General features: G+C 70.3%; 47 protein-coding genes (2 of these 47 cut by a window edge). 29 read left to right on the forward strand and 18 right to left on the reverse strand.

Translation table 11 applies throughout. The features are described 5' to 3' along the window. Together ITJ66_RS17715 and ITJ66_RS17720 are read left to right on the forward strand one after the other, a co-directional pair. Window positions 1-171, forward strand: the 3' end of a protein-coding gene (locus tag ITJ66_RS17715; RefSeq protein WP_064294827.1) for a mannose-1-phosphate guanylyltransferase. The gene continues 945 nt to the left of window position 1, outside the view; the window shows 171 of its 1,116 coding nt (coding positions 946-1,116); its start codon lies off the left edge, out of view; it ends in the stop codon at window positions 169-171. A gap of 13 nt (window positions 172-184) precedes the next feature. After that, entirely contained in the window at window positions 185-673 is a 489-nt protein-coding gene (locus tag ITJ66_RS17720) for a hypothetical protein (RefSeq protein WP_194645479.1), read from the forward strand. 70 nt (window positions 674-743) lie between these two features. Here the strand turns inward: ITJ66_RS17720 and ITJ66_RS17725 are convergent, their stop codons facing one another. Then, entirely contained in the window at window positions 744-1,754 is a 1,011-nt protein-coding gene (locus ITJ66_RS17725) for a hypothetical protein (RefSeq protein WP_194645480.1), read from the reverse strand. A 275-nt stretch (window positions 1,755-2,029) separates the two neighbouring features. On the opposite strand from ITJ66_RS17725, the gene ITJ66_RS17730 reads away from it, so the two are divergent. The 11 genes from ITJ66_RS17730 to ITJ66_RS17780 all read left to right on the forward strand — a co-directional run bounded on the left by ITJ66_RS17730 (window position 2,030) and on the right by ITJ66_RS17780 (window position 14,255). Beyond that, window positions 2,030-3,724 (forward strand): ABC-F family ATP-binding cassette domain-containing protein, encoded by a 1,695-nt coding sequence (locus tag ITJ66_RS17730; protein WP_194645481.1) that lies wholly within the window; start codon window positions 2,030-2,032, stop codon window positions 3,722-3,724. A gap of 296 nt (window positions 3,725-4,020) precedes the next feature. After that, window positions 4,021-5,127, forward strand: coding sequence for a BMP family protein (locus ITJ66_RS17735; protein ID WP_138944804.1), 1,107 nt, complete (start codon window positions 4,021-4,023; stop codon window positions 5,125-5,127). Window positions 5,128-5,267: 140 nt separating this feature from the next. Then, a complete protein-coding gene (locus tag ITJ66_RS17740) occupies window positions 5,268-6,782 on the forward strand; it encodes an ABC transporter ATP-binding protein (protein WP_079707332.1) in 1,515 nt (504 codons plus the stop codon). Beyond that, window positions 6,779-8,065, forward strand: a complete 1,287-nt coding sequence (locus ITJ66_RS17745) for an ABC transporter permease (protein ID WP_124769711.1) — start codon at window positions 6,779-6,781, stop codon at window positions 8,063-8,065. The genes ITJ66_RS17740 and ITJ66_RS17745 overlap by 4 nt, the downstream gene beginning before the upstream one ends. Then, entirely contained in the window at window positions 8,062-9,363 is a 1,302-nt protein-coding gene (locus tag ITJ66_RS17750) for an ABC transporter permease (protein ID WP_079707330.1), read from the forward strand. Before ITJ66_RS17745 ends, ITJ66_RS17750 begins: the two co-directional genes overlap by 4 nt. 2 nt (window positions 9,364-9,365) lie before the next feature. Then, on the forward strand, window positions 9,366-9,785 hold the full coding sequence (locus ITJ66_RS17755) for a cytidine deaminase (protein WP_194645482.1): 420 nt from the start codon (window positions 9,366-9,368) through the stop codon (window positions 9,783-9,785). Continuing rightward, window positions 9,782-11,074, forward strand: a complete 1,293-nt coding sequence (locus ITJ66_RS17760; RefSeq protein WP_194645483.1) for a thymidine phosphorylase — start codon at window positions 9,782-9,784, stop codon at window positions 11,072-11,074. The genes ITJ66_RS17755 and ITJ66_RS17760 overlap by 4 nt, the downstream gene beginning before the upstream one ends. A 549-nt stretch (window positions 11,075-11,623) precedes the next feature. After that, window positions 11,624-12,151, forward strand: coding sequence for a hypothetical protein (locus ITJ66_RS17765; RefSeq protein WP_137243425.1), 528 nt, complete (start codon window positions 11,624-11,626; stop codon window positions 12,149-12,151). A gap of 113 nt (window positions 12,152-12,264) precedes the next feature. Next, entirely contained in the window at window positions 12,265-13,398 is a 1,134-nt protein-coding gene (locus tag ITJ66_RS17770) for an adenosine deaminase (RefSeq protein WP_194645484.1), read from the forward strand. A gap of 120 nt (window positions 13,399-13,518) precedes the next feature. Beyond that, window positions 13,519-13,986 (forward strand): PTS sugar transporter subunit IIA, encoded by a 468-nt coding sequence (locus ITJ66_RS17775; protein ID WP_124769707.1) that lies wholly within the window; start codon window positions 13,519-13,521, stop codon window positions 13,984-13,986. Beyond that, window positions 13,983-14,255, forward strand: coding sequence for a PTS sugar transporter subunit IIB (locus ITJ66_RS17780; RefSeq protein WP_064294838.1), 273 nt, complete (start codon window positions 13,983-13,985; stop codon window positions 14,253-14,255). Before ITJ66_RS17775 ends, ITJ66_RS17780 begins: the two co-directional genes overlap by 4 nt. 57 nt (window positions 14,256-14,312) lie before the next feature. Here the strand turns inward: ITJ66_RS17780 and ITJ66_RS17785 are convergent, their stop codons facing one another. Together ITJ66_RS17785 and ITJ66_RS17790 are read right to left on the reverse strand one after the other, a co-directional pair. Continuing rightward, window positions 14,313-16,016 carry a phospho-sugar mutase gene (locus ITJ66_RS17785; RefSeq protein ID WP_137243422.1) on the reverse strand — a complete coding sequence of 568 codons (1,704 nt, stop codon included), beginning with the start codon at window positions 16,014-16,016 and terminating at the stop codon, window positions 14,313-14,315. After that, window positions 16,013-16,846 (reverse strand): purine-nucleoside phosphorylase, encoded by an 834-nt coding sequence (locus tag ITJ66_RS17790; protein ID WP_079707324.1) that lies wholly within the window; start codon window positions 16,844-16,846, stop codon window positions 16,013-16,015. The genes ITJ66_RS17785 and ITJ66_RS17790 overlap by 4 nt, the downstream gene beginning before the upstream one ends. A gap of 128 nt (window positions 16,847-16,974) precedes the next feature. On the opposite strand from ITJ66_RS17790, the gene ITJ66_RS17795 reads away from it, so the two are divergent. After that, window positions 16,975-18,411, forward strand: a complete 1,437-nt coding sequence (locus tag ITJ66_RS17795) for an NAD(P)H-quinone dehydrogenase (RefSeq protein WP_137243421.1) — start codon at window positions 16,975-16,977, stop codon at window positions 18,409-18,411. 38 nt (window positions 18,412-18,449) lie between these two features. Here the strand turns inward: ITJ66_RS17795 and ITJ66_RS20270 are convergent, their stop codons facing one another. The 3 genes from ITJ66_RS20270 to ITJ66_RS17810 form a co-directional block, all read right to left on the reverse strand. Then, a complete protein-coding gene (locus ITJ66_RS20270; protein WP_194645485.1) occupies window positions 18,450-20,087 on the reverse strand; it encodes a LuxR C-terminal-related transcriptional regulator in 1,638 nt (545 codons plus the stop codon). Window positions 20,088-20,141: 54 nt separating this feature from the next. After that, a complete protein-coding gene (locus tag ITJ66_RS17805; RefSeq protein WP_079707321.1) occupies window positions 20,142-21,902 on the reverse strand; it encodes a biotin carboxylase N-terminal domain-containing protein in 1,761 nt (586 codons plus the stop codon). Window positions 21,903-21,998: 96 nt separating this feature from the next. Further along, complete coding sequence (locus tag ITJ66_RS17810; protein WP_137243419.1) at window positions 21,999-22,649, reverse strand: nucleoside triphosphate pyrophosphatase; 651 nt, start codon at window positions 22,647-22,649, stop codon at window positions 21,999-22,001. A 62-nt stretch (window positions 22,650-22,711) separates the two neighbouring features. Between ITJ66_RS17810 and ITJ66_RS17815 the strand changes: the two genes are divergently transcribed. From ITJ66_RS17815 to ITJ66_RS17830, 4 genes are all read left to right on the forward strand, one after another. Further along, window positions 22,712-24,016, forward strand: coding sequence for a class I SAM-dependent RNA methyltransferase (locus ITJ66_RS17815; RefSeq protein WP_194645486.1), 1,305 nt, complete (start codon window positions 22,712-22,714; stop codon window positions 24,014-24,016). A 77-nt stretch (window positions 24,017-24,093) separates the two neighbouring features. Beyond that, window positions 24,094-24,750: a response regulator transcription factor gene (locus ITJ66_RS17820; protein ID WP_064294846.1), complete on the forward strand. Its 657-nt coding sequence runs from the start codon at window positions 24,094-24,096 to the stop codon at window positions 24,748-24,750. A gap of 67 nt (window positions 24,751-24,817) precedes the next feature. Continuing rightward, window positions 24,818-25,990: a sensor histidine kinase gene (locus ITJ66_RS17825; protein WP_194645488.1), complete on the forward strand. Its 1,173-nt coding sequence runs from the start codon at window positions 24,818-24,820 to the stop codon at window positions 25,988-25,990. Beyond that, window positions 25,987-27,048 (forward strand): hypothetical protein, encoded by a 1,062-nt coding sequence (locus ITJ66_RS17830; RefSeq protein WP_194645489.1) that lies wholly within the window; start codon window positions 25,987-25,989, stop codon window positions 27,046-27,048. Before ITJ66_RS17825 ends, ITJ66_RS17830 begins: the two co-directional genes overlap by 4 nt. A 257-nt stretch (window positions 27,049-27,305) precedes the next feature. On the opposite strand, the gene ITJ66_RS17835 is transcribed toward ITJ66_RS17830, so the two are convergent. The 3 genes from ITJ66_RS17835 to ITJ66_RS17845 all read right to left on the reverse strand — a co-directional run bounded on the left by ITJ66_RS17835 (window position 27,306) and on the right by ITJ66_RS17845 (window position 31,147). Beyond that, entirely contained in the window at window positions 27,306-28,577 is a 1,272-nt protein-coding gene (locus tag ITJ66_RS17835) for an HNH endonuclease signature motif containing protein (protein ID WP_194645490.1), read from the reverse strand. 720 nt (window positions 28,578-29,297) lie between these two features. Then, window positions 29,298-29,549 (reverse strand): acyl-CoA carboxylase subunit epsilon, encoded by a 252-nt coding sequence (locus tag ITJ66_RS19935; protein ID WP_124769700.1) that lies wholly within the window; start codon window positions 29,547-29,549, stop codon window positions 29,298-29,300. Further along, a complete protein-coding gene (locus ITJ66_RS17845; protein WP_064295169.1) occupies window positions 29,546-31,147 on the reverse strand; it encodes an acyl-CoA carboxylase subunit beta in 1,602 nt (533 codons plus the stop codon). The genes ITJ66_RS19935 and ITJ66_RS17845 overlap by 4 nt, the downstream gene beginning before the upstream one ends. Window positions 31,148-31,286: 139 nt before the next feature. Here ITJ66_RS17845 and ITJ66_RS17850 point away from each other — a divergent pair, with 139 nt between their 5' ends. Further along, window positions 31,287-32,078 (forward strand): biotin--[acetyl-CoA-carboxylase] ligase, encoded by a 792-nt coding sequence (locus tag ITJ66_RS17850; RefSeq protein WP_192018493.1) that lies wholly within the window; start codon window positions 31,287-31,289, stop codon window positions 32,076-32,078. On the opposite strand, the gene ITJ66_RS17855 is transcribed toward ITJ66_RS17850, so the two are convergent. Next, complete coding sequence (locus ITJ66_RS17855) at window positions 32,062-32,874, reverse strand: EI24 domain-containing protein (protein ID WP_137243412.1); 813 nt, start codon at window positions 32,872-32,874, stop codon at window positions 32,062-32,064. The two genes, ITJ66_RS17850 and ITJ66_RS17855, sit on opposite strands and share 17 nt — an antisense overlap. Before the next feature lie 101 nt (window positions 32,875-32,975). On the opposite strand from ITJ66_RS17855, the gene ITJ66_RS17860 reads away from it, so the two are divergent. Both ITJ66_RS17860 and ITJ66_RS17865 read left to right on the forward strand, forming a co-directional pair. Beyond that, window positions 32,976-33,533 carry a PH domain-containing protein gene (locus tag ITJ66_RS17860; RefSeq protein WP_161578613.1) on the forward strand — a complete coding sequence of 186 codons (558 nt, stop codon included), beginning with the start codon at window positions 32,976-32,978 and terminating at the stop codon, window positions 33,531-33,533. 129 nt (window positions 33,534-33,662) lie between these two features. Beyond that, window positions 33,663-34,808 carry a 5-(carboxyamino)imidazole ribonucleotide synthase gene (locus tag ITJ66_RS17865; RefSeq protein WP_064295173.1) on the forward strand — a complete coding sequence of 382 codons (1,146 nt, stop codon included), beginning with the start codon at window positions 33,663-33,665 and terminating at the stop codon, window positions 34,806-34,808. Window positions 34,809-34,925: 117 nt separating this feature from the next. Here ITJ66_RS17865 and ITJ66_RS17870 read toward each other — a convergent pair whose 3' ends face one another. After that, window positions 34,926-36,761 carry a sulfite reductase subunit alpha gene (locus tag ITJ66_RS17870; protein WP_194645491.1) on the reverse strand — a complete coding sequence of 612 codons (1,836 nt, stop codon included), beginning with the start codon at window positions 36,759-36,761 and terminating at the stop codon, window positions 34,926-34,928. 23 nt (window positions 36,762-36,784) lie between these two features. After that, window positions 36,785-42,367, reverse strand: a complete 5,583-nt coding sequence (locus ITJ66_RS17875; RefSeq protein WP_370582702.1) for a glutamate synthase-related protein — start codon at window positions 42,365-42,367, stop codon at window positions 36,785-36,787. Between the two features lie 389 nt (window positions 42,368-42,756). Here ITJ66_RS17875 and mvk point away from each other — a divergent pair, with 389 nt between their 5' ends. The 5 genes from mvk to ITJ66_RS17900 are packed head-to-tail and all read left to right on the forward strand — an operon-like array spanning window position 42,757 to window position 48,281. Next, window positions 42,757-43,695, forward strand: a complete 939-nt coding sequence (gene mvk, locus ITJ66_RS17880; RefSeq protein WP_194645493.1) for a mevalonate kinase — start codon at window positions 42,757-42,759, stop codon at window positions 43,693-43,695. Next, window positions 43,692-44,750, forward strand: coding sequence for a diphosphomevalonate decarboxylase (mvaD, locus tag ITJ66_RS17885; protein WP_370582703.1), 1,059 nt, complete (start codon window positions 43,692-43,694; stop codon window positions 44,748-44,750). The genes mvk and mvaD overlap by 4 nt, the downstream gene beginning before the upstream one ends. Next, window positions 44,747-45,964 (forward strand): phosphomevalonate kinase, encoded by a 1,218-nt coding sequence (locus ITJ66_RS17890; protein ID WP_194645495.1) that lies wholly within the window; start codon window positions 44,747-44,749, stop codon window positions 45,962-45,964. Before mvaD ends, ITJ66_RS17890 begins: the two co-directional genes overlap by 4 nt. After that, the gene (locus ITJ66_RS17895; protein ID WP_079002857.1) at window positions 45,961-47,028 is read left to right on the forward strand and encodes a hydroxymethylglutaryl-CoA reductase; all 1,068 of its coding nucleotides are present in this window, start codon (window positions 45,961-45,963) and stop codon (window positions 47,026-47,028) included. Before ITJ66_RS17890 ends, ITJ66_RS17895 begins: the two co-directional genes overlap by 4 nt. Before the next feature lie 59 nt (window positions 47,029-47,087). Beyond that, window positions 47,088-48,281 carry a hydroxymethylglutaryl-CoA synthase gene (locus ITJ66_RS17900; protein ID WP_192018498.1) on the forward strand — a complete coding sequence of 398 codons (1,194 nt, stop codon included), beginning with the start codon at window positions 47,088-47,090 and terminating at the stop codon, window positions 48,279-48,281. A gap of 220 nt (window positions 48,282-48,501) precedes the next feature. Here the strand turns inward: ITJ66_RS17900 and ITJ66_RS17905 are convergent, their stop codons facing one another. Both ITJ66_RS17905 and ITJ66_RS17910 read right to left on the reverse strand, forming a co-directional pair. Further along, window positions 48,502-50,595: an acyltransferase family protein gene (locus ITJ66_RS17905; protein ID WP_194645496.1), complete on the reverse strand. Its 2,094-nt coding sequence runs from the start codon at window positions 50,593-50,595 to the stop codon at window positions 48,502-48,504. Between the two features lie 131 nt (window positions 50,596-50,726). After that, window positions 50,727-51,830 carry a VIT1/CCC1 family protein gene (locus tag ITJ66_RS17910; RefSeq protein ID WP_192018500.1) on the reverse strand — a complete coding sequence of 368 codons (1,104 nt, stop codon included), beginning with the start codon at window positions 51,828-51,830 and terminating at the stop codon, window positions 50,727-50,729. A 146-nt stretch (window positions 51,831-51,976) separates the two neighbouring features. Here ITJ66_RS17910 and purE point away from each other — a divergent pair, with 146 nt between their 5' ends. Continuing rightward, on the forward strand, window positions 51,977-52,498 hold the full coding sequence (purE, locus tag ITJ66_RS17915) for a 5-(carboxyamino)imidazole ribonucleotide mutase (protein WP_370582704.1): 522 nt from the start codon (window positions 51,977-51,979) through the stop codon (window positions 52,496-52,498). Beyond that, a complete protein-coding gene (locus tag ITJ66_RS17920; RefSeq protein ID WP_228501981.1) occupies window positions 52,495-53,868 on the forward strand; it encodes an LCP family protein in 1,374 nt (457 codons plus the stop codon). The genes purE and ITJ66_RS17920 overlap by 4 nt, the downstream gene beginning before the upstream one ends. Window positions 53,869-53,896: 28 nt before the next feature. On the opposite strand, the gene ITJ66_RS17925 is transcribed toward ITJ66_RS17920, so the two are convergent. From ITJ66_RS17925 to ITJ66_RS17940, 4 genes are all read right to left on the reverse strand, one after another. Continuing rightward, window positions 53,897-54,715: a class I SAM-dependent methyltransferase gene (locus ITJ66_RS17925; RefSeq protein WP_194645498.1), complete on the reverse strand. Its 819-nt coding sequence runs from the start codon at window positions 54,713-54,715 to the stop codon at window positions 53,897-53,899. Window positions 54,716-54,814: 99 nt separating this feature from the next. Next, window positions 54,815-55,951 (reverse strand): glycosyltransferase family 1 protein, encoded by a 1,137-nt coding sequence (locus tag ITJ66_RS17930; RefSeq protein WP_194645499.1) that lies wholly within the window; start codon window positions 55,949-55,951, stop codon window positions 54,815-54,817. Continuing rightward, complete coding sequence (rfbD, locus tag ITJ66_RS17935) at window positions 55,948-56,799, reverse strand: dTDP-4-dehydrorhamnose reductase (RefSeq protein ID WP_228501982.1); 852 nt, start codon at window positions 56,797-56,799, stop codon at window positions 55,948-55,950. Before rfbD ends, ITJ66_RS17930 begins: the two co-directional genes overlap by 4 nt. Continuing rightward, entirely contained in the window at window positions 56,796-57,389 is a 594-nt protein-coding gene (locus ITJ66_RS17940) for a GtrA family protein (protein WP_137243399.1), read from the reverse strand. Before ITJ66_RS17940 ends, rfbD begins: the two co-directional genes overlap by 4 nt. Before the next feature lie 103 nt (window positions 57,390-57,492). On the opposite strand from ITJ66_RS17940, the gene ITJ66_RS17945 reads away from it, so the two are divergent. Further along, window positions 57,493-57,671: the 5' end (the start) of a dTDP-4-dehydrorhamnose 3,5-epimerase family protein gene (locus ITJ66_RS17945; protein WP_137243398.1), read on the forward strand. Its footprint extends 424 nt past the window's final position; the window shows 179 of its 603 coding nt (coding positions 1-179); the start codon lies at window positions 57,493-57,495; the stop codon falls past the right edge of the window.

The raw sequence follows: 57,671 nt of genomic DNA on the forward strand, positions 1-57,671 counted from the left end.
AGCGGCATCGTCGTCAGCCAGACCGGTCGGGTCATCAGCCTCATCGGCGTGCAGGACATCGTCGTCGTCGACACCCCGGACGCTCTGCTCGTCACCACGAGCGCCAACGCGCAGCGGGTGAAGAGCGTCGTCGACGCCCTCAAGCTGTCCGGTCGCGACGACGTCCTCTGATCGGCAATCGACGGTGACCGCGCTGCGCGAGCTGCTCCTGCAGGCGGGCGCGCGTCTCCAAGCCGCAGGTGTGCGTGACGAGGCCCTGGCAGAGGTGTACACACCCCGCGGGCTCCCGCTCGTGAAGCGGGCACCCGCGCTGCGGCCGATCGGCCGGGCGTGGCGCCTCGGGGTCGTCCTGCTCTCGGCCGACGGTCGCCTCTTCACCGCCGCCGAGTCCACTCGGGCCGTGGAGCCGAAGTGGTTCAACCACCGCTCCTCGGAGGTCGAGCACCGTCGGATCGCCCAGCAGGCGGCCCACCGCGGTCCGTTCGCCGAGGGCGACGTCGTCAATTTCGAGGTCGTCGAGCTCGCGCTGGACGAGCCGTCACTCCGGGAGGGGTCGGGTCCGTTGCGCCTCGTCGATGACACGGTCATGCTCCGCTGGGCCGGGCACGACCTCGGGCTCACCCCGCTCGACGCCTACCTCGACGACCGGGTGTCACTCCTCATCGGCGAGTGACCCGTTCGTTCGCCCATCTTCGGGCGAACGGGCCCTGATTCGCCCAGGAATGGGCGAACGGAACGCGTGATCAGACCGCGGGGCCGAACCACTCCGTGTAGAGCCGCCAGAAGTTGCGGTTGCCGTAGGCGCTGCAGGCGTCGCCAGTGCCCGAGACGTTCGCGAGGGCTGCAGCGTTCGGTTGGTACGGCGTGTAGAGGTAGAGGTTCGCCGTCGCCTGGTTGCGGATGTCGACCTGGGTGCCGCCGCAGGCCGCGTCGGGGCTGTACTGGATGTAGACCGATCCCAGGTGGTACGCCCGCTGGTAGGACTCACCCGGCACGTTGAGCGGGTACAGCGTGTATTGCCGGAACTGCCATGCGGAACGGTAGACCTGGTTCTGGAACCCGAAGTAGTCCGCGTCGCAGCTCGCGCTGAAGTTCGGGCCGGTGTCGGGGCAGCCCCAGCCCATGGCGCGCGCGTAGCCGTACTCGCTCGGCCCGGTGATGAGCGACTGCTCCTTCTGCATGAGGACGAGCAGCACCTTGGGGTTGATCCCGCACGCGTGCGCGACCTTCGCGACGATCCTCGCCGCCGACTCGTTCACGGCGCCGCGGTAGGCCTCGCAGTGTCCGGGCTCGGCCGCCGGGACGGATTCGGTGCTGGCACGGAAGTCCGCCAGGCACGGCACGCCGTCTTTCGGGGTACAGGGCTGGGAGGCGAAGAACGCCTGGACGTCAGCCTCGCTCATGGCGTTCGCGTCGTAGAAGTTCGCGTCGCTGATGATCTCGCCCGGGTCGAAGTCCGTGCCGCGGACCGTGGGCGGCGCCGGCTGGGCAGGCTTGCCGGGAGCCGGCGTCGCAGGCTTCGTCGGCTTCGGGGTCGCCGTTGAGGGCGTGGTCGGCGAGGGACTCGGGGTGGGCGTCGGCGTCGTCTGCGTCCGGCTCAGCTGCGAGCTCGCGGCGGCCGCGGTCGCCGGCGTGGTCGGCAGTGCGCCGAGCGCCACGAGCGCACCGATACCGAGCGCGGCGAGCAGCGAGGCCGCGGTCGATCGATGCGCACGGCGACGCCGCGCGGGCGAGGGGACCGACGGAGCACGCATGACGACCAGCCTAATCGGGACCGGTGACGTGCAGGGCTTGCGGCGGCCGACAACCGACGGATAGCCTGAGTTCACTGTGAAGAACTGAGCGAATCGACGTCCCGTGCCTGCGGCAGACCATCACGAACGTGATGTGCCCGACGGGAATCCATCGAGGTACGCCAGACGCTTCCAGGTCCGCCCAGGAGTTCGAGCCCAGCGCTCGCTCCTGACGTGTCGGACGACGACCGTACGCGGCGTGCCCCATCTCGAAAGGGGCCTCCATGCGAGCACCCATGACCCAAGCAACACCAGTCCACCGTCGCGCCGCTTCGAGGTTCGGGCGATCCATCGACATCCAGCAGCTCCGCGCCGACGGCGTCACCCGCTCCTACGGCGACCGCGTCGTGTTGCGCGACGTCGACCTCGTCGTGTCGGCCGGGGATCGTCTCGGCCTGATCGGTGAGAACGGCGCGGGGAAGTCCACGCTGCTGCGCATCCTCGCGGGGATCGACGAGCCGGACGACGGCGAGGCCGTCCGCCCGGTGCGTACCGGCATCCTCATGCAGGAACTCGAGCTCCCGGAGGACACGACGGTCGGCGAGTTGCTGGAGCAGGCGCTCGGCGAGGTCCGCGCCGTCGAGCAGGAGCTCGAGACGTCGGCGGCGGCACTTGGTGAGACGGGTTCCGCCGGTGACGGTTCCGCCGAGCAGCGGTACGCCGCCGCGCTCGATGCGGCGGAACGCGCCGACGTCTGGACGGCGGACGCCCGGTTGGACGCGGTCGTCGACGGCCTCGGCATCGCCGCGATCGAACGGTCGCGACGACTCGGTGAGGTGAGCGGGGGACAGCGATCCCGCTTCGCCCTCGCCGCGCTCCTCGTCGCGAGACCGACCGCACTGCTGCTCGACGAGCCGACCAACCATCTGGACGACGAGGCGGTCGCGTTCCTCCGCGGCCACCTGTCGGAGTGGCCGGGTCCGGTGCTCTTCGCGAGCCATGACCGCGCCTTCCTCGACGAGGTGGCGACGGGGCTCGTCGACATCGATCCGTCCCGCCCCGTCCCCGTCGGCGAGGCGTCACCCGTCGTCGAGTTCGGCGGGCCGTTCAGCGAGTACCTCGACTGGAAGGCAGCGGAACTCGATCGCTGGTCGGCGCGTTATGAAGAGGAGCAGGCCGAACTGCGCCGCCTCGCATCCGCGGTGCACGACGTCGCCCCGCGGATCAACCACGATCGGGGCATCCGCGACAATAACCGCATGGCCTTCGGCATGCGCGGCGACCGCGTCGAGCAGCAGATCAGTCGGCGGGTGCGGAACGCGCAGCTCCGACTCGAGGTCCTCGAGCGCGAGCAGGTGCGGCGCCCGCCTCGCCAACTCTCGTTCGCCGGGATCCCGAGCGGCTCGACGGTCCTCGACGAGGGGGAGCAGCTGCTCGACCTCGCCGACGCCCGCGTCGATGGCCGGCTGCGCCTCGAACGCCTGCAGCTGGCACCCCGGTCGCGGGTGCTGGTCACCGGTGCGAACGGTTCGGGGAAGTCGACGCTCCTGGCGCTGCTCGCCGGGTCGCTGCGCCTCGATGCGGGGACGCTCCTCCGGCGGAAGGGGCTCCGCGTGGGGCTCCTCGAGCAGGACGTCGCCTTCCCGGATGCGGAGCGATCACCTCGGGAGGTCTACGACCGGGCGCTCGGCGAGGCGCGAGCAGCGCGCACTCCGCTCGCGGGTCTCGGGCTCCTGGCACTTCGCGACCTCGACCGTCCGATCGGCCAGCTCTCCGTCGGGCAGCAACGCCGTCTGGCCCTGGCGCTGATCATCGCCAGGCCGCCCCATCTGTTCCTGTTGGACGAGCCGACGAACCACCTGTCGCTGGCGCTTGCGACGGAGCTCGAGGACGCCCTCGGCGACTACCCGGGTGCGGTCGTCATCGCGAGCCACGACCGATGGCTCCGTCGGCGCTGGACCGGCGACAGCCTGATGCTGGACCGCCGCTGACCGGGATCCCGGTCGGTTCGGCCTGGGCACCGAGCCGCGCTCGGTGCCCAGGTGGGAACCGCAGCTACCCGGCGCGCAAGGCGCCCGTCGGCGGGGTCGCTCCGCGCTCACGTGCGCAGCATCGCGGCTCGGCGATGCGCGTCTGCGCATCCGCGTGTTTCCGGCGCGTGACGCCGGTGCCACCGTTCTGTAACGCTTCGGTCGCGAAGCCGGGATCGTCCGTTCGGCAGTCGTCGTATTGGGTAACGTAACCCCATACGCCCCGTGACCCGCGGGGCTGCATCTTGGAGGCTACCTTGGCAATCTCAACTCGGAAGGCCGCTGCGGGCGCAATCGCCGGCGTCGGTCTCATGGCACTGCTCGCCGGCTGTGCATCGGCTCCCAGCACCGGTGGCGGCGACTCAACCGGTGCCGCATCCGACTTCCTCCCGTGCATGGTCTCCGACGCCGGTGGCTTCACCGACAAGTCGTTCAACCAGCTCGGCTATGAGGGGCTCACCGAGGCGGCGAAGGAGCTCGGCGTCGAGCCCATCACCGTCCAGTCCGACAAGGCCGACGACTACAAGCCGAACCTGCAGAGCCTGGCGGACCAGGGCTGCTCGCTCATCGTCAGCGTCGGCTTCGCCCTCTCCGCCGACACGGTCGACGCAGCACTCGCGAACCCGGACGTCGACTACGCGATCATCGACGACGCGGCCGACAACGACTTCGACGGCAAGGTCGACGCCCCGAACATCAAGCCGATCCTGTTCGACACCGTCCAGGCCGCGTTCCTCGCGGGCTACGCGGCGGCCGACTACTCGAAGACCGGCGTCGTCGGCACCTTCGGTGGCCAGCCCTTCCCGTCCGTCCAGATCTTCATGGACGGCTTCGCCGAGGGCGTCGCGTACTACAACGAGCAGAAGGGCAAGAGTGTCCAGGTCGTCGGTTGGGACGTCGCCGCTCAGACCGGTTCCTTCACCGGTGGCTTCGAGGCGAACGACACCGCCAAGCAGCTCGCCCGCACGCTCATCGACCAGAACGCCGACGTGCTCCTTCCGGTCGGTGGCCCGATCTTCCTGAGCGCGATCGCCGAGATCCAGGAGACCGGTAAGGACATCGCCATGATCGGTGTCGACGCCGACCTGTACGAGACGAACGCCGAGAACAAGGGCCTGTTCCTCACCTCCATCCTCAAGGGCATGAAGGCCGGCGTCGCCGACACCGTGACCGAGGCCGGCGGCGGCAAGTTCGACGCCGCCGCGTACATCGGCACCCTCGAAAACGAGGGCGTCGGCCTCGCGCCGTTCCACGACTTCGAGTCCAAGGTCTCCCCGACCCTGGCCGACGAGCTCGAGACCATCAAGAAGGGCATCATCGACGGTTCCATCAAGGCGACCTCGGTCTCCTCGCCCGTCAAGTAGTCCCTCTTCACCCGGGCCCTCGCCCGGGACTCCGGGGGGAGGCCGCGATCCGCGGCCTCCCCCCGCTTTGTTCGCGGCACGGTCGGACGGCGATCCCGACCGCCTGTGCCGACCTTCGACACGTGACTAGATTGGGACCCATGAAGCTCGAGCTCCGCGGCATCACCAAACGGTTCGGTGCACTCACCGCCAACGACCACATCGACCTCACCGTCGAACCGGGGGAGATCCACTGTCTCCTCGGCGAGAACGGTGCAGGCAAATCCACCCTCATGAACGTCCTGTACGGCCTGTACCAGGCCGACGAGGGCGAGATCCTCCTGGACGACGTCGTCCAACACTTCCAGGGCCCTGGCGACGCCATGGGCGCCGGCATCGGCATGGTGCATCAGCACTTCATGCTCATCCCCGTCTTCACCGTCGCCGAGAACGTCATGCTCGGCCACGAGCAGACCAAGGGCGGTGGCCGCCTCGACGTCGCAGCGGCCCGCAAGCTCGTCATCGACATCTCCGAGCGGTTCGGCTTCAGCCTCGACCCGGACGCCATCGTCGGCGACCTCCCGGTCGGGGTGCAGCAGCGCGTCGAGATCGTCAAGGCGCTCTCCCGCAACGCCAACGTCCTCGTCTTCGACGAGCCCACCGCCGTGCTCACCCCGCAGGAGACGGACGAGCTCATGGCGATCATGAAGCAGTTGAAGGACGAGGGCACGTCCATCGTCTTCATCACCCACAAGCTGCGCGAGGTCCGCGAAGTCGCCGACCGCATCACCGTCATCCGGCTCGGCAAGGTCGTCGGTGAGGCCTCGCCCACCGCGACGAACGCCGAGCTGGCGTCCCTCATGGTCGGGCGTCCCGTCGAACTCACGGTCCACAAGGAGGCGCCGAACCTCGGCGACACCACCTTCACCGTGCAGGACCTGTCCGTCGTCGACCACCTCGGCCAGCTCGTCGTCAACGGCGTCAGCTTCGAGGTCCGCGAGGGCGAGGTGCTCGCCATCGCCGGTGTCCAGGGCAACGGGCAGACCGAGCTCACCGAGGCGATCCTCGGGCTGCAGCCGCACACCAAGGGCAGCATCAAGCTCGACGGCGTCGAACTCGTCGGGTCCACCCCGCGCAAGGTGCTCGACGCCGGCGTCGGGTTCGTGCCGGAGGACCGATCCGAGGACGGGCTCGTCAAACAGTTCACCATCGCCGAGAACCTCATGCTGGACCGATCGACGGGTGCACCCTTCGTGAAGGGCGGCAACGTCCAGCGCGGATTCCGAGACGAGTTCGCGCGCGAGAAGTCGCAGGAGTTCGACGTCCGGTCACAGGGCATCGAATCACCGGCCGGCTCCCTCTCGGGCGGCAACCAGCAGAAGGTCGTCCTCGCCCGTGAGCTCAGCCGCGAGTTGCGGCTGTTCGTCGCCGCACAGCCGACCCGCGGGATCGACGTCGGTTCGATCGAGTTCGTGCACAAGCGCATCGTCGCCACGCGCGACGCCGGCATCCCCGTCATCGTCGTGTCGACCGAGCTCGACGAGGTCGTCGCGCTCGCCGACCGCATCGCCGTCATGTACCGAGGCGGCATCGTCGGGATCGTCCCGGCATCGACCCCCAGAGAGGTCCTCGGCCTCATGATGGCCGGCGAACTCCCGGCAGGAGCAGCAGCATGAGCGAGACGTCCCACACCCCGCCCGGAACGGTCCAGCCGGTGGCACCGGGCGAGGCGAAGCCCGACACGACCCAGCCGCGCTCGAACAAGGTGCTCGCCGAGATCCTCAATTCGAGCATCGTCATCTCGATCCTCGCCGTCGTCCTGGCGATGGTCGTCGGTGCGATCCTCATCGCACTGACCGATCCGAAGGTCCACACCGCCGCCGGGTACTTCTTCGCCCGCCCGGGCGACACCATCGCGGCGGTCTGGCAGTCGGCGACCGGTGCGTACGGCGCGCTCTTCCAGGGGTCGATCTACAACTTCAAGCGCCCCGACTTCCTGAACGGCATCCGCCCGCTGACGGAGACGCTGACCTTCGCGACCCCGCTGATCCTCGCCGGACTCGGTGTCGGCCTGGCGTTCCGGGTCGGCATGTTCAACATCGGTGGGCGCGGTCAGATGCTCATCGCCGCCGCCTGCGCCGGATGGGTCGGCTTCACGCTCGACCTCCCGCCCGTGGTGCACCTGCTCGTCGCGATCGCCGCCGGCATCATCGGTGGCGCGTTCTGGGGCGGCATCGTCGGTGTCCTCAAGGCCCGCACCGGCGCGCACGAGGTGATCATCACGATCATGCTCAACTACGTCGCGTTCTACCTCATCACCTTCATGCTCTCCACGCAGGGGCTGTTGCAGGCTCCCGGGTCGAACGTGCCGAAGAGCGCGGGGATGGCGGAGAACGCCGTCTTGCCCAAGCTCCTCGGTGACCGCTACAACCTGCACGCCGGCTTCCTCATCGCGATCCTCGCGGTCGTGTTCGTGTGGTGGCTGTTCAGTCGGTCCTCGATCGGCTTCCGCTTCCGGGCGGTCGGTGAGAACCCGAACGCCGCTCGCGTCGCGGGTATCGACGTGAAGAACACCTACGTGTACGCCATGCTGCTCTCCGGTGGACTGATCGGTCTCGCCGGCGTCTCGCAGGTGCTCGGTACGGTGACCTCCGGGTTCGACAACGGCATCGACGCCGGCATCGGCTTCGACGCCATCACCGTCGCGCTCCTCGGACGCAGTCGGCCGGGCGGCATCCTCATCGCCGGCATCCTGTTCGGTGCGCTCAAGGCCGGTGGGTACTCCATGCAGGCCACCCAGGGCGTCAACGTGCCGATCGACATCGTGCTCGTCCTCCAGGCACTCATCGTGCTGTTCATCGCGGCTCCGCCGCTCGTGCGGGCGATCTTCTTCCTGCCGAAGCCCGACGGCTCGACGCGCCGAACGCGTCGCTCCGCCAAGAAGGAGGTGTCCGCATGAGTGGATTCACGCTCGACAAGCAGACGCCGCAGCCGGCTCCCGACGCCCCGATCGTCCTCGAGACGGTCGTCGTCCGGAGCTGGAAGGCCCCGATCGCGTTCGGGATCTTCACCGTCATCGCGTTCCTGTTGTTCGTCATCTGGCACCGCGACGGCAACAGCACGTTCCGGCTCTCCAGCGACGGCGACGTCATCCAACTGCCGACGGTCGTGCTCCCGTCCACGGTCACCGGCATCGTCGTCACGATCCTCCTGGCCGCCATCACGGCGCTGAGCGCGTACCTCGTCACGACGGGCAAGAAGGTCCCCCTCTGGCTCATCACCGTGTTCGGTGTGCTGTTCATGGTCGGGTTCCTGTCGTGGGCCGCCGCGGGCAAGGCGATCCCGATCACCGGGCTCCTGCTCGGTACCGTCGCCCTGAGCGTCCCGCTCATCTTCGGTGCGCTCGGCGGCGTCATCTCCGAGCGGGTCGGCGTCGTGAACATCGCGATCGAGGGCCAGCTGCTCGCCGGCGCGTTCTCGTCCGCCTTCGTCGCCTCGGTGACGGGGAACGCCTTCCTCGGGCTCGTTGCGGCGATGATCGCCGGCACACTCGTGAGCTTCCTGCTCGCGGCCTTCTCGATCAAGTACCTCGTCGACCAGGTCATCGTCGGTGTCGTGCTCAACGTCCTCGTCGTCGGACTCACGAGCTTCCTGTACTCGCAGGTGCTCACGAAGAACGAGGCGCTCTTCAACAGCCCGCCGAAGTTCCCCCGGATCAACATCCCGATCCTCAGCGAGATCCCGCTCATCGGACCCGTGCTGTTCCGCCAGACGATCATCATCTACCTGATGTACATCGCCGTGGCCGTGGTGTTCTTCTGCCTGTTCTACACGCGCTGGGGCCTCCGCCTCCGCGCCGTGGGTGAGCACCCGCAGGCGGCTGACACCGTGGGTATCAACGTGAACCGGACTCGTTTCTGGAACGTCGCGCTCGCGGGCGCGATCGTCGGCCTCGGTGGGGCGTACTTCACCCTGGGCTCGGTCGGTGCGTTCAACAAGGAGATGACGGCGGGCGCCGGCTACATCGCGCTCGCGGCGGTCATCTTCGGACGCTGGGACCCCCTCAAGGCGACGCTCGCCGCGCTGCTGTTCGGCTTCACGCAGAACCTGCAGTTCGCGTTGAGTGCCATCGGCTCCCCGGTGCCGAGCGCGTTCATGCTCATGCTGCCGTACGTGGTGACGATCTTCGCGGTCGCCGGACTCGTCGGCATCTCCCGCGGACCGGCAGCCGCCGGCAAGCCCTACGTGAAGGGCTGACCGTGAGCGACACGACGACCGCGCCACCCGTCGACTGGGAGGCGCTGCACACCGCGGCCCGGGAGGCGATGGGTCACGCCTACGTGCCCTACAGCCGGTTCCCGGTCGGCGCGGCTGCTCTCGTCGACGACGGCCGGATCATCTCCGGCTGCAACGTCGAGAACGCCAGCTACGGCCTGACGCTGTGCGCGGAGTGCGCGCTCGTCTCCGCCCTCCACATGTCTGGCGGAGGACGCCTCGTGGCGTTCGCCTGCGTCGACGGCAAGGGCGAACGCCTCATGCCGTGCGGCCGTTGCCGACAGCTGCTGTACGAACACTCGACGGCGGGCATGCTGCTCGACACCGTCTCCGGCATCCGCACCATCGACGAGGTCCTGCCGGACGCCTTCGGACCACGTCAACTCGAGGAGTACCACGCATGAGTTCCGTAGAAGCATTCGACGTCGTCGACCTCATCCGCACGAAGCGCGACCGCGGAGAGCTGTCGACGCCGCAGATCGAGTGGCTGATCGACGCCTTCACCCGTGGCTATGTCGCCGACGAGCAGATGTCGGCGCTGGCGATGGCGATCCTGCTGAACGGCATGGAGCGGCGTGAGATCCGCGACCTCACGATGGCGATGATCGCGAGCGGTGAGCGGATGAGTTTCGCGTCGCTCGACAAGCCGACCTCGGACAAGCACTCGACCGGCGGCGTCGGCGACAAGATCACCCTGCCGCTCGCCCCGCTCGTCGCCGTCTTCGGCGTCGCGGTGCCGCAGCTGTCGGGCCGCGGGCTCGGGCACACGGGTGGGACGCTCGACAAGCTCGAGAGCATCCCCGGCTGGCGTGCGGCGTTGACGAACGACGAGATGATGGCGCAGCTGGCGGACGTCGGCGCGGTCATCTGCGCCGCCGGCTCCGGTCTCGCCCCGGCCGACAAGCGTCTGTATGCCCTGCGCGACACGACGGGCACGGTCGAGGCGATCCCGCTCATCGCGTCGAGCATCATGTCGAAGAAGATCGCCGAAGGCACCGGGGCGCTCGTCCTCGACGTCAAGTTCGGCTCCGGCGCCTTCATGCAGGACTATGAGCGTGCCGAGGAACTGGCGCGCACGATGGTCGCGCTCGGGACGGACGCCGGTGTGGCGACGACCGCGCTGTTGACGGACATGAACGTCCCGCTCGGCCTCGCGATCGGCAACGCGAACGAGGTCCGCGAGTCCGTCGAGGTCCTGGCAGGCGGTGGTCCGGCGGACGTCGTCGAGCTGACCCTCGCCCTCGCGCGGGAGATGCTGACCCTCGCCGGGCGGCCGGACGCGGACGTCGAGGGCGCCCTCGCGGACGGTCGGGCCATGGACGTCTGGAAGCGCATGATCCGCGCGCAGGACGGCGACCCGGACGCACCGCTGCCGGTCGCCAAGGAGACCCACGTCGTCACGGCGTCGCGCGACGGCGTGCTGGCGACGCAGGAGGCACTGCCGTTCGGCATCGCGGCCTGGCGCCTCGGTGCCGGTCGGGCCAGGCAGCAGGACCCGGTCATCCACGCGGCGGGCATCGACCTGCACGCGAAGCCGGGCGACGAGGTCCGGGCCGGACAGCCCCTCTTCACGCTGAGCGCCGACGATGCGGCCCGCTTCCCGCGGGCGCTCGAGGCCCTCGAGGGTGCCTACACGATCGAGGACACGGCTCCGCCGCGCGGCCCCATCGTCCGGGCCCGCATCGAGGCCTGACGGCCGCCCGTTCGCCCCGTGTGGTTGTCCAATTCTGCCTTGGACCGCCACACGGGGCGAATGGACACCCGCTGACCCTGCTCCACAGCGACCCCGCCGGCTGGCGCGTGCCCATCAGCCGGTCGGAGTGAAGCGCGGGGCAGGACCGGCGTCGAAACTCGGGGGATGGGCTTTCGGAAACCGCTCCCGCCTACTGCCGCCGGCGCGCTCTCGACAGCGGCAGCGATGCAGCACGGAGTCACTCGAGCGCAACTCCGCAATCCTGAACTGGCCGCCCCGTTTCGCGGGGTCCGGCTGGCCGCGAGTGGGTTCGATGCAGAGGATCCCGTTCAGCTGGCGCGAGCGTACCTGCCCAAGCTGCCGCTCGGGTCCGTCTTCAGCCATCACACGGCTGCATCGGTCTGGGGGCTACCGTTGCCCGACGGAACACGGCCGCCGTCGCTGCACGTGACGACCCCGCCACCGGGCAGGGCGAGACGTGGGGTAGGAGTCATCGGACACCGGTCGGTGCTGTCCGAGACGGAGATGGCCGTGCGTTTCGGATTGCCGGTGACGACCCCCGCTCGCACCTGGTGCGATCTGGCGAATCTGATCGATGTCCCGGGGCTCGTCGCCGTGGGCGACCGGTTGTTGTGGTTCCAGGACCCGCTGTGCACCAGGCGAGAACTCGAGGATGCCGTCGACGTGACGCGCGCCGGTGTCCGCTCCCTTCGTGCAGCGCTTCCACTGCTGTCGGACCGTTCCCAATCGCACCGCGAGTCCATGCTCAGAGTGCTCATCGTGCTGAGTGAGTACCCGTTCCCGTTTCCGTCGCCGAATCATGAGTTGACGCTCCGGCCCGGCGGACGGCGGGTGCGTCTGGACCTCGCGTTCCCGACCCAGCAGCTCGCTCTCGAATACGAGGGCGACCATCACCGGACGAACCGCACCCAGTGGCGCATCGACATTCGTCGGATCGACGACCTCGAAGCTGCTGGATGGCACATCATGCGTGTCACGGATGACGATTTGCGTGACGGCGCCGACCTGCTGGATCGACTCGCCGTCCGTCTCCGCGGCCGAGGCTGGCGCCCCTAATCGCTACACATTCGCCCCGTGTGGTCATCGCGGCGTGTGCCGGACAGCCACACGGGCGAACCGGCGAGGACAGGCCATGTCGCGCGGTGAGCGTGAGCGGTACAGTGAACCCCGTGACCTCTGCAGACGAATCCCCCCTCTCCGGCGTCGACCTCCGCGCGCTCCCGAAGATCTCGCTCCACGACCACCTCGACGGCGGTGTGCGGCCCGCCACGATCATCGAGCTGGGCGAAGCGAACGGTGTCGACGTCCCCGTGTCGGACCCCGACGGCCTGGCCGACTGGTTCTACACGCAGTGCAACGCCGGCTCGCTCGTCGAGTACCTGAAGACCTTCGACCTCAGCACCGCGGTCATGCAGACCGAGGAGGGGCTCGTCCGCATCGCGCGCGAGTTCGTCCAAGACCTCGCTGCGGACGGCGTCATCTACGGCGAGGTGCGCTGGGCTCCCGAACAGCACCTCACCCGGGGTCTCACCCTCGACGCGGTCGTCGAGGCCGTCCAGGAGGGCATCGAGCTCGGCATCAAGGACGCGGCCCACTCCGGCTCCGACATCCAGATCGGCCAGCTCATCACGGCTATGCGGCACGCCGACCGCGCGCTCGAGATCGCTGAGCTCGCCGTGCGCCATCGCGAGCGCGGCGTGGTCGGGTTCGACATCGCCGGCGCCGAGGCGGGCTTCCCCGCCAGCAAGCACCGACTGGCGTTCGACTACCTCGCGGCCGAGCTGTTCCCGGTGACCGTCCACGCGGGGGAGGCCGACGGCATCGAGTCGATCCGGAGCGCCATGCTCGACGGCCGCGCGTTGCGACTCGGCCACGGTGTCCGCATCGCCGAGGACATCTTCATCGAGCGCGACGACGCCGAGTCCCTCTACGCCACGCTCGGTCCCGTCGCCGAGTGGGTCCGCGACCGCAAGATCCCGTTGGAGCTCAGCCCGCAGTCGAACCTGCAGACCGGCGCCATCGCGGCCTGGGGCGAGGAACTCGAGGACCACCCGTTCGACCTGCTCTACCAGCTCGACTTCGCCGTCACGGTCAACGTCGACAACCGCACCATGAGCGACACGAGCCTGACGAAGGAGCTCGCGCTCCTCTCCGAGGCGTTCGACTACGACCTCACCGACCTGGAGACCTTCCAGCTGAACGCCGCCGCCGCGACGTTCCAGCCGCTGGAGATCCGCGAGGCCCTGGCCGACCGCATCTCGGAGGCGTTCGACGAGTTCCTCGACGACGACGACAAGGACTGACGATGCCGGCAGGTGCTGCTCCGGCGACCGCCTGGGCGGCACCTGCGCGGCAGGCTTCCAGCCTCGGAGCGTTACGATGGTTCCGATCCATTCGGGTCGACCGATCCTCTGATTGAAGCGATGCCACTCCCAGAACTGTCCGAAGCCAGCGTCGCGCTCCACGTCGAAGCCGACGACTGGCGCGAGGCGATCCGCGTAGCCGGAGCGCTGCTGTCCGACACCCACGCGACGGACGCTGCGTACACCCAGCGGATGATCGACGTCGTCGAGGAGTTCGGCGCATACGTCGTGATCGCGCCGGGCCTGGCGCTCGCGCACGCCCGACCGGGTGCCGACGTCCACGACGACGCCCTCGTCGTCGCGACCCTGGCTGCTCCGGTCCGGTTCGGCCACCCCCACAACGACCCCGTCTCGGTGGTCCTCGGCCTCGCCGTCACCACCGCCGAGTCGCACGTGGGCTGGGTGGCGGAGATCGCCAACGTCTTCAACGACGAGACCGCCATCCCGCGGCTCGCAGCCGCCACGACGCTCGACGAGGTGCGGGCCGTGTTCGGTGCGTCCCCCCTGAGCATCGGAGACCAGGCATGAAGATCGTCGCCGTCTGCGGTTCGGGGGTCGGCTCATCCGCGATCCTCAAGCTCAACGCCGAACGCGCGCTCGAACGCCTCGACCTCGAGGCCGACGTCGTCGCCGGTGACATCGAGAGCCTCGGCACGACCGCGGCCGACGCCCAGGTGATCCTGACCTCGCCGGAACTCGTCGAGCGCATCGGCAAGACCTTCGCCGACATCGTCGTCATCGACAACTACTTCGACCTCGCCGAACTCACCGAGAAGCTCGAACGCGCCATCGGCTGACCGGTGCGGCCCGGTCTCCGGGCCGCACACCGCCAGGCCGCTCAGCCCGTCGAGCAGCTACGAGACGAGCGCCGTCAGGTCCGTCCGCAGCGCGGCGAGCCGCGCGGTGACCGTCGCCGCCCGCTCGGCGGCGTCGCCGTCGGCGGACTGGACGTCGACGTACACCTTGAGCTTCGGTTCGGTGCCGCTCGGCCGGATCATGACCCGGGTGCCGTCGTCGAGCCAGACGCGCAGGACGTCACTCGGCGGGAGTGCCTCGAACCCGTCGGCGAGGTCGTCGATCCGGGTCACCCGGGCGCCCGCCAGTTCCGTCGGTGGGAGCGCCCGCAGTCCGGACATGACCTCGCCGATGCGGCTGAGCTCCGCGTAGCGGATGGAGATCTGGTCGCTGCCGAAGGAACCGAAGGTGTCCGCGAACTGGTCGAGGAGCCCCGCGACGCTCTCGCCCGCCTGCGCCGACGCCGTCGCGAGACCGAGGAACGCGACGGCGGCCGAGATACCGTCCTTGTCGCGCACGGTCCCGGGGTTCACGAGGTAGCCGAGGGCCTCCTCGAAGCCGAAGAGCATGCCCGGCGTCCGGGAGATCCACTTGAACCCGGTGAGCGTCTCGCGGAACTCGAGGCCGTGCGCCTCGGCGACGACGCGCAGGGCGGGGGAGGAGACGATCGAGCACGCGAGCGTGCCCTCGGGAGCCGCATCGCCGTCGAGTGCAGCACTGGCGGCCTGGGCTGCCCGCCAGCCGAGGAGGAGACCAACCTCGTTGCCGGTGAGTCGACGGAACCCCGAGGGGGCCGCGTCGTCTGGGATCGCGATCGCCAGGCGGTCGGCATCGGGGTCGTTGGCGATGATGAGGTCGGCGCCGACTGCTCGCGCCGTCGCGAAGGACAGGTCGAGTGCGCCCGGCTCCTCCGGATTCGGGAAGCTGACGGTCCGGAAGGTGGGATCGGGATCGATCTGCTCGGTGACGAGTTCCGGTGCCGGATACCCGGCGGTCTCGAAGACGCGTCGGGTCGTCTCCCAACCCACGCCGTGCATGGCCGTGTAGACGACGCGCAGCTGGCTGCCCGCCGGGGCGGGAGCGACGGCCGCGGTCTCGGCGACATAGGCGTCGACGACGTCCTCGCCCGCGATCTCGAACCCGTCGCTGCGCGGGAGGTCCTGGACGAGCGCCGTCTCGGCGATGCGCCCGATGTGGGCGGCGATGGCCGCATCGGCGGGGGAGACGATCTGGGACCCGTGGTGCTCACCGCCCAGGTACACCTTGTAGCCGTTGTCGGCGGGCGGATTGTGACTCGCGGTCACCATGACTCCGGCCGAGGCGTCGAAGAACCGCACGGCGAACGCGAGGACGGGCGTCGGCAGGAGTCGTGGGAGCAGGATGGCGCGGACACCGGCACCGGCCATCAGCTCGGCGGTGTCGCTGGCGAACACGGCGGAGTTCTTCCGGCCGTCGTAACCGATGACGACGCTCGGCGTCACGCCTTCCGGCGCCTGCTCGAGCAGGTAGGCGGCGAGTCCGGCCGCGGCCTGTGAGACGAGGACCCGGTTCATCCGGTTGGAGCCGGCCTCGATGCGACCACGGAGCCCGGCCGTGCCGAACTGCAGTCGGGTGTCGAAGCGGTCGTGCAGCTCGGCGACGGCCACGTCGTCGGACACCCGGGCGCGTTCGACGAGGCCTGCCAGTTCGGCCCGGGTCTCGTCGTCGGGATCCTGGGCGAGCCAGGCCTCGGCGATCGCGAGCAGGCTCGTCGCCTCGCTCACAGGGCCGCGACGATCTGCGCGAGGAGCTTGCTGATCACCGGCTCGGCCGCCTGGCCGGCCTCGATGACCTCGGCATGGCTGAGCGGCGTCTGCTGGATGCCGGCGGCGAGGTTCGTGATGAGCGACATCCCGAGGACCTCCATGCCGGCCTGGCGTGCGGCGATCGCCTCGAGCGCGGTCGACATGCCGACGATGTGGCCACCGATCGCCTTCGCCATCTGGACCTCGGCCGGGGTCTCGTAGTGCGGTCCGCGGAACTGCGTGTAGACGCCCTCGTCGAGCTCCGGAGCGACGCTGTGCGCGATGTCCCGCAGCCGCTTGGCGTAGAGGTCGGTGAGGTCGATGAAGGTCGCACCTTCGAGCGGCGAGTCGGCAGTGAGGTTGATGTGGTCGCTGATCAGCACGGGCGTGCCTGGCGTCCAGTGGTCCTTGATGCCGCCTGCGCCGTTCGTCAGCACCATGATGCCCGCGCCGGCCGCAGCGGCCGTCCGCACGCTGTGCACGACACGGCGGACACCGTGGTTCTCGTAGTAGTGCGTCCGGGCGCCGATGACGAGCGCACGCTTGCCGCTCGGGAGCAGGACCGAGCGTAGGGTGCCCACGTGGCCCTCGAGCGCCGGCTTCGAGAAGCCGACGATCTCCGAGGCCGGGATCGTCGCCGTCGTCTCGCCGATCAGGTCGGCCGCCTTGCCCCAGCCGCTGCCGAGGGTGAGCGCGATGTCGTGGCGTTCGACGCCGGTCTTCTCGGCGATCTGGCCGGCGGCTTCGCGGGCGATCTCGAAGGGATCGACATCGGACAGATCGAGTGGATTCGCAGAGGTTTCGGACATCCTCTCACTCTAGACAGGGGCGGGGCCGCCGCCCAACCGTGCCGACCCCGCTCATCCGCGCACGATCCCCGCCGCCGCAGGCCCGAACGGGTTTGGTCCCGCCCCTGGTGGCGCGCGAGAATGGAGGCATGGCCTACGAGTTCGAACGCAAGCAGCGAGTGGCGATCATCGGAGGCGGACCCGGCGGGTACGAGGCTGCCCTCGCCGGGGCGCAGCTCGGGGCCGACGTCACGCTCGTGGAGCGTTCGGGCGTCGGCGGAGCGGCGGTCATCACCGACGTCGTCCCGTCCAAGAGCCTCATCGCCACGGCCGACGCGGTCGGGGCCATCGGCGAGGCCGCCGACCTCGGTGTGCAGTTCTTCGTCCGCTCGGAGACCACCGGCAAGCCCAGCCGTCCCGAGGTCGCGGTGAACCTCGCCGCCGTCAACAAGCGACTGCTCGGGCTGGCCCGCCAGCAGTCCGAGGACATGCGTGCGAGTCTCATCCGTGCCGGTGTCCGCATCGTCAACGGTCAGGGGCGGCTCGACGGACCGAACGAGGTCATCGTCTCGACCGACCTGTCCAGCGGCACCGACTTCGACCGCATCGAGGCCGACACCGTCGTCGTCTCCGTCGGGGCCAGCCCGCGCCAGTTGCCCTCCGCGCTGCCGGACGGCGAGCGCATCCTCACCTGGACGCAGCTCTACAACCTCACCTCCGTCCCCGAGCACCTCATCGTCGTCGGCTCGGGCGTCACGGGCGCCGAGTTCGCCTCCGCCTACACGGCGCTCGGCTCCAAGGTCACGCTCATCTCGAGCCGCGACCAGGTGCTGCCCGGTGAGGACGCCGATGCGGCGGCGGTCATCGAGAACGTCTTCAAGCGCAACGGCATGACGGTCCTGTCGAAGTCGCGGGCCGACTCCGTCACCCGGACCGAGCACGGCGTCGTCGCCACGCTCTCCGACGGCCGCACGGTCGAGGGTTCGCACTGCCTCATGGCGGTCGGTTCGGTGCCCAACACCGCCGGGATCGGTCTCGAGGAGGCCGGCGTGCAGCTGACCGATTCCGGGCACATCCGCGTCAACCGGGTGGCGCGCACCAGCGTCCCCAACATCTACGCCGCCGGTGACTGCACGACCTTCCTGCCGCTCGCGTCCGTCGCGTCGATGCAGGGTCGCACCTCGATGCTGCACGCGATGGGCGACGCGGTGAACCCGACCGAGATCCGCAACGTCGCCGCGAACATCTTCACGCAGCCCGAGATCGCGACCGTGGGCTGGACCCAGAAGCAGATCGAGGACGGCATCGCCCAGGGTGAGATCTACAAGCTGCCGCTCGCCCAGAACCCGCGCGCGAAGATGATGGGCATCAAGGACGGCTTCGTCAAGCTGTTCGCGCGGACCGGTAGCGGGACGGTCATCGGCGGCGTCATCGTCGCCCCGAAGGCCAGCGAGCTCATCTTCCCGCTCGCCCTCGCGGTCGAGCAGCGGCTGAACGTCGACCAGGTCGCGCGTGCCTTCACGGTCTACCCGTCACTCACCGGGTCGATCACCGACGCGGCGCGCGCCATGCACATCGTCGAATAGGCGTCGTCCTCGTCGAACCGTCGGCGAGGCGCCGGGGTTCACCGATCGCGGTTCGCGAGCACGATGCGTGCGACGGCGACCCGCGAGCGCACGCCCCAGGCGTGGAAGACGGCGCTCAGGTGCTTCTCCACGGTCTTGCGGGAGATGCCGAGGGCCGTCGCGATCTCGTCGTTCGACAGGCCGTCCGCGACGAGTTCGGTGAGATCCCGCTGCCGGGGCGTCAGCGGCACGGTCGGGACGGGGACGGCGGTCAACGGCAGCGTGGCCGGGAGTCGTGAGGGGAGCTGGCGGCGGGACACGATCCCGAACGCGGCGAGCACCCGGGTGACGTGCGCGTCGACCGTGCGCGAGGAGAGCTGGAGGACGGACGCGATCTCCGCCGTCGAGTTGCCCTCCGCGGAGAGGAGGGCGACCTCGCGTTCGCGCGGCGACAGTCCGTCCCAACCGGATCCCGCGACCGGCGCGAGACGTCGACCGATCGCCTTCAGCTCGCGGGCTGCGGAGCGGGTCGCGGCCGTGTGCCCGCCGCGGACCGCCTGCTCGGCGAGCGCGGCCAACTCACGGACGGCCTGCGTCCGGTCGGACATGGCGATGAGGGCACGCGTCGCGAGGATCTCACCGATCCCGGCTTCCAGCATGCGGCCGTCGACCAACGCGCGGGTGGTCGCCGTGCGCGCGAGCGCCAGCGCCTCGGCGGGTCGCCCACGGAGGAGTTCGAGCTTGCACTGCATCCGGAGGATGGCCGGCCCGGGGACCCTGCGGTCGACGTCGGCGGCGATGAAGCCGATGAGGCGTTCCGATTCGACGATGTCGCGGTCGAGGAAGGCGCTCGAGACGAGCAGCTCGATCGCGAGGGCCCGGTCCTGGACGGACAGGCCGCTGAAGTCGTTCCCCGAGGCGCTCCGCGCGAGGGCTGCGGCTCCGTGGTCGTCCGCGAGGGCGGCGAGACCGTAGCCGACGAGGAGGTAGCACGTCGTCTGGAAGGCGCCCGTGGGTTCGGGGATGGCCTGACGGACGCGGCGTGCGAGCGTCCTGGTCGCCCCCTGCTCGGCACGGTTCCCGGCGACGAGGCACTGCACGGCCTCCGCGTACAGGGCGGTCGGTCCGCTCCCGGCCCGCTCGAACATCGCGAGCGCGGCGGCCTCTGCCTCGGCGACGCGTCCCTCGTTGAGCAGGAGGCGGGCGAGGACCCCGTCGACGAGGGTCCGGTACAAGCGGCCCGGGGTGGCGGCGATGTCGTCGGCGAACGCGTCGGCGAAGCGCCGGGCCGCGTGGATCAGAACGTTGACGACGGCACCCTCGACGAGCAGGTACCCGACGAGCCAGGCCAGGGTCGGTTCGAGGTCGCCGCCGTCGTCGACGAGGGCGTCCGCCTCCGCGAAGCACCCCTCCAGCTCCGAGCCGGACGAGCGGTCCGACCCGAGGGCCAGCCCGGCGGCTCCCAGCACGAGCAGGCGCGTCGTCCGGTCGGAGTGCGTCGAGGCGGCGAGTGCATCCACCGCGTCCCGGCGACAACCGGCGAAGTCGGCGGTGGTGAACCTGGCGTAGGACAGGAGAGCGAGGACGCGGGGATCGGACGCCGCGTGCGGCTCTGCCTCGAGCAGCGCGATCGCACCGGCGGCGTCGAAGTCCGCCACACGATCCAACGCATCTTCGAGGAGGTCGGCTGCTGACACCTGCTCAGCGTATCGTCGCCGGGTCCGATGCGACGCCCGAAGGCGCCGGTCGGGTCAGCTGATGGTGAGGAGCTGGTGACCCGAGGAGACCGTGGCACCGACCGTCGCGTCGATCGCGCCGACCGTGCCGTCCTTGTGCGCCGTGATGGGCTGTTCCATCTTCATCGCTTCGAGGACGACGACGAGGTCGCCCTTCACGACGACATCGCCCTCGGCGACCGCGAGCTTCACGATGGTCGCCTGCATGGGCGCCGAGACCGAATCACCCGTCGCACCAGAGACCACCGCTGCACCACCGCGGCGGTGCGGAGCGGGAGCGGCGACCGGCGCACCGACGTTCAGCCCCAGCTGTCCGCCTGGAAGGCTGACCTCGAGCCGCTTGCCGCCGACCTCGACGACCACCGTCGAGCGGGCAGCGGGTGCCTGCTGTGCATCGATGGATCCGTCCCAGGGCTCGATGTCGTTGACGAACTCCGTCTCGATCCATCGGGTGTAGACACCGAAGGTGCCGTCCTCCGCGGTGAACGCGGGGTCGCGGACGATCTTGCGGTGGAAGGGGATGACGGTGGGGAGGCCGGCGACCTCGAACTCGTCGAGCGCGCGGCGGCTGCGTTCGAGCGCCTCCTCGCGGGTGCGACCAGTGACGATGATCTTGCCGAGGAGCGAGTCGAACGCCCCCGAGATCGTGTCGCCGGCCGTGACGCCGGAGTCGAGCCGGACACCGGGGCCGCCGAAGGTCTTGAAGACGTGGATCGGGCCCGGCTGCGGGAGGAAGCCGCGTCCCGGGTCCTCGCCGTTGATGCGGAACTCGAAGGAGTGGCCGCTCGGCTGCGGGTCGTCGTAGTCGAGGACGCCGCCCTCAGCGAGACGGAACTGCTCGCGGACGAGGTCGATGCCGGTGATCTCCTCGGAGACCGGGTGCTCGACCTGCAGGCGGGTGTTGACCTCGAGGAAGGAGACGGTGCCGTCCTTGCCGATGAGGAACTCGCAGGTGCCGGCACCGAGGTAACCGACCTCCTTGAGGATCGCCTTCGACGCCCGGTAGAGCTCCGTCACCTGGTCGTCGGTGAGGAAGGGTGCCGGTGCCTCTTCGACGAGCTTCTGGTGGCGACGCTGCAGGGAGCAGTCGCGGGTGGAGACGACGACCACGTTGCCGTGCGCGTCGGCCAGGCACTGTGTCTCGACATGGCGCGGCTGGTCGAGGTACTTCTCGACGAAGCACTCGCCCCGGCCGAACGCTGCGATGGCCTCGCGTGTGGCCGACTCGAAGAGCTCGGCGACCTCCTCGCGCTCGCGGGCGACCTTCAGGCCGCGACCGCCACCGCCGAACGCCGCCTTGATGGCGACGGGCAGGCCATGGATGTCGACGAAGTCGAGCACCTCCTCGGCACCCGAGACGGGGTTGAGCGTGCCGGGGGCGAGCGGAGCGCCCACCTTCTCGGCCACGTGGCGGGCGGAGACCTTGTCGCCGAGCCGCTCGATGGCCTCGGGCGACGGGCCGATCCAGATCAGCCCTGCGGCCATGACGGCGCGCGCGAAGTCCGCGTTCTCGGCGAGGAAGCCGTAGCCCGGGTGGACGGCGTCGGCGCCGGACCGTCGGGCGATGGACAGGAGCTTGTCGATGACGAGGTACGTCTCCGCGCTCGTCGTCCCGTCGAGGGCGTAGGCCTCGTCGGCGAGACGGGCGTGCATGGCGTCGCGATCCTGGTCGGCGTAGACGGCGACGGAGGCGATCCCGCTGTCCTTCGCGGCTCGGATGACGCGGACGGCGATCTCGCCACGGTTGGCGATGAGGACCTTGGTTATACGTGGCACAGTCCACGAGCCTACCGGGAGGCCCGGGTGAGCCTTTGGCTCACACGCACAAAAAAGCCGCAGGAACGACGTGCCGCCTCTACAAGACCCGGGTCGTCAGAGGGCGCCGCGCCGGTTGCGGAGCTCGTGCCAGTCGTGTCCCAACGTGCGGACGAGACGCCGCAGGGTCGGGAGCGAGAGGCCGACGACCGTCGACGGATCGCCCTCGATGCGGGTGATGAAGGCGGCGCCCAGACTGTCGATCGTGAACGCCCCCGCCACCGCCAGGGGCTCGCCCGATGCGATGTAGGCGTCGATCTCGGCGTCGTCGAGGTCGTCGGCGAACGACACCTCGGCGCTCGCGACCGCACCGATCCCGACCGGCGAGGCACCGGTGCAGTCGATGAGCCAGTGACCGGAGTACAGGGTCCCCGTCCTCCCGCGCTGAGCGTGCCAGCGTTCGCGGGCGCGCTCGGGAGTGTGCGGCTTGCCGTGGACGACGCCGTCGAGGACGAAGACCGAGTCCCCGCCGAGGATGAGGTCGACCGCGTCGCCGCGTTCGCGCACGACGGCCAGAGCGGCCTCCGCCTTCGCCCGGGCGAGGAGTGCCACGACCTCGTCGGGGGCGAGCGGTGCACCCGCGGCGAGGGTCGCGTCGTCGACGGCCTGTTCCTCGTCGACCGACGACGGGACGATGATCGGCTCGATGCCACTCGACCGCAGCAGGGCGAGTCTGGCCGGTGACGTGGAGGCGAGCGTGAGGCGCATGACGGTTCCTTCTGCAGTGGACGGTGGACTCCCCGCAGCCGCCCGTGTGACATGCTCGACGCATGAGCACGACGACTGCACGCACCGTGGAACTGGACATCACCAACGTAGCCCACGGGGGTGTCTTCGTCGCCCGGCACGAGGGCCGGGTGGTCTTCGTCCCCGACACGCTCCCCGGTGAGCGCGTGCGGGCACGCATCGTCGACGAGAACGAGAAGCGCTTCTGGCGGGCGGAGACCCTGAAGGTCCTCACGCCGTCCGAGCACCGCCGTCCGCACGTCTGGGCCGAGGCCTCCGTCGACCGCGAGCCGAGCGAGCGGGCCGGGGGAGCGGAGTTCGGACACATCGAGCTCGCCCACCAGCGCGCGTTGAAGCACCAGGTCCTCGCGGAAGGGCTCGAGCGGTTCGCCGGAGTCGCTCCCGAGTTCACGGTCGCCGCGGTCGACGGTGAGACGCCCGACGGCACCCGGTGGCGGACGAGGGTCTCCCTGCACGTCGACCAGCACGGCAACATCGGTCCCTACGCCTCAAGATCCCACCACGTCGTCCCCGTCGACGACCTGCCGCTCGCGATCGAAGCAGTGGCCGAAGCGGCCAAGCTCGAAGAGCTGCCGCACGGCACCACCTCCATCGACATCGTCGCCTCGTCGACCGGGACGGTCCGCGTCCTGACGCGTGCGGACGAGGCCGGAGGCGGCGACCGCCGACGCGGTGGCGGGCGCGGCCGACGCGGGGGACCGAAGCCGGTCCGTCCCGCGGCAGACCCGATCCGCGAGCTCGTCGGCGAGCGCGAGTTCATCGTCGACGCGAACGGATTCTGGCAGGTCCACCGTCAGGCTGCGACGACCCTCCAGCAGGCCGTGTCCGCGGCCATCGACGACGCGCGCTTCGATCCGCGCGCCGCGAACCTCGACCTGTATGGCGGCGTCGGCCTCCTGGCCGCTGGCGTGGGCGACCGCTTCGGCTCCACCACCCGCATCACGACCGTGGAGAGTGACGAACGCGCCACCGAGTACGCGGGCGAGAACCTGTCCGAGTGGGTTGGCGCACAGGCCGTCACCGCGAAGGTCGACGCCTTCCTGCGGTCGGAGATCGCGACGGGCAGTCGGATCGAGCGGTCCCGGTACGCCACCGCGACCGTCGTGCTCGACCCGCCCCGCTCGGGCGCCGGCGCGGAGATCGTCGCCATGCTCGGCGAGCTCCGGCCCGCCTCGATCGTCTACGTCGCCTGCGACCCCATCGCGCTGTCCCGCGACGTCGCCCTCCTGGCCGAGCAGGGCTACGAGCTCGACCACCTCGCGGCCTACGACCTCTTCCCCAACACGCACCACCTCGAGGCCGTCGCGGGCTTCTCTCGAACGGCTTGAGCGGGCCCATGCCGACGGAGGCGACTCGCGATCAGGCCGTCGCGCCCGGCGGGTCCGTCACTCGCTACGATGGTGCCGTGGTGACCGTCGCAATCATTGATGATCACGAGTCCGTGCGGCTCGGGATCGAAGCGGTGTGCGCGCACGCCGGGTATCAGGTCGTGGCGAGTGCCCCGACCGCCGTCGAGTGCATCGCCGCGTTGAACGGCGTGGTGCCCGACGTGGTCGTGCTCGACCTCTCGCTCTCCGACGGCAGCACGCCGACCTCGAACATCCACGCGGTGCAGGCGGTGGGGGCGCACGTCCTCATCCACTCCATCGCCGATCGGGTCGCACTGGTGCGCGAGGCGCTGGCCGCCGGAGCGTCCGGGGTCATCCCCAAGTCGTCGCCGACGGACACGGTCATCGCCGCCATCGGCACGGTGGCCCGTGGCGAGGCGCTGAACAACATCGAGTGGGCGAGCGCGATCGACGCCGACAGCGACTTCGCGCGGGCGCAGCTGGGCCGTCGTGAGCGCGACGTCCTGCACCTCTACGCGTCCGGCCTGCCGTTGAAGACCGTCGCCATGCAACTCGGCATCGCCTACTCCACGGCCCGAGAGCACATCGACCGCATCCGGGTGAAGTACGTCGAGGTGGGGCGCCCGGCACCGACGAAGGTCGACCTGCTCCGCCGAGCGGTCGAGGACGGGATCCTCCCCGGCCTCGATCAAGGCGGGACGGATGTCTCCTAGCTTCCGGGCACCGACCAGGCATCCCGCGATCCCCTCGACCACGAGAGATGCCCAGGTTCAGCGCCGGATGCTGAACACCGCGAACTTCGAACGCCTCCTCGGCCGTTCGGTCGCGATCATCGGACTCGTCTTCGGACTGCAGACCGCGTTCACCACGCTCGGGCAGGGCGTCCAGATCACCGGCTGGTTCGGCGTGCTCTACGTCTGCCTCGTCTTCGGGACGATGTTCGGCGCCATCATCTGCTGCTTCTTCCTGTGGCACCACCGCATCGCCTCCGGCGTCTTCGCCGCAGTGTTCTTCGTGGCCCTCCTCATCTGGCCGGCGGTGAACGCGCAGGCGTCGGCGGACATCAACCAGGAACCGTGGATCTGGTACCTCTGCACGATCGCCGTCGCGTTCGCCTGCATCCCGCTGCAGTTGCGGGGGGCCATCGTGTACCTCGTCGTGACCTCGGTCATGTACGGCGTCAACCGCGTCATCGACGCCGACTTCGCGCCGGCGTCCTTCGAGATCGGTGCGCTCGACGCTTCGTACGCGACGATCATCGGTGGGCTCATCGTCGTCCTCGTCGGGCTGTTCCGTGTGCTGGCCGGTCGGGTCGACATCGCGAGGGCGGCCGCCCTCGCCACCTACGACGCGGCCGTCAAGCAGCACGCCACGGAGGTGGAGCGCGTCGAGGTCGATTCGATCGTCCACGACAGCGTCCTCGCCTCCCTGCTCGCCGCGGATCGGGCGCTGACCCCGAAGTCGGAGGCGCTCGCCGTCATGATGGCGCGGGTCGCGATCGAACAGCTCGAGGGTGTCGGAGCGCCGATGACGAACGAGGACGAGGTCACCGGTCTCGCCGAACTCATCGAACGGCTGCGTGCGGCCGCGTCGATGCTCGGTGAACCGTTCTCCGTCACGGTCGAGGGGGCCTCCGGCCGGGTCCTGCCCGTCACGGTCGCGAACGCGGTCTACTGGGCGACGGTGCAGGCGATGGTCAACAGCGTCGAGCACGCGGGTTCGGGAGTTGCGCGGAGCCTGTCCATCGAGGGCACGGTCTCCGGCGGCGTCTGCGTCATCGTCGGCGATGACGGCGTCGGGTTCTGCCCCGAGCAGGTCGCCGAGGAGCGGCTCGGGCTGAAGGTCTCGATCGTCGAGCGCGTCGCCGCGGTCGGCGGACGCTCGACGGTGATCTCCCGTCCGGGTGAGGGCGCCGTGATCCGCATCGAGTGGTCACCGGAGCACGGCTCGTGACCCCGGCACCGCGGTACGCCCTCGTCATCCTCGCCGCCCTGTTCTCGGCGTACCACCTGCTCCGTGCGGCGCTGACGCTCGAGACACCCCGCGACGTCGTCCCGGTCCTCATCGCGATGCTCGTCTACGCCGTCGCGAGTGTCCTGAGTCTCTGGCCGATGGGCACGACGCGCATGCCGTCGTGGCTCGCGAGCATCAACCTCGCGACCGCGATCATCGTCCCGTTACTCGTGACCAGCCAGCTCGACCCGACGCGGAACAACGGGTACGCCACCTGGCACGTCGCGTCGATCGGGACGCTGATGACGATCACCGTGGTCCGGCAGCGGGAGGCGATCGCGTACATCGGGATCGTCTTCCTCACGGTCCAGTCGCTCCTCTGGGCGGGTCCGGGACTGGCGCTCGGGATGGGCGTCACGGGCAGCCTCATCTGGGTCGTCCTCGCGAGTGTGCTCACCCGATCGATCGCCGGGGCTCAGCACGACGCCGAGCGCCTCACCCAGGCGGAGCATGCGACCTCGGATTGGCAGGCGGCACAGTACGCGCATGTGCACGAGCGGAGACGACGCCTCAGCCAGACGGGCCGACTGGCGACACCGATGCTCCGCACGATCATCGCCAACGGCGGCAGGCTGTCGGTGGCCGATCGTACGGAGTGCCGGACGCTGGAGGCCAGTCTCCGCGACGAGATCCGCGGGCGACACCTCCTGAGCGACCCGGTCCGTGCCGAAGTGCTCGCGGCCCGGAGGCGCGGAGCGATCGTGAACATGCTGGACGAAGGCGGCCTCGAGGAGCTGGACGCCGGTGTCCTCGACGCGATCCACGAGCAGATCGCCGAAGCGCTCGCCGCTTCGCACGCCACGCGCCTGATCGTGCGGAGCGTCCCGGACGACGAGCGCGTCGCGGTGACCGTGGTCGGCCTGCGTGCGGTGCACCGGGAACCGGGCGTCTTGGCGGGTCCGGACGACGACGACGAGGAACTCGACGTCTGGCTCGAGATCCCGCGCGACGGCTCCCGTGCCGGCGTGGGTGCGGTCGGCGTGTCCGACGAGGGCTGACCCGCTCCGACGGTGCAACACCCTTCGACAGGCTCAGGGACCGGAACGCATCCGGGCACACCTCTTCCGGTCACTGAGCTTGTCGAAGTGTCCACGAGGACTCCTCATCGTTCCGGGCACACCTTTCCCGGTCACTGAGCTTGTCGAAGTGCCCACGAAGAACCCTTCGGCAGGCTCAGGGACCGAGGCGTTCCCGGTGAACCTCCTCCGGTCACTGAGCTTGTCGAAGTGCGGCACAGCTCAGGGACCGGAACTGGTCAGAACGGTGCAGGGTCCCGTTCGGTCCGGTGGTGTTTCCCGTCGGGTGTCGTCCAGTCGAGGACGCCGCCGGCTCCGTGTTCGAGGTTCCACCCGGGGAGGTGCTTCAGCCGGTGGTGATGTCGACACAGGCAGGCGAGGTTCCCCACATCCGTGGTCCCACCGTCTTCCCACGCGACCGAATGGTCGAGATCACAGGCCCTGGCTCGCCTGCCGCAACCGGGTGCGCGACAGGTGCCGTCCCGGAGACGGACCGCCCGTTGCAGGTCGGCCGGGACCCGGTACTGCTTCCGCCCGACGGAGAGCAGCGCACCAGTTTCTGGCTGCACGAGGATCCGGGTGAAGGTCGGTGCGTTCACGGCGATACGCGCGGCGGTCTCCGGGTCGATCGGGCCATAGCCATCGAGCATGCCGGGTGCGTCGGAGACGCCGGCCATGCTCAGCGCCGGCACGGTGATCTGCACGGTCGGCGTGATGTGCTCCTGGACCTCGATCGGGTGCGGGAGGACTAGGCTCGACGCCACGTCTTCAGGCGTGACGCCGGTGAGGGCGAGGGCCGCGAGGGCGTCCGCCTGGAGCTGGCCGCAGGTGCGGGTGTCGCCGGCCTGACGCGACTCGGCGGCGGCCGCCTCGATGCGCTCGATGAGCCCCTGGGCGATCGGTGCGGTGGTGAACAGGTGTACCCAGGCCATGCCGTCGGCCGCGGGTTCGAACTCGACCCGGCGGTCGGCCTCGGAACGCTTGGCGCGTGCGGTGATCGATTCCGGGTGGAGCCGTTCGCGCAGGACGCGGGCGCGCCGCCGGAGTTCTGCGTCGGTGGTCTGCTCGGCAACCGGGAGCACCTTCGCCAGGAACACCGCGCGACCTTCGGTGGGGACGTCGCGGAGTTGGTCGGTGATCGTCTTCGCATGCCGAGCCGAGATGCGACCCGCCTCGAGCGATGCGAGGACGGACGGGGCGTGATTGACGAGCGCCTCGGCGTCGTTCGTCGCGCGCTGAACCGACTGTTCGGTCGTGCGTGTCGCCATCGCGAGGGCTGCACAGGTGGAGCGGCGAGACAGGGCCCGACGCTCCGCCGGCGGGAAGATCGCTGGGACCGTCGCGTCCGCGAGCGCGTCGGCGTATGCGGCGGAACGGGCGAGGAGGCGAGCCTCTCGCCCATCGAGCGCAGCGCGCAGCCGTTGGATCTCCGCGTATTCGTCCGAGAACTCCGCGAGCTGCGCGGCGTATTCGTCGCCGACGCGGGTCGCGGTGAGGGTGGTCTCGGTCATGACTCAAGTCCACCATGAACCACTGACATTCCAGATGCCGAGTCGCACCGGTTGTGGAAGTTGCTCGTGTGCCCTTCGACAGGCTCAGGGACCGGAGGAGGCATGCCGGATTGGCGGGGTTCTCCGTGGGCCCTTCGACAGGCTCAGGGACCGGAGGAGGGTCACCAGGGCGAGAGGTTCCTCGTGTGCCCTCGACAGGCTCAGAGGCTGGATGGGGTTGCTCAGGGACCGGGAGAGGGTCAGCGGAGCGGGAAGCTGCTCGTGTGCCCTTCGACAAGCTCAGGGACCGGAGGGGGTCACTCGGAGGGCCGGAGAGGGTCATCGAAGCGGGAGCTTCCTCGAAGCGGGAACTTCCTCGTGGGCCCTTCGACAAGCTCAGGGACCGGAACGCGTCCGAGTGGACTTCTCCCGGTCGCTGAGCCTGTCGGCGTGCCGGGTCTCGGACGAACGAAAGGAGGGCCAGCACCCGATGCTGGCCCTCCGTGACGTTCGTGGGTCAGAGCGGTAACCCGAATACCGCTCTGACCCGCCCCCGAACTCCTGCCCGCTTACCCTAGATGGAGCAGGAGCTGGTGAAGTGGTCTCGATGAGACGCAACTTTCGAGAATGATGATCCTCCATCAGGGGTACCCCCGACAGTCGGCACTATGGAGGACACGAATGGGGGACAGCACCGCGCGCCGCGAGGGGCAACCGGCGTGAGTCCTCCCTCGAGACGGCTCAGCCCGTGAACGCGCGCCAGTGTCCTGGGCCCACGGTGATCCCTGTGCGGAGGTTCCGCCTCGTCCGCTCCCACGTCGACGGGACGCGGGGTGCCGGGGCGGTGTCGGCGTCACGCAGCGCCTGTTCGGCGATCGCGACGCTCAGCACCGCGGTGAGCGCCGCGAGTTCCTCGTCGGTCGGGGTACCGCGCTCGATCCGGAGATCGATCGACGACGGCTCGGTCGTGTTCGGCTCGGCGCCGGTGCTCACAGCGGGATGTTCCCGTGCTTCTTGGCGGGCAGGCTCGCACGCTTCGTCCGGAGCGCGCGGAGCGCCTTGATGACCGAGACCCGCGTGGCCGCCGGTTCGATGACGCCGTCCAGCTCGCCGCGCTCGGCGGCGAGGAACGGGCTCGCGACGTTGTAGGTGTACTCGTTCGCGAGGCGCGTGCGCACGGCGGCGACGTCCTCGCCGGCTTCCTCGGCCCGCTTGATCTCGCCGCGGTACAGGATGTTGACGGCACCCTGCCCGCCCATGACCGCGATCTCGGCCGTGGGCCAGGCGAGGTTGATGTCGGCCCCGAGCTGCTTCGAGCCCATGACGATGTAGGCGCCGCCGTAGGCCTTGCGCAGGATGACGGTGACCAGGGGCACCGTGGCCTCGGCGTAGGCGTAGAGGAGCTTCGCGCCGCGGCGGATGACGCCGGTCCACTCCTGGTCGGTGCCGGGCAGGTAGCCGGGGACGTCGACCAGGGTGAGGATCGGGATGCTGAACGCGTCGCAGAACCGGACGAACCGACTCGCCTTCTCGCCCGCTTCGATGTTGAGCGTCCCGGCCATCTGGGAGGGCTGGTTGGCGATGACGCCGACCGACCGTCCTTCGACGCGCGCGAAACCGATGACGATGTTCGGGGCGAAGAGCGGCTGGACCTCGAGGAAGTCGGCGTCGTCGACGACGTGCTCGATGACGGTCTTCACGTCGTAGGGCTGGTTCGGCGAGTCGGGGATGAGGGTGTTGAGTCGGCGGTCCTCGTCCGTCGTCTCCAGCTCCACCTCGACGTCGAAGACCGTGGCCTCGGACAGGTTGTTGTCGGGCAGGAAGCCGACGAGGGTGCGCGCGTAGTCGAGTGCGTCCGGCTCGTCGCTCGCGAGGTAGTGGGCGACGCCCGAGCGGGTGTTGTGCGTGTACCCGCCGCCGAGCTCCTCCATGCCGACGTCCTCGCCCGTGACGGTCTTGATGACGTCGGGGCCCGTGACGAACATCTGGCTGGTCTTGTCGACCATGATGACGAAGTCGGTGAGTGCGGGGGAGTAGACGGCGCCGCCGGCAGCCGGACCCATGATGATGGAGATCTGCGGGATGACCCCGGAGGCCTGCGTGTTGCGTCGGAAGATCTCGCCGTACTTGCCCAGCGCGACGACACCCTCCTGGATGCGGGCCCCGCCGGAGTCGAGCATGCCGATGATCGGGACGCCCGTCTTCAACGCGAGGTCCATGATCTTGATGATCTTGTCGCCGGCGACCTCGCCGAGCGAACCGCCGAAGATGGTGAAGTCCTGCGAGTACACGGCGACCTGGCGGCCGTGGATGGTGCCGGTGCCGGTGACGACGGCATCGCCGTACGGCCGTGAGCGGTCCATGCCGAAGGCGGTCGTGCGGTGCCGCACGAACTCGTCGAGTTCGACGAAGCTGCCGTGGTCGAGCAGCTGCTCGATGCGCTCCCGCGCGGTGAGCTTGCCCTTCCTGTGCTGCTTCTCGATGGCGGCTTCGCCGCTCGCCGTCACGGCCTCGTGATAGCGGTTCTTGAGGTCGGCGAGCTTCCCGGCCGTCGTGTAGAGGTCAGGGCCGGAGGTGGTTTCGTCGGTCACGCTTTCACCTTACCCGGTGGTCCCCCGGCCGACCCGTTGACGATCGGGTACAAGTGGCGCGCCGATCCGTTGTCGGCATCGTCCAAGCGTGCCGGTGGGCGACGCGGGCGCCGACGACCGGCCTCAGTAGGGTTGTGCCATGGATCTGCCCCTCACCGCCGCCCTCGTGCCACGCCTCGAGATCCTCGCCCACGCCGGCTCCACCAACGACGAACTCGCCCGACGCGTGCGCGAGGACGGCGGCGACGCGTGGCCCGACCGCTCGGTGGTCCTCACCGACGACCAGCGCGGGGGACGCGGTCGCCTCGGTCGCGTGTGGACGGTGCCACCCGGCACATCACTCGCCGTGTCGGTCCTGCTCCGGCCGGTCACTCCGTCGGGTGGTCCGCTCCCGCTGCAGGCCTACGGCTGGCTCCCACTCCTCGCGGGCGCGGCGCTCGCGGAGTCGCTCCGGGAGCTCGGGGTGGCCGCCGACGTGAAGTGGCCGAACGACGTGCTCATCGGCGGTCGCAAGGTGTCCGGCATCCTCGCCGAGCTGCTGCCGAGCGGGGACGCGGTGATCCTCGGGACCGGTGTCAACCTCCGCCAGCGTGCCGAGGAACTGCCGACCGACCGGTCAACCTCGCTCGCGCTCGCCGGCCTCGCCGATCCGGACCCGGACACCGTCCTCGTCGGTTACCTGCGCGCCTTCGGCACCCTGTACGACGCCTACCTGGAGGCGTCCGGTGACGCCGAGGCCAGCGGGCTCCGAGCAGCGGTCACCGAGCGATGCGTGACGTTGGACAGCTCGGTGCGGGTGGAACTCCCCGGCGGCGACGTCCTGACCGGCACGGCCGAGCGGATCGACGCGGACGGGCGGCTCGTCGTCCGACCGACCGACGGCGGTGCGCCGGTCGCGGTGGCGGCCGGCGACGTCACGCACGTGCGCTGAGCGTCCCCGCCTGTTCGGTGAGGGACCGGCGTGCGAGCACCGTCGCGCCGGAGACGGCGGCCGGCATGACCAGCACGGACAGGACCGGCACGAGGAAGAGGACCGCGACCGTCATCCCGAAGCCCAGGGTGCGGGCGCGTCGCCTGGCGAGGGTCCGGCGGCGGTCCCGCAACGACAACCCCCTCGCGTCGAACGCGTAGCCCGTCAGTTCGAGGGCGAGGAACCACCCGCTCACGGCGAGCCCGAGCACCGGGACCACCGTCTGGCCGATCACCGGGACGAAGCCGAGGAGGAAGAGGACGGCCGCCGTCGGGATGGTGAGCAGGAGCAGGCCGAGTGCCCGGGTGACACCGGTGAGGAGGCCGCGCCACGCGGACTCACCCGACTCCGGAGGAGCGTCGCCGAGGGTGCGTTCGACGTCGGCCCAGATCCGCTCGTAGAAGGGGTCGCCGACGAGGAGCGTCGCTGCGGCGTAGGCGTACAGCATCACCACGACGGCCACGGCCACCAACGCGACCGCGGCGGCCACCCTGATGGACGAGCGGTACGGCTCGTCCCAGGTGTCGGCGAACGGTGTCGCCCAGTCGACGATCGTGGCGGCGTTGACGCCGAGGACGACGAGCAACGCGATGAACACGACGCCCACGATCGCGGCGGGGATCATGCCGAGCAGCATGCGCTTCGGCGAGGTACCCCAGAGGCGGAACCCGCCGAAGAGGATGCCGATCCCCTCGAGGAACGACCCGACCACGCCGGGGTGCTGCGCCGTCGGTGCGGTGCTGTCGGCCGGTTTCACGCCTTCATGCTAGCCGGGCGGCCGATGCACGGATGCTCGGGATCGCCGACGGGCGGGGTGGGAGCAGGCGGCGGGTTGCCGCGACTGCTAAGAATGGGAGTATGGCTGATCCCGGTATGACGGGGCCGGGCAGGCCGGCTCCTCCCGCGGCGGCGACCGAACGTGTGGTCGCACGCCTGCGTCCGCATGCCCGGCGGCTCCTGCTCCCCGCGCTCCTGCTCATCGCGGTGAGCGGCGCCGGTGCGTACTTCTTCGGCTCGTTCGACCTCGAGTGGCAGAACTGGGCCGTCCTCATCGGCGGCGGGGTGATCGTGCTGGTCGCCTGCGTCCTGCCGTTCATCGCCTGGCTGTCGGTCCGTTACGTGATCACGACCCGCCGACTGATCGTCCGTCGCGGGTTCTTCGTGCGGACGCGCCAGGAGCTCTACCACGCCCGTGGCTACGGCATCACGGTGCACAAGAGTTGGGTGCAGAGCGCCTTCGGCAGCGGCAACGTCCGGGTGACGAGCGGTGGCGAGGTACCGGTCGTCCTGCGGGACGTGCCCGGTGCGGTCCTCGTCCAGAACGCCTTGCACGAGCTCGTCGCGGAGAACCAGAGCATCGCCGCGCCGTACCCGGCAGCACCGGCTCCGACGCAGCAGCCACCGGTCCGACGCTGACCGGTGACCGGCCCGCCCGGCCGGTACGATGTTCGAGTCGGGGCACACGCCGATCCGCCTCCGGATCCGCCCGTCCCGCCTGCTGAAACGAGACCCGCCGGCCGGTCGCCGGAGAGCTGGAGTGAACCCATGAGCATTCGCGTCGGAGTGATCGGCGGCGGTCAGCTGGCCAGGATGATGGTGCCCGCGGCCGTGAACCTCGGACTCGACATCCGGGTGCTCGCCGAGCAGGAGGGCATGTCCGCCCGACTCGCCACCGTCGAGGTGGGCGACTACCGCGACGCGGACACCGTGCTCGCCTTCGCCGAGACGGTCGACGTCATCACCTTCGACCACGAGCACGTGCCGCAGCACGTCCTGCGGGCACTCGTCGACGCCGGTGTACAGGTGCACCCGGGACCGGACGCGCTCGCCGTCGCCCAGGACAAACTGCTCATGCGCGAACGCCTGACGGAGCTCGGACTGCCGGTCCCCGACTGGGCGCGCGTGCACGATCAGGAGGAGCTCGCGGCCTTCCTCGCCGAGCACGGCGGGAAGGGCGTCGTGAAGACGCCGCGTGGTGGCTACGACGGCAAGGGCGTCCGTGTCGTCCACGGACCGAACGAGGTCGACGACTGGTTCACGGCGCTCTCCGAGGACGCCAACGGCGGAGCACTGCTCGTCGAGGAGCTGGTGTCGTTCCGGCGCGAGCTCGCCCAGCTCGTCGCCCGGCGCCCGTCCGGCGAGGTGGTGCCGTGGCGCGTCGTCGAGACCGTGCAGCTCGGCGGGGTGTGCAGCGAGGTCATCGCTCCGGCGCCCGGCTCGGCGGGCCGGCTCGCCGACACCGCGGAGGAGATCGCCGTGACCGTCGCGACCGCGCTCGGGGTGACGGGCGTCCTGGCCGTCGAACTCTTCGAGACCGACGACGACCGCCTGCTCATCAACGAACTCGCCATGCGTCCGCACAACAGCGGGCACTGGACGCAGGACGGCAGCGTCACCAGCCAGTTCGAGCAGCACCTGCGCGCCGTCCTCGACCTTCCCCTCGGCTGGACGGGCTGCCACCGCGATTGGACCGTCATGGTGAACGTGCTCGGCGGGCCGGCCGAGGGGACGCTCGACGACCGCTACCCGCAGGTCCTCGGTGCGCACCCGCTGGCGAAGGTGCACAACTACGGCAAGGACCCCCGCCCCGGGCGCAAGGTCGGCCACGTCAACGTCGCGGGCGACGACCTCGACGACGTCGTGTACGAGGCACGCGCCGCCGCGGCGTTGCTCGGCGCCGAGAACGCCTGACCGCCCTTCGACAAGCTCAGGGACCGCGTGGGGTGCTCAGGGACCGCGTGGGTGCTCAGGGACCGATGACCGGTCCCTGAGCCTGTCGAAGGGCCCTGCTCACGAGCCCGCAGCGCCTCAGTACACGTCGCGGATGTAGCGCTTCTCGCGCTTCAGCGTGTGCACGTACTCGGCTGCGGCCTCCGTCGAACGCCCGCCGTGTTCGGCGATGAGTTCGTGCAACGCCTGGTCGACGTCCTTCGCCATCCGTGAGGCGTCGCCGCAGACGGCGAAGTGGCCGCCCTCCTCGAGCCAGGCGTAGAGCTCCTTGCCGTTCTCGCGCATCCGCGTCTGGACGTACACCTTCTCGCGCTGGTCGCGGGAGAACGCGAGGTCCAGACGGTCCAGCACCCCTCCGGTGAGCAGCTCGCCGAGTTCGTCCTCGTAGATAAAGTCGTGTGCCCGGTGCTGGTCGCCGAAGAACAGCCAGTTCCGACCGGTAGCCCCGCGCTCGCGGCGCTCCTGCAGGAACGAGCGGAACGGTGCGATCCCGGTTCCCGGGCCGACCATGACGAGCGGTGCATCGTCGTCCGACGGCACCCGGAAGCCCGCGTTCGCGGAGACGAAGATCCCGCTCGTGGCACCCTCCGCGACCCGGTCGGCGAGATGCGTCGACGCGACGCCCCCGTGCAGACGGTCGCCGACCGCGTACCGGACGCTCGCGACGGTGAGGTGCACGCGCCCGTCGGCCGCCAGCGGACTGGACGAGATCGAGTACGCGCGGTGCTGGAGCGGACGCAGCACGTCGAGGAGCGCGGCGGCGTCGAACCGGACCGCGGTGGAGCGGAGGAGGTCGAGGATGTCGCGGTCGCGCAACCAGGAGTCGAGCGTCTCCGCCTGGGCGAGCGCGAGGATCCCCGCCAGCTCCGAGTCCGGCGCGCGGTCGGCGAGCTCGGCCACGAGGTCCTTCGACGGGGTGCGGATCTCGAACCCGTGGGTGAGCCGGTCCGCCAGCGTCAAGCCGTCGACCGACTCGTCCGCGGTCGCGTCCAGTTCGGCGATGATGGCGTCGACGAGCGCCGGGTCGTTGCTCGGCATGACGCCGAGGGCGTCGCCGGCCGCGTACTCGATGCCGCTGTCGCCAAGGTCGAACTCGTAGTGCCGGATCTCCTTCGACGAGGCGGGCCCGGACAGGACGCGGTTGACGGCGAGGGTCGCGCCGTACGGCGTCTTGCGGGTCCACGGCGAACGCGTGCGGCCGGGCTTCTTCGCCGGTTTGGCCGCCGGCGCGGGAGCGGGAGCGGGAGCGGCGTCCGTCGGGGCGAGGGCGCCGAAGAGCGACAAAGCCTGCGTGGTCCACGCCGCGGCGGGCTCCTCGTAGTCGACGTCGCAGTCCACGCGGGCGAGGATGCGTTCCGCGCCGAGCTGCTCCAGGCGCGTGTCGATGAGCTTGCCCGCCTGGCAGAACCCGTCGTATCCGGAGTCGCCGAGCGCGAGCACGGAGAACTTCAGGCCGTCGAGGCGTGGTGCGGTGCTCGCCTGGAGCGTCTCCCAGAACAGTTCGGCGTTGTCGGGCATCTCACCTTCGCCATACGTGGAGGTGATGACGACGACGTGTCCCATCGTCGGGAGCCGGTCGACCTCGACGTCGTCGAGTCCGATCGTCGTCACCGCCACACCGTAGCCGGAGGCGGCTCGGCCGAGGTCCTCCGCGATGGCCTCCGCGGTGCCCGTCTGCGTCCCCACGAGCACGTGCAGGGCGAGCTGCGGTGTCCGGCCACCGGCGTCGGTGACATCGATCGCGCTGGAGCGGACACCGGCCAGGAATCCGGCGAGCCAGACCCGTTGCTCGGGGCTGAAGGGCGCGTCCTCCGGGATGAACGGGTCGTCGGCGCTGCTGCCGAGCGCGGCGAGCGCCTCGAAGAGCACCGGGCTCGGTGTGCTGGTGGACGCCGGGGCCTGGGTCGAGGTCATCGTCCCCTCCAGTTCGGGCGCGTTCATCGGGAACCCGCCAGGGTCAGTTCGGCCAGAGCGGCCGATGCAAGGAGTGCTTCGGTGCCACCGGTCGCTGCGGATCGGGCCCGGTTCTTGGCGTGCTGGTGCATGATCCACCCCGTGGTGCCCGGGTGGTCGATCGACAGCACGTTCCGCAGGCGCAGGGCCTCCGTGTAGTCGTGGAGGCGCTTCGCGGCGATCATGGCGGCCAGCGCCGCGTCGTCGTACCGTTCGAGCAGCTCTCGAGCCGCCCGCTGCACCCGCTGCATGACGAAGAAGTCCTCGGTGAGGATGAGCGTGCGGACGCTCGCCTGCACGAGCGGGTGCGACGGGTCGTCGACGCCGGGCGTGCGGGACAGCGCGACCTCCTGGGCGAGCTTCAGCACCGTGTAGCTCGTGAGGAGCGCGTAGACGTCCTGCGGGTCCGCCGCGGGCTCGCCGAGTCCGGGGGCGCGACCACCGCGGACCGGTCGGCGGTCGCGGTAGTCGAGTTTGAAGGTGCGGAGCTGCTGTGCCGCGAGGGCCGCGCCGAGCTCGTCGAGGAGTTCCTTCCGGCTCTTGGCCGCGAGGATCGCGTCGCTGTCCTGGTAGAGGAGCAGCGCGCGCGGCATGCCGAACACGAACTGGTGCCGGGCTGTCTCCCAGTCGGCGAGCAACCGGGAGGCGAGCGGCGAGCCGGTGGCCTCGACGTGCCACTCCAGCAGCAGGAGCACGGCGGCCTCGTGGAACGCCGCCTGCTCGCCCTCGGTGATCGATCCGAGGAGGAGGGAGTCCGCGCTGACCTTGCTCGGCAGTTCGCCCCGCGGGTCGTACTGGTAGACGAAGCCACCGCTCATCCCGTTGCCGAAGCCGATCCCGAAACCGCCGAGGTTCAGCACGGCGCCGTTGGTCATGTACTCGCAGGCGTAGTCGCCGACGCCCTCGACGACCGCGGTGGCGCCCGAGTTGCGGACGGCGAAGCGGTCGCCGGCCTCGCCCTGGACGAAGGTGCGGCCGCCGGTCGCCCCGAAGAGAGCGAAGTTGCCGATGAGGACGTTGCCGCCGTCCTCCGAGCTGCCGCCGCCGGGGGAGAGGATCGCGATGGTGCCACCGGAGGCGCTCTTCCCGACGCCGTCGTTGCAGGTGCCGGTGTGTCGCCAGTGCAGGCCGTCGACGCAGAACGCCGCGTACGACTGCCCCGCGGAGTGCTCGGTGCGGATGGTCACGGTGTCGGCGGCGAGCGAACGGTGGCCGCGGTCGTCGGTGACGACGGACGGGATCGCCGCCGCCTGGGCGTCGTCGAGCTCGTGGTTGAGGATGCGCTCGAGGTCGATCGCGAGCTGCCCGCCCACGGAACGCCAGCGGTTGCCGAGGCGGATCCCGCCGTCGGCGTCCTCGGCGCCCAGGTCGAGTGTCGTCCGGCCGTCGTCGAAGAGTCCTGCCCGTACCCGCTCGATGAGGGCGTCGTCGAGCGTGAAGTCCTTCTCCAGGTACACGGGGTCGGTGACGACGACCTCGGGGACGACCGCGAGCATGGCGCGCAGGTCGAGGTCCGCGACGGCGGCCGGGTGGTCGACGAGGTGGAGGAGGTCGGTGCGACCGCGGGCTTCGCGGAGCGAGCGGAGGCCGAGGATGGCGAGCCGCTCGCGGACGTCGTGCGCGATGTTCAGGAGGTACTGCGCGAGTGCGCGCGGGTCGCCGTCGAAGGTCTCCGGGTTGGTCGTGAGACCAGCCGGGCACTTCACGTTGCAGTTCTTCGCCATGACGCACTTGAGCATCATGAGCGCGGTGGTCCCGAACTCGAAGCTGTCGCCGCCGAGCAGGGCGGAGATGACGACGTCGCGACCGGTCTGGTGCGCGCCGGAGCAGCGCAGGGTGACCTTCGACCGCAGACCGTTCGCGCTGAGGGCCTGGTGGACCTCGGCGATGCCGATCTCGGCGCTACGTCCGGCGTACTTGAGGCTCGTCACGGCGGCTGCGCCGGTACCACCGGTGTTGCCGGCCACGTTGATGACGTCGGCACCGGCCTTGGCGACGCCGACGGCGATCGTGCCGATGCCCTCGGAGGAGACGAGCTTGACGACGACGCGGACCCGTGCCGCCTTGCAGTCGTGGATGAGCTGCGCGAGGTCCTCGATCGAGTACGTGTCGTGGTGCGGCGGCGGCGAGACGAGCTCGATGCCGGGCGTGCCACCCCGGGCCGCGGCGATGTCCACCGTCACCTTGGGAGCCGGGAGCTGACCGCCCTCGCCGGGCTTCGCGCCCTGGCCGATCTTGATCTCGAGCTCCTGCAGCATCGGGTCGGCGAGGTAGCCGGCCCAGACGCCGAAGCGGCCGGAGGCGAACTGCTTGATGCGCGAGCCGCGGATGGTGCCGTAGCGGGACAGGTGTTCGCCGCCCTCGCCACTGTTCGACATCCCGCCGACCATGTTGGTGCCGTGCGCGACCGCCTCGTGCGCGGTCGCCACGAGGGCGCCGTGGCTCATCGCCCCGGACGCGAGGGATCGGGTGATCTCGCTCGCCGGCTGGACGAGGTCGGTCGTGATGCTCTCGGCACCCTCGACGAGCATCGAGAAGTAGTCGTCGGCCGAGCCTGTCGCCTCCACGATGAGGTCGCCACCGGAGATCCAGTGCCCCGTCACCTCGCCGCCGAAGCGGTGGACGTAGTACTCGCCAAGCGCCGAGACCCGGGTGAGGTCGCCTGCGAGCGGTCCCGTGAGCTGCAGCCGGTGCCGTCCCTGCTCGGTCCGCGTCGCACGCAGGCCGCGGACGACGATCGAGGAGTTGCCGACGGGGCCGAGCCGGTCGAGCTCGCGAGCGAACTCCTCCGGGGTGGTCAGCCGGGTGATGTCCTCGGGCAGCACGAGCACGTCGCGAAGGGCCGCCGGGCGACGGCGCCGCTCGGTCGTCATCGACTGGACGAAGGAGCGGTAGCCGGGCGTGATGGTGAAGGCGTCGATCTCGTCGTCGTCGAGGGCATCGAAGGAGGTGTGCTGGTAGGCGTCGTCGTCGATCCCGAACGCGTCCTCGAGGTTCCCGATGGTGTGGAGGCGCAGCGGGTCGTCACCGAGCGTGCCGCCGTCGCGGTCGACGGCCGTGGTGTCCGCTCGCGGCAGCTGGACGGGTTCCTCGGTGAGGTCGACGAAGCCGCGGACCGCGGTCGTCCCGTAGGAGTGGCCGGCGCCCTCGGCGCGTTCCTTGAACAGGCCGAGGAGCGGGACGTCCGCGTCGCTCGACGTCGTCAGGGCGCGCTGGTGCCAGGCGCTCGCCGTCCGGGCGATCCCGGCGAACCCGACGCCGCCGACGGGGGCGCGGAGGTGCGGGAAGGCGCGCGCGAGCACGGGGTCGCTCGTGTCGAGGTAGTTCGGCTCGAAGAACTCGCCGCCGATGTAGCTCTCGACGGTGCAGAGGCCGACCCGGCCCATGGTCTTCAGGAGCGACTTCTCGGCGGCGTAGGCGAACCGGCGGAACGCGGCCTCGACGTCGTCGGGGTGCTGCTGTTCGGCACGGAGACGGACCGCGAGCGGGTGCACCGCGGACGCTCCGAAGCCGAGGGCTGAGGCGACGTGGTGCGAGGACGGCAGCTGGCCACTGTCGACCACGAGCGACACGCGGAGCCGGAGGCCGTCGTCGATGAGTCGCTGGTTGACGGCCGCCACGACGAGGATGAGCGGCAGGGCGGCACCCTCCGCGTGGACGCCGCGGTCGCTGAGGATTGCGATGCCGCCGTTCTCTGCGGCGAACCCGGCGACCTCCGCGGCCACGCGCTCGACGGCGGCCTCGAGCGCGTCGGCGTTCGCCTGCGCGTCCACCTCGGGCCGGTAGAGGATGTCGAACCACGCGACCGGCGACTCGTGCTGAGCGCTGAGGCGCCGCAGTTCGTCTTCGCTGACGATGGGGGATCGGAGGACGAGTTGCTTCGTTCCGATCGTGCCGCTGCCGGGCTTCGGGCCGAGCGCGACCCGGAGGGTCATGCCGTCCGCCTCACGGATGCTGTCGAGCGGCGGGTTGGTCACCTGGGCGAAGCGCTGGGAGAAGTACTTCGCCAGGCCGCCCTCCTGGTCGGACAGGGCGTTGATGGCGTTGCCGTAGCCCATCGCCGAGATCCGCTCCTTGCCCGAGGCGAGCATCGGGTCCGTCATGAACCGGAAGCTCTCCTGGTTGAGGGAGTACGCGACGTAGCGCTGCACCTGGCTCAGGCCACCGCGGTAGGCGAAGGCGTCGTCCGCCGAGGCCGTCGGTGCCGACACCGGGACACCCCGGTCCTCGAGCGCGTCGAGGTCGGTGGCCGATGCGGCGAGCATCGCCGGGTAGTCCTTGCGCGCCGCGAGGAGCTCGAGCGCCTCGCCCGTGCGGAGGCGCGTGCCCGTGCGGTGGTCGTAGGCGAGCATGCCGCCGGCCTCGATGCGACCGCGGTGGACCACCTCGTCGTCCGGGAACGGCAGCTGCCCGGCCTCGGAGGTGACGCAGAGGTAGTCCGCCGTCTCGACGCTGCGCAACGGGCGCAGGCCGAGGCGGTCGAGGCGGGCGCCGACGGTCGTGCCGTCGTTGAAGATGAGCGCGGCCGGGCCGTCGTTCTTCTCCTCGACGAGCGAGAAGTACTCGAGCATCGCCCGAACCTCGCGGCTCAGGGTGCGATCGTTCTCCCAGGCCGGGGGCATGACCGACACGACCGCCTCGAGCAGTTCGAGGCCGTCCTCGACGACGCGGCTGTGCAGCGTCTGGTCGAGTCGCGAGCTGTCCGACTGGCCCCTGGCCCGGATGATCTTCCGGCCACGTGACGCCGCCAGCGCCGTCTCGGACAGACGGTTCTTGCGGTCGGTGTTGAGCTCGCCGTTGTGCGCCATGAGGCGGAAGGGCTGCGCCATCGACGGGTGGGGAGCGGTGTTCGTCGAGAACCGGGTGTGGAAGGCGAGGGTCCTGACCCGGTGCAGCGGGTCGGCCAGGTCGGCGAAGTAGGGGATGACCTCGCCGGAGTTGAGGCGTCCCTTGAGGACCTGGGTGCGCGTGCTGAGCGACAGCGGGTACAGGCCGTCGAGGGTGAGGTCCGTGTAAGCGGTCGCCTCGATCGCGAGCAGGGCCGCGTGCGCGCGCCGGTCGAGGTCCTCCGCGGAGGCGTCGTCCGAGGGCTCGAAGATCCACTGCCGGATCGGCAGCTGGTACTGCACGGCCTTCGGGCGCAGGACGGCGTCGACCGTCGGCACGGCACGGGCGAGCAGCACGGTGAAACCGGCCTCGCCCAGCGAGCGTTCGATGAGCGCCTCGGCATCGCCGATCCGACCGTGGTCGACCGGGAGGAAGACGTTCGCGACGCCGAACCGACCGGCGACGAGCGGCTTGCCGACGAGAGAGCTGAAGAAGTCGACCGAGAGGTCGATCTGCACGCCCGCTCCGTCGCCGACACCCTCGGACGACATGCCGCCGCGGTGGGGGATGGCGCACAGGGCGGTGTCGCCGAGTGCGATGACGTCGTGGCTCTGCACGCCATCCTTGCGGGTGATGAAGCCGACGCCGCAGTCGCTCTTGTCGGTCTGGCGATCGACGAGGTCGGGCAGGGGCGATGGTGCGGCGGTGCGCGGGCGCGGTGGGACGGAAGACGAGATCACGACGGGGTACCCCTCGGAATGCGGGCGCTGGACGGCCCGGAGACGGTGAGATGACGGGACCGGATCTACGTCGCTGGAGGGTGGGTCCGTGTCGACGCGGGCGCTGGGTGCGGCGGCCGTCGTCTGCATGAATGGAGGTGTTCCGATCCTAACCGGGCCGTCCCGCCCACTCAACCGTAACGAGCCGAACCGGGCCGTTCGGCGTAGGCTGGGTGTTTCCGGTACGCATGGGACACGCCGTGAGCGCTCCGGCGGCTCCCGTCGACGGCCCATCGTGCAGCGCCCGGATGCGCTGCGGGACGGCTCACGAGCCGGCCCGTGGTGGATCGGATCGCGACCGGACGACCGATGTGCAGCCAGCTGCATGTTTTTCGGACCAGAATGGTGAGATGACGACAGAGCACACGGCTGCGACCGGTCGCGGCTTCGCGCATGCCAAAGCGATCCTGCTGGGCGAGCACGCCGTCGTGTACGGGTCTCCAGCCGTCGCCCTGCCCATCCCGTCGCTCCGGGTCGAGGCGACCGCCCGACGCATCGACGGGGCCTCGGTCCTCGACACCGAGATCTCGCTCGGCCCGCTCGACGCCTCCGATCCGCTCGGGACCACCGTCCTCGAGACCCTCGCGCACGTCGGTGCGGCACCGGCCGGTGTCGAGGTCGTCGTCCGCGGGACGCTCCCGATCGGCAGAGGCCTCGGTTCGAGTGCCGCGGCCGCCAACGCGATCGTGGACGCCGTCGCCGACCTCCACGGCGTGGCGCTCGACGACGCCGACCGGTTCGAGCTCGTGCAGCGCGGCGAACGCGTCGCCCACGGGACGCCCAGCGGTCTCGACGCCCGGGCCACGAGCGCCTCGACGCCCATCCTCTTCACCGCCGGCCGGGTCGAGCATCCGCCGATCCGCTTCGGCGGCAGCTTCGTCGTGGCCGACACCGGTGCGCGCGGGTCGACCCGGAAGGCGGTCGCCGACGTCCGCGCCTTCGTCGAGCTGCACCCCGAGCGTGGTCGCGCGCTCCTGGCCGAGCTCGAACGCGGGACCGTGGCGGGCGTCGCCGACCTCGCCGCGGACCGCCGAGACGACCTCGGGACCCGCATGAACGCGGCCCAGGTCGTCCTCGACGAACTCGGCGCCGGCCACCCCGCCATCACCGCGCTCATCGCGGTCGCCGCGGCGAACGGCGCCCTCGGCGCGAAGCTCACGGGCGGCGGGCAGGGCGGATGCATCATCACCCTCGCCGCAGACCCCGCGTCAGCCCGACGCATCTCGCAAGCCCTCCTCGAGGCCGGAGCACTCGGCACCTGGACGATCGACGCGGAGGACTACGCGTGACCCTGACCCCGCAACAGCTCGCGACGACCGCCTCGGAGGAGGGCAGTGCGACCGCGCTCGCCAACCCCAACATCGCCCTCGTCAAGTACTGGGGCAAGCGGGACGAGGCGCTCATCCTCCCGTGGACCGGAAGCCTCTCACTGACCCTGGACGCAGCGCCCACGACGACGACGGTGCGACTGACGGACACACCCGACGACGTCGTGCTCCTCGGCGGACGAGCCCTCGAGGGCACCGCCCGCTCCCGCGTCACGCGCTTCATCGACCTCGTACGCGCGCTCGCCGGCCGAGACGAGCGCGTCACCGTCGACTCCCACAACGAGATCCCCACGGGCGCCGGCCTCGCCTCCTCCGCCTCGGGCTTCGCAGCGCTGGCGCTCGCCGCTTCGACCGCGTTCGGACTCGACCTCGATCGGCGTGCCCTCTCCCGGCTGGCCCGCCGTGGCTCGGGCTCGGCCTCGCGCTCGATCTTCGACGGGATCGCCGTCTGGCACGCCGGGCACGACGACGAGAGCTCCTTCGCCGAGGCGGTGCCCGCGCCCGGACTCGAGCTCGGCATGGTCCTCACCGTCCTCGACGCCCGGGCCAAGTCGGTCTCCAGTCGCGACGGCATGCGGCGCACGGTCGACACCTCCCCGTACTACCCCGCCTGGGTCGAACGCACCCCCGTCGAACTCGAGGAGATGCTCGCCGCGATCACCCGCGCCGACTTCACCGCGGTGGGCACGATCGCCGAGCGGAACGCGATGCGGATGCACGCCACGATGCTCGGCGCCGAGCCGCCGGTCAGGTATTGGGGACCGGCGAGCGTGGAACTGCTCGATCTCGTCGCAAACCTCAGAGGCGACGGCCTCGAATGCTATGCGACGATGGACGCCGGCCCGAACGTGAAGATCCTGTGTCGAGCCGACGCGGTCGACGAGCTCGCGACTCGGATCCTCGAGGCGCAGCCCGACATCGGCGTCATCCCCGCCAGAGCCGGACGGGGCGCGAGGCTCATCACCTCGGAGCCCGGCGGATCGGCGGGCGAGCAGACAACGGAAGGAGCGCGATGATCGAGATCAAGGCGCCCGGCAAGCTCTTCGTGGCCGGCGAGTACGCCGTCGTCGAACCGGGGCACCCCTCCATCCTCGTCGCGGTCGACCGGTGCGTCACCGTCCGACTCGAGGCGAGCGAGCACGAGGGCCGCATCTTCTCCGACCAGTACGGCCGAGCGCCCATCATCTGGCGGCGCAACCGCAACGGGGTCGTCGTCGAGCACGAGGAACGCCCACTCGACCACGTCCTCTCCGCCGTGAGCACGATGGAGACCCTCGTCGCCGAGCTCGGCGTGGCGCAGCGGTTCTCCGCGCTGTCGATCACCAGTGAGCTCGACGACGCGAGCGGCCGGAAGTTCGGCCTCGGCTCGAGCGCGGCCGTGACGACCGCCACCATCCGCGCCCTCGACGAGTTCTACCAGCTCGACCTCACCCGGACGCAGATGCTCAAGCTCGCGATCCTCGCCACCATCGACGTCGCGCCGGCAGCCTCCGGGGGCGACCTCGCGGCGAGCATGTTCGGCGGCTGGCTCCGCTACACCTCGCCCGATCGGGCGCGGCTGCGGGAGGTGCGCCACCGAGAAGGGGTGCTCGCCGCCCTCCGCGACCCCTGGGCCGAGCTGGGGCTCGAGCGCCTGTCGCCACCGACCTCGCTCCGTCTCCTCGTCGGCTGGACCGGCGAGCCCGCCTCGACCACGCGTCTCGTCGACGAACTGCAGTCCCGCAAATGGGCGGAGACCGCCCACTACACCTCGTTCCTCGCGGCCAGTCGCGCCGCCGTCGACGCCCTCACGATCGGCTTGAACGACGAGGACCCGGCCCTCGTGCTCGGTGCCGTCCGCTCCGCGCGCGCGACGCTCGCCGGTCTCGGACGCGACGCCGGTGTCGACATCGAGACCGCCGCGCTTGCTGAGCTCTGCGACGCCGCCGAGCGCCTCGGCGGGGCGGCCAAGTCCTCCGGTGCCGGTGGTGGCGACTGCGGGATCGCGTTCATCGGCCAGTCCGTCTCCACCGCCGCCCTCGAGGACGACTGGTCGGCGCACGGCATCGAGCGGCTCCCGCTCACGGTGCACCCGCCGACCGGACTCATCGACGCCGCCCACAGCCCGTGGGGGCCGTCGGAGATCAGCCGTACCGACGACGACGCGGTCGAATCCATCAGATCCACCTACGCTCGTACCTTCGCCGAGCAGCACGACGTCCTCCGGGGCGGAACGGAACCCCACGCATGAGCAACGAACCCGACGGCGTCGCACCGGTCCCACTCAAGTGGATCGGTCCGCTCCACCTGAGCGGCAACGTCATGGAGGGCGAGCAGGAGGTCCCGCTCGCCACGTACGAGAGCCCGCTCTGGCCGTCGGTGCGCCGGGGCGCCCGCATCTCCTCCATGGTCCCCGGCGGCATCCGCGCGACGCTCGTCGACGAGCGGATGAGCCGCTCCGTCCTGTTCGAGGTCGACTCCGCCGGCGACGCCCTGCAGGCGCTCCGCGAGATCGAGCGCAGCCTGCCCGAGCTGCAGGCCGTCGTCGCCCAGTCGAGTCACTTCGCAGAACTCATCGAGATCAACTCGCAGATCGCCGGCAACCTGCTCTTCCTGCGCCTCGAGTTCCGCACGGGTGACGCGTCCGGTCACAACATGGTCACGCTCGCGGCGGACCGCCTCATGCCGTACATCATGGAGCGTTGGCCGATGCTCCGGTACGGCTCGATCTCCGGCAACTTCTGCTCCGACAAGAAGGCGACCGCGGTCAACGGCATCCTGGGCCGTGGCAAGAACGTCGTCACCGAGATGACGATCCCGCGGGCGATCGTCGAGCGGTTCCTGCACACGACGCCCGAGCAGATCGTGCAGCTGAACGTGCGCAAGAACCTCGTCGGGACGATCCTCGCCGGTGGCCTGCGCAGCGCGAACGCCCACTACGCCAACATGCTGCTCGCGTTCTACCTGGCGACCGGCCAGGACGCGGCGAACATCGTCGAGGGCTCGCAGGGCGTCACGCACGCCGAGGTCCACGACGGCGACCTCTACTTCTCCTGCACCCTGCCGAACCTCATCGTCGGCACGGTCGGCAACGGCAAGGGGCTCGGCTTCGTCGAGGAGAACCTCACCCGCCTCGGGTGCCGCGAGGACCGTGAACCCGGCGCCAACGCCCGGCGACTCGCCGTCCTGTGTGCTGCCGCCGTCTGGTGTGGCGAACTGTCACTCCTCGCCGCGCAGACCAACCCCGGTGAGCTCATGGCCGCCCACCTGAAGCTCGAACGCAGCGCACAGACCGCAGCCGGCGCGCCCGCCTGACCCTTCCACCGCACCGGGGGACCGGTGCATCGTCGACGCTCGAACGGAGCACCCCGCACGTGAACACCAACCAGACCAGCAACCCCGCCGTCGGCATCGACGACATCGCCTTCGCGACCGGGGCGAACCGCATCGACCTCGCCGAGCTCGCGGGGCGCTTCGGTGTCGAACCCGCCAAGTACTACGTCGGTCTCGGCCAGAGCGAGATGAGCGTCCCTGCCGCCGACGAGGACATCGTCACGATGGCCGCCGCCGCTGCCGCGCCCATCATCGAACGGCACGGCAGCGACCGGCTCCGGACCGTCTTGTTCGCCACCGAGTCCGGGATCGACCAGTCGAAGTCCGCGGGCGTCTACGTGCACCGGCTGCTCGGTCTGCCGCAGGCGGTCCGCGTGGTCGAGCTCAAGCAGGCCTGCTACTCGGCCACCGCGGCGCTGCAGTTCGCGGCTGCGCTCGTGGCGCGGAACCCCGAGGAGACCGTGCTCGTGATCGCGAGCGACGTCGCGCGGTACGAACTGCACTCCAACGCCGAGCCGACGCAGGGCGCCGGGGCCGTCGCCATGCTCGTGGCCGCCGATCCGGCCATCCTCGAGCTCGAGACCGCGACCGGCGTCTACACGCAGGACGTCATGGACTTCTGGCGCCCGAACCACAGTGCGACGGCGATCGTCGACGGCAAGCTGTCCATCTCCGCCTATCAGGACGCCATCGAGGGGGCCTGGGCGGACTACCGGTCACGCGGCGGAGCGGACTTCTCCGAGGTCGACCACTTCTGCTACCACCAGCCGTTCACGAAGATGGCGATCAAGGCGCACCGGCACCTGGCCAAGTCGCTCGGCTCCGAGCGCACCCAGGAGGAGTTGGACGCACAGATCGAGCCGACGACCGGGTACAACCGCCGGATCGGGAACAGCTACACGGCCTCCGTGTACCTCGCGCTGCTCGCGCTGCTCGACGGTGACGACGACCTCGCTGGTCGGCGCATCGCGTTCCTCAGCTACGGATCGGGTGCGGTCGCGGAGTGCTTCAGCGGCATTGTGCGTCCGGGCTACCGCTCGGCTCTGAGGAGCGACGCGAACCGTGCGCAGCTCGATGCGCGGACGGTCGTCGACGACGCCCGCTACCTGCAGCTCCTCGAGGATGCGGCCTCGGCCGACGTCCACGACTCCGACCGCCCTCGCGAGACCGGCGCGCCGTTCCGTTTCGCGGGCGTCGTCGGCGACCGCCGGCAGTACGAGCCCACCTCCGCCTGACCGCTCCTCGCCCGAGCTCTCCCGGGTGGTCGCCAGCGCGGTGCGCTGACGTCACCGCGGGTCGGGGACGTGAGCGCGGGTCTCCGGAGGGGCGCGCTCACGTGTGTGCCCCGCGCTCGTGCCGGGTCCGCCGCGCTCGCGTCAGCGCACCGCGCCGACGCCGGGTTCGGCCCACTCGCGTCAGCGCACCGCGCTGGCACTCCACCCGATCGGGGACTGGTCACCCCCGGGAGGTGGCGGCTCGGATGCGGTCGACGAGGAACGGGCCCAGGGTCCGCGACCAGGTGGCCGTGATGTGGTGCAGATCGCGATAGACGAGCACGTTCCCGACGGCTAGCGGACAGGTTCCGGCCGCACAGTACAGCTCGCCGAGATCCACGACCGGCACGGCGCCGTCGGTCATCGCCGCCGTGGCGGTGTTCAGGTCGAACGTCGGGTACGCCTCGGCCACGGGGAAGGCGCACGCCCCCGCGATGAGCTCGGCGGCGCTCGAGCGGTCGACGCACGCGGCGGCTTCGGTCGGCACGCGGGGATTGTCCCGCAGCACTACGATCGACGTCCCCTGCTCGAGCACCGGTCCCCACGCGGCGAGCGTCGCGCCGCGGATCGCGGCTTGTTCGGCCACCGAGGTCTCGTCCGGACTCTTGGAGGTCACCAGGATGATGTCGTACGGCCGCTCACCCGTGAACGCCTCCTGCATGAGCGTCCGCCGGGCGTCGCACGCCGCCGAGTCGTCGGGTCCCGGTGCCCGCCACTCGCAGCCCTTGCCGACGTACACGTCGAGCCGCCAATTGCGTGCCTCGAGCTGGTCGACGAGGCCGGGGATGAGCATCGTGGCGTGCGAGTTCCCGGTGAGCGCGACCCGCGTGGCGTCCGGGCGATCGGAACCGAAGGTGCAGCCGGGGAAGTCCGGCGCGTCAGCCGCCGCGGAACACCGAAAGGTGTCGCCCGTGTCCTCGGTCCGCACCGAGAGCGGCGGCAGCAGTTCGTCCGCCATTGCCGGATTGGTGCAGCCCGAGACGGCCGCGTCGGCCCCGAAACACGGCTCGCCGTCCGTGACGTAGGCGTCCACGGTGCTCGCGAGGTTGCGTTCCTCGGCGGCGACGGTCAGCAATCCCGCCGTCGGGATGCAGAGCACGAGTGCGGTCGCCGCGCCAGCCCACAGGACGGTCCGTCCGGAGCGCGCGTGCAGGAGGACGGGGGCTCGTCGGACGGGGTCCTCGACGATGCGTTTCGTCAGCGCGGCGAGGACCACGGCGACGACCAGGAGAGCGGCCGCGATCGCCCAACCGAACGGGTCGTCGAGCGCGACGGGCACGCCGAGCATCCACGGTGCGACCACGATGAGCGGCCAGTGCCACAGGTACAGCGAATAGGAGAGATCGCCGAAGAGGAGTGATGTCCGCGTCCGCGCGAGGGTCGTCACGGACCACCGGTGGGTCGACGACCCACCGACGATCACGAGGAGCGTCCCGAGAACCGGGAGGGCGGCGGCGATCCCGGGGAACGCCGTCCGCTCGGTGAACGCGACCAGCGCGACCGCCAGGAGGACGACCCCGAGGACACCGGAGGCCGTCCGCCACCGGGTGCGGTGCACGACCACGACCGGCCCGAGCAGCGCGAGGAGACCGCCGGCCGCGAACTCCCAGGCACGGGTCGGCGTGGCGAAGTACGCCGGTGCCGGGTCCGCCGCCGTGTACAGGATCGAGCACGCGAGCGAGGCCGCACCGATGATCCCGAGCGCCACACCGAGGGTGCGACGGAGGTCCGCCTGTCGCCGCCGGGTGAGCCACACGCACAGCACGACGACGAGTGGCCAGCCGAGGTAGAACTGCTCTTCGACGGACAGCGACCAGAAGTGCTGGACCGGTGAAGCGGCGCTGCCCTGTGCCAGATAGTCGACGGAGCTCCCGGCGAGGAACCAGTTCTCCCAGGAGGTCACGCTCGCTACGGTCTCGGTGAAGAACTGCGTCCAGGCGCTCGGCGGAGCGAACCGCCAGATGAGGACGGCGGTCACAGCGAGGACGAGCAGGGCGGCCGGCAGGAGTCGCCGGATCCGGCGGGCCCAGAACGCCGGGAGGTCGACGCGGCCCGTCTCGTCGGCCTGGCGTGCGAGGTGGCTCGTGATCAGGTACCCGCTGACGACGAAGAACACGTCGACGCCGACGTACCCACCGGGCAGGAGGCTCGACGACAGGTGGAAGACCACGACGGACAGGACGGCGATCGCGCGGAGCAACTGGATGTCGGGCTGCGTGCGCGGAACCGCTCCGAGGAGGGGAGACGCGCCGGTCCGGTCCTGCACCTGCCTCACGCGCCCTCCTTCACCGTCCGGGTCGACGGACGGATGGCTCAGCGTAGGGAACGCCGGTGACGCGCTCGTGGACGGCAGATGACGGGTTCGCATCGGCTCCCGGTGTCGCGCGGCGGAGGGCCGGCGGCCGGTCAGCCGACGTTCGCGCCGAAGAGCAGGCCGAGCACGTAGGTCGCCGCGGCTGCGCCGTACCCGATCGCGAGTTGTCGCAGTGCCCGGCGGAGCGGGGGTCCGCCGGAGAGGAGCCCGACGACGGCGCCGGTGCCGAGCAGGGCCACCCCGACCAGGAGCGCGGCGACGAGGAGCGCAGCGACGCCCTGCAGTCCGAACAGGTAGGGCAGGACCGGGATGACGGCGCCTGATGCGAAGAAGCAGAAGCTCGAGAGCGCGGCACCGAGCCCGGTCCCGATGGCCTCGTGCTCCATCGCCGTCCGGGCCTCGCGCTGGTAGGTGCCGGCGCCGACGCGGGCCAGGACGTCCGCTGCGTGGGCCTCGGCTTCGCCGACCTCCATGCCGCGTGCCCGGTAGACGAGCGCGAGTTCGTTCGCGTCGACGTCGAGGTGGGGGAGGGCGTCGTCGGCCGCCGGGTTGGGGCTGGACGCCTCGAGCAGTTCCCGCTGCGACCGGACCGAGACGTACTCGCCGGCTCCCATCGACAGTGCGCCCGCCAGGAGGCCCGCGAGCCCGGCAGCGAGGACGACGCCGTTGCCGACGCCGGTGGCGCTCATGCCGATGACGAGAGCGAGGTTCGAGACGAGGCCGTCGTTCGCTCCGAACACGGCCGCCCGGAAGGTTCCGGACAGGCGGTTGCGTCCTCGGGCGGCCAAGCCCCGGACGACCTCCTCGTGGATCTGCTCGTCGGCGGCCATCCGTTCGGTGGCCGCGCGTTCGGTCGCGTAGGGCGAGCGTGACTCGGCGCGCTGGACGAGCGCCAGGACGAAGACGGATCCGAACCGCCTCGCGAGCCAGCCGAGCAGCCTGGTCCGCAGGTCACCGCGTTGCGGCTTGCCGATGTCATCCCCGAGCAGGGCGATCCAGTGCGACTCATGACGTTTCTCGGCCTCGGCGAGCGCGAGCAGGATGTCGCGCTCCTCACCGCTCCGCCGGCCGGCGAGATCCCGGTAGACGGCGGCTTCGGCGCGTTCGTCGGCGAGGTACCCGCGCCACCGCCGCAGCTCGCGCTGGCTGGGTGGCTCCTGGCGTGCTGCGGATCCATCCGCGGTCGGCGTGCTCATCCGCCGATTGTCCCAGACACCTGTCGATCGGTGCGCTGCGCGGTGCGGAGGCGTCCCCGGACTGGGGTCGCCTTGGGGAGGGCTTGTCCGCCAGCTGCGGTGCGTCCTGAGCCGATCTTCAGACACTGCGATCTACGATGGTGCTCATGCCCGAGAACTCCGCCCCGTCCCCTGACGCCCCGCCGCTCGTCGGCGTCGTGATGGGCTCGGACTCCGACTGGACCGTCATGAGCGATGCGGCGCAGGTGCTCCGCGACTTCGGCGTGCCGTTCGAGGTCGAGGTGCTGTCGGCCCACCGCACGCCCGAGAAGATGATCGCCTACGGCAAGGCCGCCCACGGCCGTGGCGTGAAGGTCGTCATCGCCGGAGCCGGCGGCGCGGCGCACCTCCCCGGGATGCTCGCTTCCGTCACGACCCTGCCGGTCGTCGGCGTGCCGGTGCCGCTCTCCCGCCTCGACGGCCTCGACTCGCTGCTGTCGATCGTGCAGATGCCCGCGGGTGTGCCGGTCGCGACCGTTTCGATCGGCGGCGCCAAGAACGCCGCGCTGATCGCCGTCAAGATCCTCGCCACGGCCGACGACGCCCTGCACCAGGCGCTCGTCGCCTATGCCGAGGCCCTCGCCGACTCGGTCGAGGAGAAGAACCGGAACCTCAAAGCGAAGCTATGACGAGTGTAGCCACCGCCGCGAAGCCGATGCGGTACCCAGACACCCGTTCACGCGAGGTGATGACGAAGCGTGCCTGGTGGCTCGTCGTCCTCAACCTCCTGATCCCCGGCTCCGCACAGGTGCTCGCCGGCAACCGGAAGCTCGGGCGGTTCGGACTCGGGTTCACGCTCTTCCTCTGGCTGCTCGTCGTCGTCGGCATTGCCACGATGTTCCTCGCCCGCGAGGTGCTCTTCACCCTCGCGACGAACCCGATCGCGCTGACGGTCGCCCAGGTCCTCCTCGTCGCCTACGCGATCCTGTGGGTCGTGCTGACGCTCGACACCCTACGACTGGTCCGCCTCGTGAAGGCCTCGCCGAACGCCAGGCTCGGTGTCGCGCTGTTCACGACCCTCGCCATGGTGCTGGTGGCCGGCGGGGCCGGGTACGGAGCGGTCGTCGCAGGCGCCACTCGCGGCTCGATCTCCTCCATCTTCGGCAACACCGGTCCGTCGGAGCCGCCGGTGGACGGCTACTACAACATCCTGCTGCTCGGTGGCGACGCCGGCCCCGACCGCGACGGCATGCGGCCGGACAGCATGTCGGTCGTCAGCATCAACGCGGAGACCGGGCAGGCGACGACGATGTCCATGCCGCGCGACCTCGTCGACATCCCGTTCCCCGAGGGCAGCGAGATGGCGTCCCTCTACCCGGACGGCTACGACGACTCCTGCGACGTCGACGTCTGTCAGCTCAACTCGATCTACACCGAGATCGAGCTGAAGAACCCCGAACTGTTCCCCAAGGCGACGGCCGAGGCGAGTGAGCCCGGCATCGAGGCGATGAAGCAGGCCGCCGAGGGCATCACCGGGCTGCACATCCAGTGGTACGTCCTCATCGACATGTACGGCTTCGCCACGCTGATCGACACGCTCGGTGGCGTCGACATCGACGTCAAGGAACGGCTCCCGATGGACGGCGACGCCGACCTCGAGAACGTCACAGCGTGGATCGAGCCCGGCAAGCAGCACATGGACGGCTGGACGGCGCTCATGTACGCCCGGTCGCGACACTCCACGAGCGACTACGACCGCATGGCCCGCCAGCACATCCTGCAGACGGCGATGCTCAAACAGTTCAACCCGGCGAACGTCCTCGCCCGATTCCAGGACGTCGCGGCGGCCGGAGGCGATGTCGTCAAGACCGATGTGCCCCAGGGCATGCTCGGCTACTTCGTGAACCTCGCGCTCAAGACGCGGGAGCTGCCGATCAACTCCCTGCAGTTCGTCCCGCCGACGATCGATCCGGAAGAGCCCGACTACACGCTCATCCACCAGATGGTGCAGGACCAGCTGTTCCCGCCGTCGCCGAGCCCGGAGCCCGACGCGGGCTGAGCCCCGGTCCCTGACTCTGTCGAAGGGCTCAGCGCACGGTCGCGATGATCTCACCGTGCGGAACGGCGAACCATCCGTCGTCCGCGTCGACCCAGTCCCGCCATGCCGTCGAGATGCGTTCGAGGTCGGCGTCGTCCGCGATCCCGGTCTCCAGCGCCTGGGTCGCGAAACTGGAGGTCTGCGCCCGCTCCGACCACGCGCCGCCCCACCACTCGCGGTCCACCGGGGATTCGAACGACCAGACGCTCGCCGTGCTGCGCACGTCCGCCAGCCCGGCTTCCATCGCCCACGACTTGAGCCGGCTACCGGCATCCGGTTCACCGCCGTTCGCCCTGGCGAGCTCCTGGTAGACCTCCATCCACCGGCTGAGGCCGGGGGACAGCGGGTACCAGACCGCCCCGCCATAGACGATCTCGCGGAGGGCGATGATGCCGCCCGGTCGGACCACCCGCCGCAGTTCGCGGATCACGGCGACCGGGTCGGCCACATGCTGGAGGAGCTGGTGGACGTGTGCGACGTCGACGCTGTCGTCGGGGAGGTCGAGTGCGTAGGCGTCACCGACGGTGAAGCTGACGTTCCCGACGCCGGCGGCGGCCGCGCGGGCTCGGGCGTCGGCGGTGACCTCGTCCGAGGCGTCGACGCCGACGACCGTGCCTGGCGCCACGAGGCGGGCGAGGTCGAGCGTGATCGTGCCTGGTCCGCTGCCGAGGTCCAGGACCTGGAGGCCTGCGTGCAGATGGGGGAGCAGGTGCGCTGCGGAGTTCTCGGCGGTGCGCCAGGAATGGGTGCGCAGGACACTGGGGTGGTGGCCGAGCGTGTAGCGCTCGCGAGCGGTCGAAGAGGTCACTCATCCACCCTACGAGTGTCGGATCGGTCGTCCGTCCACGTTACGAACGGGCTGGTTCAGCGGCGTGAACCGACGCTGATCGTCATCGTCCCGACCGGCTCAGATCTCCGCGTGCAGCTGCCAGACGCGTTCAGCGGAGTCTCGCCAGCTGAAGGCCTGCTCGCGGTCCATGCCGAGGATGCGCAGGCGTGAGAGGCGCTCGCTGTCGCCGATGACGTCGTTGATGGTCGCGATGAGGCGATCGGCGTACCCCTTGGCTCCGGACTCGACCACGACGCCGGCTCCGCCGCCGACCTCGATGAGCGCCGGCACGTCGGAGTGGATGACGGGCGTGCCGAAGCGGAACGCCTCGACGAGTGGGAGCCCGAACCCTTCGGCGAGACTCGGGTAGACGAAGGCGGTCGCGCGGTCGAGGACGACGGCGAGGTCGGCGTCGTCGAGGAACCCGAGTGCACGCACCCGCCCCTCCGGCAGACCGGCCTCATCGGCCACCTGCGCGAGCGTGACGTCGCCCCAGCTGTCGGTGCCGACGATCAGCAGCGGGAGGTCGGGGGCGCCGGGGCGGCCGAGGCCGGTGATGAGCTCCGTGATGCCGCGACGGGGGTCGAGTGAACCGACGGACACGAGGTACTCGGACGGGAGGTCGAGCGTCCGTGCGCGGCCGTCGGCGTCGGTCGGGATGCTGAGCGTGGTCGCGGCGGCACCCCCGATGACGCGGACGCGGTCGCCGAGATCGACGATGTCGCGCAGCTCGTCGGCGACCGCGTGCGTCGGGACCACGATGGCGTCCGCGTGCTTCCTCGCCCGCTTGACCATCGCCTTCTGCCAGGCCACCGACATCGGCGTCAGTGACGAGGGGTGCGACCAGGCGAGCGTGTCGTGGATGGTGACGACGATCTGGTTGCCGTCGTTGATGCGGTCATGGCGGTTGAGCGGCGCGAGCAGGCCCGGGGCGTGCACCATGCCGTTCGCCGTCCCGGGCGCCACGATGCCGAGCTGCCAGGCGGCACTGAGCTCGCGTCGCGGCAGCGTGGTGCGATGCAGCGCCGCCAGCCCGGGGAGCTTTGACTCCAGGAGGTCGATCTTCTCCTTCGGCACCGCCGAGACGATGCCTTCGACGTCGCATCCCGCCGGGGCGCTCGCGATGAGCTCCCGGGTGAGTTCCTCGGAGTAGCGACCGACCCCACCGGCGACCGGTGCGACGATCTGGTCGACGACGACGCGGAGGGTGGTCACGGTGCCGTGACGACGCCGTGCTGCGTCGCTGCCTCGAAGGCCTCCTGCCAGTCACGCATCGGCGCGAGGCCGGCGGTGGCCCATGCATCGTGGCCGAGCACCGAGTAGGCGGGGCGCGGCGCGGGGCGGACGAACGCCGAGCTGTCGGTGGGGGAGACCCGTGCCGGGTCGGCGCCGACCGCCTCGAAGACCGCCTGGGCGAACTCGTACCAGGAGGCCTGCCCGGCGTTGGTGCCGTGGTAGACCCCGGCAGGAGCGTCGGCGTCGAGCAACGCGACGATCTGCGCGGCGAGGTCCGCGGTCCACGTCGGCTGGCCGAGCTGGTCGGTGACGACGGCCGGGTCGACGCCGTTCACAGCCAGCTTCGCCATGGTGGCGGCGAAGTTCGGTCCGTTCTTGCCGTAGAGCCAGGCCGTCCGGACGATGTAGCCGCCGTTCGGGTGCTCGGCGAGGACGGCGCGCTCCCCGTCGGCCTTCGTGCGGCCGTACGCGCTGATCGGGGCCAGCGGGTGGTCTTCCTGGTACGGCGAGGTGGCGGAGCCGTCGAAGACGTAGTCGGTGGACACCTGGACGAGCTTCGCACCGGCCTCCCGGGCGGCGACCGCGAGGTTGCGAGCGCCGATGGCGTTCACGGCGGCTGCGTCGGCCTCGTGCGATTCGGCGTCGTCGACCTTCGTGTAGGCGGCCGCGTTGATGACGGCGGTGTGACCCGCGACAGCGGCGCGGACGGCCTCGAGGTCGGTCACGTCGAGCTCCGCGCGACCGAGGGCGGTGACCTCGCGACCCGTCAGGGCCTCCTGCAGGTCGTGGCCGAGCATGCCGGAAGCGCCGGTGATCAGGTACGTCAAGATAGGGGTCCTCTCGGGAGTGGCCCGTTCATCGTACCCGGCTCGGTCGGGGAGGTCGCTGACCGGGTGGCGTCGGTCGGTGGCTCCTCGAACAGGGTCCGCTGTGCCTCCTCCACCCGAGCCAGGTTGGCCAGGCCGTCCGCCCGGTGGTGTCCGTAGACCCAGAAGCGGTAGAGGAAGAAGCGGAACAGGGTTCCGAGGCCCAGCCCGATCACGTTCGACGCGATGTTGTCGGCGAGCAGCGAGGTGAAGCCGAGCACGTAGTGGCTGACGTAGAGGCAGCCGACGGCGATGGCCATGCCGCCCAGGGAGACGATCACGTACTCGCCGAGCTCCAGGACGAAGTTCTTCCGACGGTGCTCGCGGAAGGTCCAGTACCGGTTGCCGATCCAGTTGAAGACGATCGCGACCGAGACGCTGATGACCTTGGCGCCGATGGGGGACTGCGCGAGGTGGTCATGCCCGAAGACGCCGACCCGCAGCAGGTTGAACACGAGGACGTCGAGGCCGAAGCCGATGAGTCCGACGACGCCGAACTTCACCGCGTACGCGGCGACGCCGTCCCAGAGTCGGCGGAGCAGGGGGATCATGGCGGGCCGTTCTGTGCGTGGACACTCGATTATGCCTGAGGCGACCGGGAACAGGACCGCGGCGTCCCGCCGCTGGGCGCATCCGTCTTGGTAGACTCCCCGGGTGCAGATCCGCGAACTGAACGTCCCCGACAGCTATGAGATCACGCCGAAGCAGTTCGGTGACGACCGAGGCGTGTTCCTCGAGTGGTACCGCTTCGACAAGCTCGAAGAGGCCTCCGGCCGGTCCATCAAGCTCGCCCAGTCGAACACCTCGGTGTCGAAGCGCGGTTCGGTCCGGGG

Source organism: Plantibacter sp. VKM Ac-2885, assembly GCF_015351205.1.
GTDB lineage: Bacteria > Actinomycetota > Actinomycetes > Actinomycetales > Microbacteriaceae > Plantibacter > Plantibacter auratus.

Coding starts and splice junctions, on each gene's coding strand:
- ITJ66_RS17725 (WP_194645480.1), bottom strand. CDS start 1,754: ATGCGTGCTCCGTCGGTCCCCTCGCCCGCGCGGCGTCGCCGTGCGCAT.
- ITJ66_RS17730 (WP_194645481.1), top strand. CDS start 2,030: ATGACCCAAGCAACACCAGTCCACCGTCGCGCCGCTTCGAGGTTCGGG.
- ITJ66_RS17740 (WP_079707332.1), top strand. CDS start 5,268: ATGAAGCTCGAGCTCCGCGGCATCACCAAACGGTTCGGTGCACTCACC.
- ITJ66_RS17745 (WP_124769711.1), top strand. CDS start 6,779: ATGAGCGAGACGTCCCACACCCCGCCCGGAACGGTCCAGCCGGTGGCA.
- ITJ66_RS17750 (WP_079707330.1), top strand. CDS start 8,062: ATGAGTGGATTCACGCTCGACAAGCAGACGCCGCAGCCGGCTCCCGAC.
- ITJ66_RS17760 (WP_194645483.1), top strand. CDS start 9,782: ATGAGTTCCGTAGAAGCATTCGACGTCGTCGACCTCATCCGCACGAAG.
- ITJ66_RS17775 (WP_124769707.1), top strand. CDS start 13,519: ATGCCACTCCCAGAACTGTCCGAAGCCAGCGTCGCGCTCCACGTCGAA.
- ITJ66_RS17780 (WP_064294838.1), top strand. CDS start 13,983: ATGAAGATCGTCGCCGTCTGCGGTTCGGGGGTCGGCTCATCCGCGATC.
- ITJ66_RS17790 (WP_079707324.1), bottom strand. CDS start 16,846: ATGTCCGAAACCTCTGCGAATCCACTCGATCTGTCCGATGTCGATCCC.
- ITJ66_RS17795 (WP_137243421.1), top strand. CDS start 16,975: ATGGCCTACGAGTTCGAACGCAAGCAGCGAGTGGCGATCATCGGAGGC.
- ITJ66_RS17810 (WP_137243419.1), bottom strand. CDS start 22,649: ATGCGCCTCACGCTCGCCTCCACGTCACCGGCCAGACTCGCCCTGCTG.
- ITJ66_RS17815 (WP_194645486.1), top strand. CDS start 22,712: ATGAGCACGACGACTGCACGCACCGTGGAACTGGACATCACCAACGTA.
- ITJ66_RS17825 (WP_194645488.1), top strand. CDS start 24,818: ATGCTGAACACCGCGAACTTCGAACGCCTCCTCGGCCGTTCGGTCGCG.
- ITJ66_RS17835 (WP_194645490.1), bottom strand. CDS start 28,577: ATGACCGAGACCACCCTCACCGCGACCCGCGTCGGCGACGAATACGCC.
- ITJ66_RS17850 (WP_192018493.1), top strand. CDS start 31,287: ATGGATCTGCCCCTCACCGCCGCCCTCGTGCCACGCCTCGAGATCCTC.
- ITJ66_RS17860 (WP_161578613.1), top strand. CDS start 32,976: ATGGCTGATCCCGGTATGACGGGGCCGGGCAGGCCGGCTCCTCCCGCG.
- ITJ66_RS17865 (WP_064295173.1), top strand. CDS start 33,663: ATGAGCATTCGCGTCGGAGTGATCGGCGGCGGTCAGCTGGCCAGGATG.
- ITJ66_RS17870 (WP_194645491.1), bottom strand. CDS start 36,761: ATGACCTCGACCCAGGCCCCGGCGTCCACCAGCACACCGAGCCCGGTG.
- mvk (WP_194645493.1), top strand. CDS start 42,757: ATGACGACAGAGCACACGGCTGCGACCGGTCGCGGCTTCGCGCATGCC.
- ITJ66_RS17890 (WP_194645495.1), top strand. CDS start 44,747: ATGATCGAGATCAAGGCGCCCGGCAAGCTCTTCGTGGCCGGCGAGTAC.
- ITJ66_RS17895 (WP_079002857.1), top strand. CDS start 45,961: ATGAGCAACGAACCCGACGGCGTCGCACCGGTCCCACTCAAGTGGATC.
- ITJ66_RS17910 (WP_192018500.1), bottom strand. CDS start 51,830: ATGAGCACGCCGACCGCGGATGGATCCGCAGCACGCCAGGAGCCACCC.
- purE (WP_370582704.1), top strand. CDS start 51,977: ATGCCCGAGAACTCCGCCCCGTCCCCTGACGCCCCGCCGCTCGTCGGC.
- ITJ66_RS17920 (WP_228501981.1), top strand. CDS start 52,495: ATGACGAGTGTAGCCACCGCCGCGAAGCCGATGCGGTACCCAGACACC.
- ITJ66_RS17940 (WP_137243399.1), bottom strand. CDS start 57,389: ATGATCCCCCTGCTCCGCCGACTCTGGGACGGCGTCGCCGCGTACGCG.